Source organism: Noviherbaspirillum sp. UKPF54, from assembly GCF_007874125.1.
Lineage (GTDB): Bacteria > Pseudomonadota > Gammaproteobacteria > Burkholderiales > Burkholderiaceae_D > Noviherbaspirillum.
The window spans coordinates 1,649,720-1,706,172 of sequence record NZ_CP040128.1 but is presented as its reverse complement, the minus strand read 5'-3'; the positions used below and the strand labels follow the sequence as shown (position 1 = coordinate 1,706,172).

Genomic DNA, 56,453 nt, shown 5'->3' with positions numbered 1-56,453 from the left:
GCCTGGGCATGGCCCGCCAACCGCCGCATCCTGTACAACCGCGCATCGTGCACGCCGGAAGGCAAGCCGTGGGATCCGCGCCGCAAGCTGATCGCCTGGAACGGCGAGAAATGGGCGGGCGCCGACGTGCCGGACTTCAAGATCGATTCCGCGCCGGCCGACGGCATGGGCCCGTTCATCATGAACCCGGAAGGCATCGGCCGCCTGTTCTGCACGGACAAGCTGGTCGACGGGCCATTCTCCGAGCACTACGAACCGATGGAAACGCCGCTCGGCACCAACCCGCTGCATCCGAAGGTGGTGAACAGCCCGGCGGTGCGCATCTTCAAGAGCGACCGTGCGCGCCTCGGCACGCACGAGGAATTCCCGTATGTCGGCACCACCTACCGCCTGACCGAGCACTTCCAGTTCTGGACCAAGTCCGTGAAGCTGAATGCGATCGCGCAGCCGGAGCAGTTCGTCGAGATCGGCGAGACGCTCGCCAAGGAAAAGAACATCGCCCAGGGCGACATGGTCAAGGTCAGTTCCAAGCGCGGCTTCATCAAGGCCAAGGCGGTGGTGACCAAGCGCGTGAAGGCGCTGACGGTCAACGGCAAGACGGTGCACCAGATCGGCATTCCGCTGCACTGGGGCTGGGAAACGGTGGCCAAGAAGGGCTTCCTCACCAACATCCTGCCGCCGGCCGTGGGCGACTGCAATACGCAGACGCCGGAATACAAGGCCTTCCTGGTCAATATTCAAAAAATCTGAGGTAGCTGAAACATGCCATTGCAATCACTCGATATCAAGCAACGCTCGGCGACCACCACGCCGCAGCCGGGCGTGCGCCAGACCACGGAAATCGCCAAGCTCATCGACGTGTCGAGCTGTATCGGCTGCAAGGGGTGCCAGGTCGCATGCTCCGAATGGAACGATATCCGCGCCGACGTCGGCAGCTGCGTCGGCGTGTACGACAATCCGACCGATCGTTCCGACAAGGCATGGACCGTCATCCGCTTCGCGGAAGTCGAGCAGAAGGGCAAGCTGGAATGGCTCATCCGCAAGGACGGCTGCATGCACTGCGCGGAGCCGGCCTGCCTGAAGGCCTGCCCGTCTCCCGGCGCGATCATCCAGTACAAGAACGGCATCGTCGACTTTCACCAGGAGAACTGCATCGGCTGCGGCTACTGCGTCACGGCCTGTCCGTTCGACGTGCCGCGCATCTCCAAGGATGACGGCAAGGCGTACAAGTGCTCGATGTGCTCGGACCGCGTGGCGGTCGGCCAGGAGCCGGCCTGCGCGAAGACATGCCCGACCGGCGCCATCCAGTTCGGCTCCAAGGAACGCATGAAGGAAGTCGCCGCGCAGCGCATCGCCGATCTCAAGGCGCGCGGCTACGAGAACGCCGGCCTCTACGATCCGCCTGGCGTGGGCGGCACGCACGTGATGTACGTGCTGCACCACGCCGACCAGCCCGAGCTGTATTCCGGCTTGCCGAACAATCCGTCGATCAGCCCGATGGTCTCGGCCTGGAAGGGCGTCACCAAGCCGCTCGCCACCATGGCGCTGGCCGGCATCGCTCTGGGCAGCCTGTTCCATTACGTGACCAAGGGCCCGAACGAGGTGTCGAAGGAGATCGAGGAAGAGATCGAACGCGAAGACAAGGAGGGTGCAAAATGATCCGCGATCCGAAAGACCTGCAACGCTATAACGCGTCCGAGCGTGCCAATCACTGGGTGGTGGGCATCAGCTTCATCCTGCTCGCCCTGTCCGGCCTGGCATTTTTCCATCCTGCGTTCTTCCCGCTGACCCAGCTGTTCGGCAGCCCGGTATGGACGCGTATCCTGCATCCCTATGTTGGCGTGCTGATGGCGCTATCCTTCCTGTCGATCTTCCTGCGTTTCAGGCATCTGAACAAGATCACGCCGGCGGACAAGGAGTGGCTGGCGAAGGCGAAGAACATGGTGGACGGCAACGACCATGACATGCCGGAGCAGGGCAAGTACAACGGCGGCCAGAAGGTCATGTTCTGGGCGGCGGCTGCGTGCATGCTGCTGATGACGGTGTCGGGCCTGGCGATCTGGCGCGCATGGTTCGGCTTCGACGTCAGCCTGGTGCGGCTCGGTGCCGTGGTGCATGCCGCCACCGGCGCGGCAATGATCGGCCTAATCATGGTGCACGTCTACGCGGCCATCTGGGTCAAGGGCACGGTGCGGGCGATGTGGTACGGCACGGTGACCCGTGCCTGGGCCAAGCAGCATCACCGTGACTGGTATCGCCAGATGACGGGCAAGTAGGTAGCGTTGCCTGCAGCAACCGGGCCGGCGACCATGGTCGTTTGGCCCTCGTTATTCCTCCGCAGGAGTGTTTCATGACTCCCCAACAACCGGGCGCCGCATGCGCCGATGACCTCGACGACCTGCCGCTGCCGCCCAGCGCGTCCACACGGCAGGTGACGCGCTTTCGCCATGGCGTTCCCATGGCCATTCCCGATGTGGTGATCGAGGAAACGCCTGTCGCACTTGTCTATAACGGCATTTCCCATGCGGTCATGCTTGCCTCGCCCACAGACCTGGAAGACTTCGCGACGGGTTTCAGCTTGAGCGAAGGCATCGTGGCACGGCTTGGCGAAATCCATGACATCGAGATCAAGGCGCACTGCTCGGGCGTCACCTTGGAACTGGACATCGCCGCCGAGCGCTTTGTCGCCCTGAAAGAAAGAAGGCGCAGCCTGGCGGGGCGCACCGGCTGCGGCTTGTGCGGTATCGACAGCCTCGACGCCTTGTCCGGCATGGCGCGCGCGCAGGCGCTGGCGGGGCCTCCTATCGACATTGCGGCCATCGGCGCCGCGTTGCGCGCGCTGCCCGGGCGGCAGCCCTTGCGCGAAAGTACGGGCGCAGCGCACGGAGCCGCCTGGGTCGACATGGCGGGTCGCATCGTGCACATGCGCGAGGATGTAGGCAGGCACAACGCGCTCGACAAGCTGATCGGTTGCCTCGCTGCGAAGCGCATCGATACGGCGCAGGGATTTGCGCTCATCACCAGCCGCGCTTCCTATGAAATGGTGCAGAAAGCGATCAACGTCGGCATCCACGCCGTCGTGGCCATCTCGGCTCCCACCGGCATGGCAGTCCGTCTCGCCGACGAGGCCGGCCTGCTCCTGGCCGGATTTGCCAACGACGACAGGTTTGTCGCCTATACTCAACCCAGGCGCTTGCGCGGCGCCGTACAATCCGAGACGGATCTGCGCGGCATGGCGGCGCTGGCCGCATCCAACGAATGAATTCCATGCAAATTCCCATACAGTCCCCCGCCCACGCTTCGGTGCCGGCCACCTTGCTGGCGCCGCGCGATGATCTCTTTTCCAGACGCGCCGCCCGCTTCGAGCAACATGCAGACGGACGCGCCGATGCGCACTGGATGACTTGGCTTGCCGAACTCGCACGCCGGCAGCAAGGCGCGTTCGAGGCCATGCGCGCCGACCCCTCGCCGGCAAGACTCATCGGCGGGGAAGATGCACTCAAGCCGCTCTGGCAATCGCTTTACCAGACGCTGTGCGACGGCATGGCAGGAATGCCGCTCGCCGCCGAAGGCAGGGCTCCGCTTGCGGGGGGCGCGCTGGACCAGGCGGGGCAAGCATGCCTGCGGCTTGCGCGCGGCGAGATCGTGGCAGGAACGCGCGACAGCCAGGACTATCTGGTCGCCGCGGCGATGCAGGTCGCCTGGAGCGCCACGGCGGCCAGCCTGGCGGCGCAGGGAAGGGCGCAGGGCGAAGCGCATCAGCATTGTCCGTTGTGCGGCTGCGAACCGGTGGGCAGCATTGTCATGGCGGGCGAAGGAAAAGCGGGACTGCGCTACCTCGAATGCAGCCTGTGCGCTACCCGCTGGCACGCGGTAAGGGCGCACTGCACGCTCTGCGACGAGGGCAGCGTCATCAGCTATCTCGGCCTCGAAGGCGGCAATGCCGCGATCCAGGCGGAGTGCTGCGAACACTGTCACGGCTACGTGAAAACCTATTTCCAGGAAAAGGACCCGTATGTCGACCCGATGGCCGACGACCTCGCTTCCGTGATGCTGGACGTGCTGGTCGGACAAGAGGGATACTGCCGGGCCAGCCCCAACCTGTTCCTTGCCGGCGTCGAGGCGGTCGGCGCCGCTGATGGCGGCTGATGCCGGATAGGCTGGCCTGTTGACGTTTTGGAGGAAAGTGCGGTGCCGCCAGTAAGCGATGTGAGACGAATTCCGGCCATTGCTGCCTTTGTTTATCCGTCCGGGTATGACACATCGCCGCTACTGGCGCGGGTAGCGCATTTGCTTCGCTTGCGCGACGTCGCGCTGGCCGGCGCCATCCAGCATAACGATGGCGCCGGCGCCATGTCCCTCGAGCTGCTTCCCTCGGGAAGACGAATGATCATTTCCCTTCCGCGCGCTGCCGCCGGTGCCTGCAAGCTGGACAACTGCGCGCTGGCCGACGCCGCTTCTGTCATGCGCCAGGCGCTCGATGCCGGGCCACAGCTGGCGATATTTAACAAGTTCGGCGCCCAGGAGGCGTCCGGGCGCGGGCTGCATGCGGAATTCGCCGCGGCGGTGCTTTCGGAAACGCCACTGCTGACCGCCGTCAGCGGTAGCGTCCTGCCGCGATGGACGGCGTTCACGGGAGGCGCCGATACGCGCCTGGATTGCACGCCGGAGGCGGCGCTTGCCTGGTGGGATGGTCTGTAATCTGAACCACTGAAATTTATTCGGAAGCGGTTCGTCTGCACGCCTAGCTGAAGCGATACTCGCTAGGACGCGCGCCCGTCCATTTCCTGAATGCGCGGTAGAACGTGCTTGCCTCCGTAAAACCCAATTCCGCAGCGATGTCTGCAATCGGCTTGTCGGAATTGCTCAATAGCGAGATCGCTAAATCTCGACGCAAATCGTCAAGGATTGCCCGGTAAGACTGGCCCTCCTTGTCGAGGCGGCGCCTGAAGGTGGACTGGGAAGTGTGGAACTGCCGGGCCAGCGTCTCGCAATCCGGCCAGGCGGCAGGCTGGACTTCCCGCAGATGCCGGCGAATCTGGGCAGTCAAGCTCTCGCTGTTTTTATACTTCACCAGAAAATTGGCCGGCGCGTTCCGAAGAAACTGTTTCATCGTTCGCTCGGTCTGGATCGTGGCCATATCCAGATATTTTGCCGAAAAGCTTATCTCGGTGCGAGGTTGATTGAACCGCAGTTGGGGTAAAAACAGCACCCGCCATTCCCCGCTGAATGACGGCTCGGCGCAGCGAAAGTCCGCGGATAGCAGAGGAATGCGTCTTCCTACAAGCCAACAGGCCAGCCCGTACACGATGAGAAGAAAGGTCCCGTAAGCGAAAGCCCGCTGAGGCCGCTCCCCGGCGCCATGATCCGTCATCCGCTCGGTCACAATAATCCTGGCCAGATCCCCATCCCGGACCAACTCCGCTCCGATATCGTCCAAGACGACGCGCAAGAAGCGTAATGCGCGATGCAATGCGCGCCCCAAGGTGTCGGCATGAATGACGCTATGGCACAGCAAGGTGAAGCTGCCAGTCTTCATGCCATGGCTATCCATGCCAAAGAACTCGTCGTCCAGGGCATCGGCGATGAGGTGCCACAATTTGCCGTAATGGTTTGCGGAAACCCGCGCGTGAGGCAGATTCAGCAGTTCAGGGGAGATGCCGGCTCTGATCAACATCCGCTCGCAATCCAGTCCGCGGCTGCGCATGACCTCCAGCGCTTCGAACACGAAGCTAATCGCGATGGTGCCTTTTTCAACTCTGCGACTCATGTTGCATTCGCGAAACCAATGAGTGGCAAATTCTACCACCCGGATTGAGCGATTTTGATCTAGTACGAGCATGCGCAGGCCCATAGACTTTTACCGCATTTAAATCGCGCGCCGGCGGCGCAAGCCGTCCGCGCCTTGTTTACGAGAAGACCAAGTTATGCAGATCAAGAACAATGTATTTGTAGTGACCGGCGGCGGTTCCGGCCTGGGGGCGGCCACCGCCCGGATGATCGTGGAGCAGGGCGGCAAGGTCGTCCTCGCGGACGTTAACCAGGAAGCCGGATCGGCGATTGCCGACGCCCTAGGCGCCGGTGCCCGCTTCGTCATGACCGACGTCACGAGCGAAGCCAGCGCCAAGGCCGCTTTCGCCGCCGCCACGGAATTAGGTCCGCTGCGCGGCTTGGTGAATTGCGCAGGCATCGCTCCTGCCGAGAAGGTGGTGGGGCGGGAAGGCGCGCACAAGCTCGAATCTTTCGCGCGCGCCATCAACATCAATCTTTTAGGCACTTTTAACATGCTTCGCCTGGCGGCGGAAATCATGAGCAGCGCTGAAGCGGATGCCAATGGCGAACGCGGCGTCATCGTCAACACGGCGTCCGTTGCGGCCTTCGACGGCCAGCTAGGCCAAGCCGCCTATTCGGCGTCAAAGGGCGGAGTCGTGGCCATGACACTCCCGATCGCCCGGGAGCTTGCGCGTTCCGGCATTCGCGTCATGACGATCGCCCCCGGAATCATGGAAACGCCCATGCTCATGGGTATGCCTGCCGAGGTGCAGGAATCGCTCGGCAAGATGGTGCCCTTTCCCTCGCGTATGGGCAAGCCGGCCGAATACGCGGCGTTAGTAGAGCACATTTTTGCTAATCAGTACCTGAACGGCGAGGTTATCCGCCTCGATGGCGCCATCCGCATGGCGGCCAAGTAAGTTCAATCCATTTCAAGAAAGCGAACCATGTCGCAAGATCCGATCGTCATTGTTTCCGTTGCCCGTACACCCATCGGCGGTTTCCAGGGTGACTTTGCTAGCCTCACTGCACCGCAGCTCGCGGGTGTCGCCGTAAAGGCAGCGGTCGAGCGCGCCGGCATTGCCGGCAACCAGGTGCAAGAACTTGTCCTCGGCTGCGTGCTGCCTGCCGGCCTCGGCCAGGCACCCGCACGCCAAGCCGCCATCAACGCCGGACTTCCGCTGTCCGTCGGCTGCTCCACCGTGAGCAAGGTATGCGGCTCCGGCATGAAGGCCACGATGCTGGCGCACGACGTGCTAGTCGCAGGCACCAGCGACATCGTGGTGGCGGGCGGCATGGAATCGATGACCAATGCTCCCTATTTTCTGCCGAAGGCACGCGGCGGCATGCGCCTCGGTCACGGCCAGATCCTCGACCACATGTTCTTCGACGGGCTGGAGGATGCATACTTCGACAAGGGGCGCCTGATGGGTACCTTTGCCGAAGACTGCGCCGGCAGCTATGGCTTCACGCGTGGCGACCAGGACGCCTATGCGATCGCTTCCACGACCCGCGCACAGGACGCCATCAAGACCGGCGCGTTTGCGTGGGAAATTGCGCCAGTCACCGTCTCCGGTAAAAAGGGAGATGTGGTGATCGAGCACGACGAGCAACCGCCCAAGGCCCAGATCGAAAAGATCCCCGGCCTCAAGCCCGCCTTCAAGAAGGATGGGACGGTAACGGCAGCCAATTCGAGCTCCATTTCCGATGGCGCCGCCGCGCTCGTGATGATGCGCCGTTCCACCGCCGAGAAGCTGGGCGTCAAGCCGGTCGCCGTCATCGTCGGCCACAGCAACCATGCCCATGAGCCGAGGCTGTTCCCGACGGCTCCGGTCGGCGCAATGCAAAAGGTGCTGGCCAAGGCCGGATGGTCGCCAGGCGAGGTCGACCTCTGGGAAATCAATGAAGCCTTCGCCGTCGTCGCGATGGCTGCCATGCGCGACCTGGACCTCGACCACAGCAAGGTGAACATCCACGGCGGCGCGTGCGCCTTGGGCCACCCGATCGGCGCTTCGGGCGCGCGCATCCTTGTCACCCTGATCGGCGCGCTGCGCAAGACTGGCGGCAAGCGCGGTATTGCAAGCCTTTGCATCGGCGGCGGCGAAGCGACCGCGATGGCCATCGAAATGCTTTGAGGAGTATGTGATGATTTTGACGCAAGAACAGGAAATGATCCGCGACTCCATGCGCGCCTTCGCTCAGGCGCGCCTCGCGCCTAACTCCCCCGAGTGGGACCGCAACCACACCTTCCCGGCCCAGGCATTGAAGGAACTGGGCGAACTCGGCGCGCTCGGCATGGTCGTGCCGGAAGAGTGGGGCGGCGCCGGCATGGACTATATGAGCCTGGTTCTGACGCTGGAGGAAATCGCGGCCGGCGATGGCGCCACCTCGACCATCGTCAGCGTCCAGAACTCGCTGGCCTGCGGCATCACGTTCAAGTATGGCTCCGACGCGCAGAAGGAAGAATGGCTCAAGCCTCTGGCGCGCGGCAGCAAGCTCGGCTGCTTTTGCCTGACCGAGCCGCACGTCGGCTCGGATGCCTCGGCGCTCAAGACCACGGCGGTGCGCGACGGCGATACCTGGGTCCTGAACGGCGTCAAGCAATTCATTACCACCGGCAAGCACGCCGACGTCGCCATCGTATTCGCAGTCACCGACAAGACCGCCGGCAAGAAGGGCATCTCCTGCTTCCTGGTGCCGACCGCGACGCCGGGATATGTCGTGGCCCGCATCGAGGAAAAAATGGGGCAGAAGGCTTCCGATACTGCCCAGATCATCTTCGACAATTGCCGGGTACCGGCCACCGCCATGATGGGCGCAGAAGGCGACGGCTACAAGATCGCCTTGTCCAACCTGGAAGCCGGCCGTATCGGCATCGCGGCGCAATCGGTCGGCATGGCGCGCGCCGCCTTCGAAGCCGCGCTCAAGTACGCGCAGGAACGCGAAACCTTCGGCAAGCCCATCATCGAGCACCAGGCGGTGAGCTTCCGCCTGGCCGACATGGCAACGCAACTCGACGCCGCGCGCCTGATGGTGTGGCGCGCCGCCACGCTCAAGGATGCCGGCAAGTCCTGCCTCAAGGAAGCCTCGATGGCCAAGATGTTTGCTTCCGAAGCCGCCGAGAAGATTTGCTCGGACGCTATCCAGATCCACGGCGGCTACGGTTATGTCAGCGATTTCCCGGTCGAGCGGATCTATCGCGATGTCCGGGTATGCCAGATCTACGAAGGTGCCAACGACATACAGCGGCTGGTCATCGGCCGCGCTCTGGTTCAGTGAGGCAGCGCATGACTTACGAAAATATCCTGGTCGAGACCCGCGGCAAGGTGGGCCTTGTGACCCTGAACCGCCCCAAGCAGATGAACGCCCTTAACGATGCGCTGGTCGACGAACTGGGGCGCGCACTGGACGAGTTCGAGGCTGACGAAAATATCGGCTGCATCGTCATCACCGGCTCGGACAAGGCCTTCGCCGCGGGCGCCGATATCGCTGCCATGGCCGGCTTCAGCTACATGGACGCCTACAAGGGCGACTACATTACGCGCAACTGGGAGCGGCTCAAGACTTGCCGCAAACCTGTCATCGCCGCGGTTGCCAGCTTCGCGCTGGGCGGCGGCTGTGAAATGGCAATGATGTGCGACATGATTTTCGCTTCCGAAAACGCCAAATTCGGCCAGCCAGAAATCAAACTGGGCACCTTGCCCGGCGCTGGAGGAACCCAGCGCCTGCCGCGCGCGGTGGGCAAGTCCAAGGCCATGGATCTCTGCCTGACCGGCCGCTTCATGGATGCGGCCGAGGCCGAGAAAGCCGGCCTGGTCGCCCGTATCTATCCGCCCGAACTCTTGCTGGAGGAGACCCTGAAGGCGGCCCAGGTCATTGCCGGCTTTTCCCTGCCGGTTGCGATGATGATCAAGGAGTCCGTCAATCGCGCGTTCGAGAGCAGCCTGAACGAAGGGCTCGTCTTCGAACGCAGGTTTTTTCACGCCGCCTTTGCACTGGAAGACCAAAAGGAGGGCATGCAGGCATTCCTGGAAAAGCGGCAGCCGTCATTCAAAAATAACTAAGCCCAACGAGGTGACACAGTAATGGATTTTCATTCTCTCTATCAGCAAAAGCGGATGACAGCCGCTGACGCCCTGCGCATTGTCCAAAACGGCGACACAATCGTCGTGCCGACCGGAGTCGGGGAGCCTCCAGCCTTGCTGACCGCGCTATCGGAACAGCGCCGCGATTTCCGCGATGTGCAGGTCGCGCAAATCCTGCCGCTACGTAAATATGGCTATTTTGACTGTGACACCTCGGAACATGTGCGCCATCTGGCTTACTTCCTCGGCGGGCCCTCCCGACCGGGCTGCCAGGATGGCTGGATTGACTTCGTTCCGGCCTATTTCTCCGAATTGCCGACGCTGCTGGACCGTGGCTACCTGCCGGCCGACGTGGTGTTCAGCATGGCCTCGCCGATGGACGAACATGGCTATTTCTCTCTGAGCCTGGCGGCCGATTACACGATGGCCGCCATCCGCAAGGCCCGGGCCGTGGTGTTGGAAGTTAATCCCAACGTACCGTTCGCCAACGGCGATTGCCATGTCCATATTTCCCAGGTCGCCGGCCTGATCGAAAGCGAAGAGCCGCTCTTGGAAGTCGGATTGCCCAAGATCGGACCGGTGCAGGAAGCTATCGGCAAGTATGTCGCCGACTTGATTCCGGATGGAGCGACCCTGCAAATCGGTTACGGCGCCATTCCCGATGCAGTGGTGATGCAGCTAACCGGCAAACAGGACCTCGGCGTCCATACCGAGATGATCGGGGACGGCATCATGACGCTGGTGGAATCCGGCGCCGTCACGAACCGCCGGAAGAATTATCACCCGGGCAAAATACTGGCTACCTTCGCTCTGGGCTCCAAGAAACTTTACCAGTTCATGCACCGCAACCCGGCCTTCGAAATGCATCCGGTGGACTTTATCAACAATCCCTACTTGGCCGGGCAGAACGATAACCTCATTACCATCAACGCCACAATGCAAGTGGACCTGATCGGCCAGTGCGGCTCCGAGAGCCTTGGCTTCACTCCGTACTCGGGCACCGGCGGGCAGGCCGATTTTGTTCGTGCTGCCAATTATTCGAAGGGCGGCAAGTCCTTCATCGTCCTGCCGTCTACGGCCAAGGACAATACCATCTCCCGCATTGTGCCCACGCTAACTCCTGGCACCCATGTAACGACCGGCAAGAATGATGTCAATTACGTGGTCACCGAGTATGGAGTGGCCCAATTGCGGGGCAAGACCGCCAAGCAGCGCGTCGAAGCGCTGATCGGCATCGCCCATCCGGATTTTCGGAATGAACTTCGCGAAGAGGCGAAACGAATGAAATTGGCATAAGTCCACCTGCAACGAACGCAAATTAATGGCGCGCTTGGCATTCGGTGCGGTTAATGCACCAAATCGCCAGCAGCAGTTTGAAACGGAAGAGCCCGGTCGCGTGCGGATGACCGACATTACGTCCATCTGCACGCACGAAGGCCGACTCGAAGCAATAATGTTCAGGTGTGGCGGAACAGCTGCACCAGCCAGTTGGCGAACACGCGTACGCGGCCCGAGGCCGGAATGGTTCGCGACGCACGAGCACATGTACGCAGACCATTTTTGAGATCGCCCCAACAGCTTGAAGGTGCGCTTTAACCCTCCCAGCGCGACCCTAAAATGATGCGACAGAGATTTCCTCGCTGAAAGTCAGCGTCTTTGAATGCGAGAAAATCATCATTGAACGTGCCGAATGTGCTATCAGGCCGATGCTTCAATCCCTGATAGAACGTTTCGATGACCTCATGCCCGAAGTCGTGGCTACGTGGATATGCGGCAATCACGGCCTGGCGCTCTTCATCCGTGAAGTGATCATAGTTGCGACCCGTCATGTCCATTCCGGCTCCAGCCTGCACTAAGAAGACCTCCGGATGCATATGTTCGGGAATGCCCGGCGTCGTGTGGAGGGCGATAGCAAGCCAAACTTTCTCGATATCTCCCTCGGAGATCCCATGCCCCCGCAGAAAATCGCGTGCGGCGTTTGCACCATCCACTTCGAAGCGTCGTTGGCTTTCGTGGTAGGTGTGCGTGATGCCGATATCGTGGAACATGGCCGCGGCATAAAGCAGTTCCGGATCAAACGTCAGGCCCTGCCGTTTTCCAGCCAAGGCACCCCAAAAATAAACCCGCGTGGAATGCTGGAACAGCATATCGCTCTCGGTGTCGCGAATGAGTTGCGTTATTTCGCGTGCAAGACTGCTATCTGGAATCTTTACACCAAAGATGTCGGTATTTGTCACGATGTTATCCTTCAAATGGCGCCGAACGATTACCGGATGGCCGCGGCCGGCGTGGCACGAAAGCTGATTGCCATCCGGTTGTAGGCGTTCATGAGACCGATCGCGATCGTAAGGTCTGCGAGCTGTTTTTTGCCGAATACGGCTGCGGCGGCTTCATAGTCGGCGTCCGGCACACCTGTTTCGGCAACGCGTGTCACCGTCTCTGCCCAGGCAAGCGCGGCACGCTCGGCGGCGTCGAACAATGTGCCGCCCTCGCGCCAAGCCGGAACCAGCACGAGTTTCTCGACTGCGACGCCCTCATTCAACAGGTCGCGCGAATGCATATCGATGCAGTAGGCGCAGCCGTTGATCTGCGATACGCGAAGATAGACGAGGTCTACCAATACTTTGGGCAACCCGCTTTGCAGAATGTGGCTGTAAACCCCGCCGAGTGCCTTTACGCCGGCCGGTGTGGCAGCGTTGTAATCCATGCGTTGCATTTGGTATCTCCTGATAAAAAAGCCGGCGTGCGGCCGAACAATGGTACCGACTGCGCCCATCTGGGGCGCAGCGGTTAACGTGTATAGCGTCGTTGGCGGCTTGAAGTTGAGTCCGAACGGCTCCAGCCGCAGGAGAACAATGCACTCTCAGGTGGTTAAAAAACAGTGCCAAGATTGGTGAATTTCAATGTACCATGAGCAATGACTTCTCTTCCTATCGGCCTTGACCACGCCAAGAAGACGCCCCTAGCCACACAGATTTACGCGGCCATCCGAGAGGGGATCGAGTCGGGGCAGATTCCCGCCAATGCGAAGCTCCCTTCGTGGCGGGATTTGGCGGCTCAGCTGGGCGTCTCCCGTGGCACGGTACGTTTGGCCTACGAACGCCTGGTCGACGAACAACTCGCGTTGGGCCTTGGCGCCGCCGGCACTCGCGTAACCGAGCGCCCCACCGTGTCCCCCGCATCCAGTTGGTCGCCCGAGGCGCCGCCAATGCCGGATCTTTTCCATGATTTCGGGGCCGTGCCATTGGCGTTTCAAATGGGCGTCCCCGCCCAAGATGAGTTCCCGTACAAGTTGTGGTCGCGCATCGTGGCCCGGGCGGCCCGGCGCGCCGCTGCGGCCCCTGTGGGGTATCCGGATCCTCGCGGCGATCCCGATTTGCGGAAGGAAGTCGCCGCCTACTTGGGTATAGCCCGCGGCCTTCGATGCAGCCCTTCCCAGGTGCTGATAACGGCAGGCTTCTCCGGGGCGCTCGGACTTGCGATCCGTGGACTTGAACTGGAGGGGAGGGCGGCTTGGATGGAGGATCCGGGCTTTCCGCTCACACGCACTGCGCTTGGCCTGGCTGGCATGACGCCAACAGCCGTCCCCGTCGATGACGAAGGGTTGAACGTTGCCGCTGGCCTTCGGACCGCTCCCGAAGCTGGCCTAGCAGTCGTGACGCCAGGCCAGCAGGCGCCACTTGGCATGACGATGTCACTCGCTCGGCGGCTTGCACTGCTTGCATGGGCCCGGCAGAACGATGCCTGGATCATTGAGGACGATTATTTAAGCGAGCTGCAGCTGGAAGGGAGGGCAGCTCCGGCACTTGCATCGCTCGATCAGGGAGGACGGGTGCTGCATATCGGTACGTTCAGCAAGACCATCAGCCCGGCGTTGCGCTTAGGATTCCTGGTTGTGCCATCGGAACAGGTACGCCGGTTTGGCGACCTTGCCGCCTGCCTGGCGCCAGCCCCGGCTGCGAGTATCCAGTATGCAGTGGCGGATTTTTTGCGCGAAGGACACTACCTTCGCCATCTGCGCCGCATGAAACGGCTTTATGCCGCCCGACGGGAGGCTCTGCTTCGTTGTTTGCACCAGGAGGCGCTAGACTCGATCAAGGTCCAAGCGACTGCAGGCATGGCTGTTGTGGTCCGGCTTCGTGAATCCGTATCTGACGTTGACGTCGCTTTGCGCGCCCTACAGTTCGGCCTCGCGCCAGTTCCACTGTCCCCATGGTACGTGGAAACTCCCCAGCCGCGCGGGTTGCTGCTTGGCGTAACCAACCTCAATGAACATAGCCTTGCGGCAGATTGCCGTCGGCTCGCAGAATTGGCGCGATAGCAGTGCGTTTGCACAATTTTCGCCTTCTCTCGTTCATCCTTCATTCTGAGCCTGTTCATCGGGGTCATATAGCCCCTGGAATGGGGCACCAAGGACAGGCTGCCGAGTCTGGCCTACTATGCCTTTGCTTCATGCTCGTACCAGTGCTGTGACCGGTTAACAATGCCCACCACCAGCAGCATCGCAGGCACTTCAATCAGGACACCGACGACCGTAGCCAGGGCCGCACCTGACTGGAATCCGAACAGGCTGATCGCGGTCGCCACCGCCAGCTCAAAGAAATTCGATGCCCCGATCAGGCTGGACGGGCCGGCGACACAATGCGCTACACCTAGCCTGCGGTTGAGCAGATACGCCAGGCCGGAATTGAAGAACACCTGGATCAGGATAGGCACAGCCAGCAGGGCGATGACGACCGGCTGTTCGATAATCGCATCGCCTTGGAATGCGAACAGCAGAACCAGAGTCAGCAACAGCGCCGAGATCGAATACGGCCCGAATGTCGATATGGCACGCTCCAGATTGGCTGTACCCTTGGCCAAAAGCGCCTTGCGGATCAATTGGGCAAGAATCACCGGGATGACGATATACAGGCCTACCGATGTGATCAACGTATCCCACGGAACGGTGATGGCAGACAGCCCCAGCAGCAAGGCGACCAGCGGCGCAAACGCGACGATCATGATCGAGTCGTTCAATGCCACTTGCGACAGGGTGAAATACGGATCACCCTTGCAGAGCTGACTCCAGACGAACACCATCGCCGTGCACGGCGCGGCGGCCAGCAGAATCAGCCCGGCGATATAGCTGTCGAGCTGGTCCGCCGGCAGCCACGCGGCAAACAGGTGCCGGATGAACAGCCAGCCGAGGAACGCCATCGAAAAAGGCTTCACCAGCCAGTTCACCAGCAGCGTCACGCCAATGCCGCGCCAGTGGCCCTTGACCTGGGAGAGCGCGCCGAAGTCGATCTTGATCAGCATCGGAATGATCATTACCCAGATCAGCAATCCCACCGGGATGTTCACCTGCGCCACTTCCAGCCGGGCTATCGCCTGGAACACACCGGGAAAGATGCGCCCGAGGAGGATGCCGGCAATGATGCACAGCGCGACCCAGACGGTCAGATAGCGTTCAAAAAAGCCGATGGCCGGCTTGGCGCCGCCAGCGACTGCAGTGGTGTGAGAGGTTGTCATTGCGCGGTGTGGTGTTCGGGTTGTCGCAAGGTAGGTCAGTCGTTGGCCACGGGCGTGTCGCCGATCTTCTTGATTTCCTGCTGGATTGCGTGCTTTTCAAGCGATTGCAGTGGCAAGCTGACGAAGGAGTTCATTCGCGCCATGATCTGCTTGAAGATTTTTTCAAAGGCCGCTCGCTTTTGTTCATCCGTACCCTCGACCGCAGCCGGGTCTTCAAATCCCCAGTGCGCGCTCGCAGGATGGCCGGGCCAGACCGGACATGCTTCGCCGGCCGCGTTGTCGCAGACAGTGATGATGAAATCCATGTGCGGCGCACCAGGCGCCGCGAACTCGTCCCAGCTCTTGCTGCGCAAATCACCAACCGGGTATCCCGTTTTCTTGACCTGTTCGATGGCAAACGGATTGACTTTGCCGCCGGGCTTGCTGCCGGCAGAAAATCCGCGGAAACGACCTTTCCCCATGGTCGTCACCAATGCCTCGGCCATGATGCTGCGTGCGGAATTGCCGGTGCAAAGAAACAGAACGTTGTAAGTTTTTTCAGTCATGTCTGGACTTCTTCATTAGGAGAGATGATTTTGTACAGGCAGAGTGCGCTAGCCGGGCAAAGGCGCGCAAACTGCGTCGTGTGACGGCCCCGCGTGGGCGACGAGCAGACCGAGCCGTTCGACCCCGATCGGCTCCTGCGCTTGCAGCGGCACCACGGCCCAGCGCCTGGCGTATTTGGCGGCAACCGCTTCGATCTGCGGCAATTCCGTGGCGGCACGCAGCCGCAGCAGCGACGATGTCGGATGCGCGAATGCCAGGCTGTTATTGATGACCCATGCCCATGGTTCGATACCCGCCCGCCTCAAGTCGTCCTGCAAGTTGGCCGCCTCCAGCACGGGCGTGGTTTCGGCCAGCGTGGCGATCAGGACCTTCGTCTGTTTTTCGTCCTGCAGCTGCATCATCGGCGTGGTGAAGTGCATGCCCGTGCTACCCAGCTGACGTGCGATTTCCCGGTGATACGCGCCGGTCGCATCGAGCAGCAGCAGCGTGTGGCCGGTCGGTGCCGTGTCCATCACGACAAACTTCTTGCCCGCCTCGCGGATGATGCGCGAGAACGCCTGAAAAACAGCGATTTCTTCGGTGCAGGGGGAGCGCAAATCTTCTTCCAGCAATGCACGGCCATGCTCATCCAGATCCTTGCCCTTCGTGTGCAGCACGTGTTGCCGATAGCGCTCCGTTTCCGCATGCGGGTCGATCCGGCTAAGAGTCAGGTGTTCAAGCGATTCGCTCAACGTATCCGCCAGGTGCGCGGCCGGATCGGACGTGGTCAGATGAACCGGAAGGCCGCGGCGGGCGAGTTCTACCGCAATCGCGGCGGCCAGCGTGGTCTTGCCGACGCCGCCTTTGCCCATCACCATGATCAGGCCGTGGCCATCGCCTGCCATGTCATCCACCAGGGATGACAGGTCCGGCGCTGACGGAAGAGGCTGCGGTTCCAGCTCGCTTCCTTGTTGAATGGAGTCGCCGCCGAACATCTGGCGCAGGGAAGGCAGGCCGACAAGGTTGAACGGCTTGAGCGAAATCTGATCGGCGGGAAGCGACTGGATGGATTGCGGGATAGCCGCGAGTGCCGCCTGCTCACGCTTGCGGATCGCGCCCGCCAAGGGATCGATGGCAGCTTCGGAGGCCGGCAACACACCATTGATGACAAGGTATTGCTGCGTCAGCCCGATGGCGGCCAGTTCTTCATGGGTACGCGCCACCTCCCGTAGCGTCGAGGCCTGCGCACGCGCGACGAGAATCAGGCGCGTGTGCCTCGTGTCGGCCAATGCGTCTACGGCCGCCTTGTATTGCTCTCGCTGCTTTTCCAGGCCGGCAAGCGGCCCCAGGCAGGAGGCGTCCCCTTTGCCTTCTTCCAGGAAGCTGCTCCATGCTCCCGGCAGTTGCAATAATCGGATGGTATGGCCGGTCGGCGCCGTATCGAAAATGATGTGATCGTATTGCTCCAGCAGCGTGCGGTCGGTGAGCAGCCCGGTGAACTCGTCAAAGGCGGCAATCTCGGTCGTGCATGCGCCGGAGAGCTGTTCCTCGATGCCGCTGACGACTGCATCGGGCAGCACGCCGCGTACCGGGCCGACGATCCGGTCCCGGTAGCGTTGGGCGGCGGCTTGCGGGTTAATCTCCAATGCATATAAGCGCGGCACTTCGTCCACGGGCTTGAACGTGTCACCAATGGTCATGCCGAACACCTGGCCTACGTTGGATGCCGGGTCCGTGCTGACCAGGAGTACACGTTTGCCCTGGTCTGCAAAGCGCAGCGCCGTGGCGCAGGCCAGTGAAGTCTTCCCGACGCCCCCCTTGCCGGTAAAAAAAAGAAACGGAGGTGCTTGATCCAGAAATTGCATGGAGATTTCTCCTGTGGTCAGCAGCAGCCAGAACCCGGTTTGCAGCTATTGGCCGGCTGCGCGGCAACGGCAAACGCGCTGATGCCTGCCCAGCGCGCCAGCTCGGCGCGGCGCGGGTAGCGACCTGCCAGCGCCACGTCGCCGTTCACCAAAATTAACGGCAATCCTTCCTGGCCGGACCGCTCCAGAAACCCTTTCACTACCGCGTTTTCGGCAAATGCCATCGGCTGCTGCGCCAGGTTGAAACGCTCCACTTTTCCACCTTGCTGTTCGACCCATTTGACGTCGGCGGCAAAGACGACGAGCTGTTGGTCGACATCCACTCCGCACACGCCGCTGCTGCAGCACAGTGCCGGGTCATAGACTTGGATAGTTGCCATGGTTTTCTCCTGAAACGCCGACATGGGCGCGATGGTGAGTAGTGTTAATGAGTAGCTGGTCAGGCTTTTGCCGCTTCCATGTTGCAGCCACTGACTGGCGAACACGGATTCCCGCCGCAGCAGTTCTCCGTCAAATAGCCAATCAGGCCATTCATCACGTCAAAATTTGCTGCATAGATGACGAAGCGCCCCTCCTGCCTGGATACTATCAAGCCTGCGTAGGAGAGCTCCTTGAGATGGAACGACAGCGACGACGGTGGGATACCTATTTGCTCGGCAATTTTGCTTGCGGCCATTCCTGACGGGCCGGCGCGCACCAGCAGGCGGAAGACGCCGAGGCGGGATTCTTGCGCCAATGCGCCGAGCGCGGTGATGACTTGTTTGGTTTCCACGGTGAATCCCCTTTACTTATTCCATAATTCGACAATAATGGAATTGTAGAATAAACTGAGTTGAATCGTCTATCCTTTAAAGGGCAACAGGTCATGAGCGAACGCGCCGAAATTGACGTTGGATTGCTTAATAGCAAGTGTTTTTGCATTAGCTTGGATAACGACGCCTTACGCAATGCGCTGGAGTCGGAGCTTGGGCTTGCTGGTTTGTCCCGCATGATCGAGCAACGCTGCCCGCATCTGTTTGCCCCCCAACCGGTCTTCCTGTCCCGCTCGCAACAGGAGTGTATGGGAACTGCCATTGCCGCTATTGAATCGGTGATTGCGCTGCCTGCCTATCGTGAAGCTGTGCTGGCGACAGCGCCAGCCATTGCCCGCCATGATCCGGGGGGAGCCAAAGGCGTCTTCTTCGGTTATGACTTTCATGTCGATGGCGACCGCGTGGGGCTTATCGAAATCAACACCAACGCTGGCGGCGCGATGCTGAATGCCGCGCTGGCACGGGCGCATCGGGCTTGTTGTGCCGAAGTCGAAAGCATTCTCTCGCCACTCGGCGCCGAGCCGACACTGGAGGCAAACATCCTCTCCATGTTCCGCGCCGAGTGGGCGGCGTCGGGACGGAACAGCCCGCTGCGGACCATCGCTATTGTCGACACCTTCCCTGAAGATCAGTATCTGTATCCGGAATTTCTCTTGTTCCAGCAGCTTTTCCGGCGCGCCGGCCTAGCGGCAGTCATTGCGGATCCTTCGGAGCTGGTCTTGCGTGACGGCGTTCTTTGGCATGGCAATACCGCGATTGATCTGGTGTACAACCGCCTCACCGATTTCATGCTGGAACAGCCTTCAAGCGCGGCCCTGCGGCAAGCCTACCTGGACCATGCTGCCGTCCTGACTCCGCATCCGCAAGCGCATGCCCTCTATGCGGACAAGCGCAACCTGGCCTTGCTATCCGACGCGGGCCAACTGGACGCCCTTGGCGTGCCTCCCGCCACGCAAGCAATCCTTTTGGCGACGATTCCGCGCACCGAGCTCGTGAGCATGGTCAATGCCGAACAGCTCTGGGCGCAACGGCGGTCATTATTTTTCAAACCTGTGGCAGGCTTTGGGGGACGGGCCGCCTATCGCGGCGACAAGCTGACGAAGCGCGTCTGGCAAGAGATCCTGGCGGGCGAGTATGTCGCGCAAACGATTGTGACGCCCGGAGAGCGTGCAAGCGGTCCCGAAGACAAAGAAGCCATGCTTAAATTCGATGTACGCAACTACGTGTATGACGGAGCGGTGCAAAGCCTGGCGGCCCGCCTTTATCAAGGGCAGACTACCAACTTCCGCACACCGGGAGGCGGGTTTGCGCCCATCTATCGTTGGAAGGAGCGGGGGCCGCAATTGCCAGCACCGGCCTCTCCCGAATTAACGGCAGGCCCCTGATCTTCGGCCCGGATCTTTCTACGCAAGGCAGATCAATGCGGTTTTTGCAGACGCTCGTTAAGGAGCGCATTCTGCTCCTGCAGCATGGCGATGATCTGGTCGTTCTGATCGCGTAAGCGAGGCAAAACGGACATGACCAGTTTCGGTGGCGAGCTATCGGGAAGGTTCGCCATCATCTGCGCCATATGCCGAAGCATCCGACGGCTGAGCGCATTACCGAGGCGGCCGCGGTTTGCCGTCGAAAGATAGCGAAAGGCGATCACTCCGCCTATCACGGCTGCTCCAAGAACGACGATTCTGTTCATGCGTCCTCCTAATGGCGAACTCGGAAAGCTGGGCACTCTTCCCACATCCATGTGATCGATCTTGCTGTTTGCCATTTTGCACCTCTTCGCTTCGCCAGAACAGCGGGCTGGCTACGAACAGCATAATACAAATCCAGCACGGTATTCCGTCGTTTTATCCAAGGCTGCCAGCCGCATATTGCCGCCTAAAGCGACTGAACGGGGGGATTGCCAAGCGACAGTCTATGGCCGCAGCTAGTTCTTCGACACCGATCCACGAGCGGCAGCTATTTCCCGCGTGGCAGACTCTTCCTCCCCCTGAAATTTCATCCCGCACGTTCCGTCAGAGGCATTTTCATAGACGTTGCATGTCGATCCCCATTCTGATGCCAAAGGCTGGCACAGAAACATTTCCATGTGTATTATCGCCAGCGCGATGGCAGGCAAAGGGACGCTAAAATCGCACCAGTGCGACGCGAGGGCTGATTCAGCAGCTCGATCCGGCAACCACGGAATATTTTCGCGTGTGCGCTTGAGTTCTCGATAGGCTGGCGAAAAAGTACGTGGCGAAGGCTCTCGCCATGCACACGCGAGGCAAGTTGGGAAATGCTCGCCAACTCGGTTATCCGGTCTTCGCATTAGCACGCAATGAAGCTTCTCTTCAAATCAGGGAAAAGTAACAGTAATGAAATTTATTCATGCGGCGGACATCCACCTGGACAGTCCGTTGACTGGTCTATGCGCCTATCCGGATGCGCCTGCGCAGATGCTGCGCAGCGCCACCCGCGACGCGTTTACCAATCTGATCAACGAGGCGATCGAGCTGCAGGTCGATTTTCTGGTCATCGCGGGAGACCTGTATGACGGCGGCTGGAAAGACCATAATACCGGCATCTACTTTTGCCGCGAAATGGGCCGCCTGAAGAAGGCCGGCATCGATGTCTATGTCACGCTCGGCAACCACGACGCCGAAAGCGAGATGACCAGGAAGCTGATCCTGCCTGACAATGTGCATATCTTTGAATCCCGCAAAGCGCAGACATTCGTCCTTGATGATCTGAAGGTGGCGCTGCACGGGCGCAGTTTCAAGGATGCCGCCACCACCGAGAACCTGGCGCAGACTTATCCTGACCCCGTGCCAGGCATGTTCAACATCGGCGTGCTGCACACCGCTCTGGGCGTGCAGTCCACCCATGCCAACTATGCTCCCTGCACAATCGATGAACTGTACGCGAAGGGTTATCAGTACTGGGCGCTAGGCCATGTGCATGAATACCAGATCTGGCAGGGCGCTTCGACCATCGTATTTCCAGGGAACCTTCAAGGACGCCATATCCGCGAAACCGGCCCGCGCGGCGCCGTGCTCGTTACCGCGGACGAAGGAGGCGTCCAGAAGGTCGAGCGACTGCTCGTCGACGTGCTGCGCTGGCATAGCGTGAGCGTCGACGCGACCGGATGCGGCTCCATGGAGGACGTGGTACACGCCATCAACAAGGAACTGGGAGCGGTTGTTGACGGCACTCCTTCCAATATGCCGTCCGCGGTCAGGATCACCATCACGGGCAAAACGCCGGCGCATGGCGAATTATTTGGAATGGAGGCGCAGCTGCGGGCAGAAGTGCTGGCATCCGCCGCCGCGATCGGTTCCGAGCGCATCTGGATCGAAAAAGTCAAAACCAGCACGACGGCGTCGGACGACACCGATGCAATTCGCTCGCGCGGCGACGCGCTGGCCGACCTGCAGGAGCTGCTCGAAGAGGCACAAACCGATCCGGAATTCCTCGCCAGCCTGAAGGACGATCTGATGGCGCTGGTGTCCAAGGCGCCGCTGGAACTGCAGAACGCCGTCCCGTACTTCAGGGATATCCGTAGCGGCGACCTCGCCGGACTGGTAAGCGAAATACGTCCCGGCCTCGTGTCACAACTCGCCAGGATGGAGTAAGCAACCATGCGATTGCACCGACTGGACCTGATCAAATACGGCAAATTCACGGAACGACGCGTAGAATTTCCGAATTCAAAGCGCGACTTCCACCTGATTGTCGGGCCCAACGAAGCCGGCAAGTCGACGCTGCGTTCCGCGGTACTCGATTTGCTGTTCGGTATACCGCAGCGCTCAGTGCATGCATTCTTGCATCCGTTGAACGAGCTGCGCCTGGGCGCTTCGATAGGCAATCAGGCAACTTCGCTGGAATTCCAAAGAGCAAAGGCGCAAAAGCAGACGCTGCGCACGCCATCGGATTCGGTCCTTGCGGACAATACGTTGATGCCGTTTCTCGGCACCGCCGACCGTAATTTCTTTGACCAGATGTTCGGTCTCGACCATGCCCGCCTGGTCGACGGCGGCAATAGCATCCTGAACGCGGAAAACGATGTCGGCCAAGTGCTATTCCAGTCCGCCGCCGGCATCGCCAGCCTGGGCAAGATAAGGGATGCGCTCCTGGCGGAAGCCGACAAGTTATGGGCCCCCAGGAAGGCCGCCGACCGGGCGTATTACCGTGCGGCGGATTTGTATGAAAAGGCGGGCACGGCGCTGAAAGAAACGACGGTCCGAACCAAGGTATGGGCGGAGGCCAATACCCGCTTGCAATCCGTGATCGACGAACTCGGCGGCGTGAGCAATTTATTGCGGCAGCTTGAGATCAAGCGCAGCCGGCTGGAACGCATTCGGCGCATCGCGCCGTTCCTGCATACCGTTCGGGACATCGAGCGGCAGCTCGACGAGCTGGCCTCGGTGGCGGATCTGCCTGCTGACGCTGCAACCACCTTGTCGACAGTGGAGCGGGACCTAGCCACCGCAAGACAGTTACTGGAACTGCGCAGCAGCGAAGTCGAAAAGGCACAGGAAGAGCTGGCGCGTATTCAGATCGACGAGGCTGTCCTGGAAGTCGCGTCCGACATTATGATGCTCGAGGAATGCCGGATGCGCTTTGGGGCATACGAGCGCGATATCAGCAAGCGGCAAGGGGAGGTCGATGCACTGCTGGCCGACATGCGTCGGGCGTGCGCCCAGCTGGGATGGGAGTTCGGATCGGAGGACGACATCGCCGCGCGCCTGCCGTCCCTGCTAGTGCGGCGAGAACTGTCGCGCCTGTCTCAGGCGCATAGCGGATTGACCCAGGCATTGCGGGCAGCGGAACAGGCTGAGCAAGCCAAGTCTTCGGAAATCCAGCAACTGTCGCAGGAGCTGGCAGAGATGAAAACCGGTGATGTTCGTCCAACGCTGCGCGCCGCCGTCGCCGCCGCCCGCGCCCTTGGCAACACGGAAGTCGCCATGCAAAAGCAGCAAAGTCAGCTATCAAAGGCCAGAACTGCGCTGGCCAATGCGGAGCTGGCACTCGGAAGATGGAGCAAGCCCATTCCCGAGTTGGCAGCGATGCAATTGCCCGGGCAAGAAGAACTTTTGCAGGTGACTCAAGACCGGCTTATTCTGCTTAATGACAAGAAAGCGCTGGAAGCACGCATGCAGGATCAGGCCGGGGTAGTCTCGACCCTGAAGCTGAAAATCTCCCAGCTCACGGAATTGCATCAACCGACGCCGAAGGAAGCGGTGTCGCAGGCGCGCCAGGAACGCGACGAATCCTGGCTCGCGATCAAGACCGGGGCAATCAGCGTCCAGCAAGGCGCGGAAGGATTCGAAGTACATCTCCATCGCGCAGACGAACTGGCGGACAAGCGGTTTGAAAACGTCGAAGCGGCGGCGCAGTTGCAGAGTCATCAGCACCAGCTTCAGCAGGCAATACATCAGCAATCGATACTCGATGGCCAGTTTTCCGAGCTTAAGGAACAGCTGAGTCAATTCGACAAGATTTGGACAGAGATGGCGGCTTCGTTCGGCTTGCACGGCATGAAGCTGGAAAATATCGCTGAATGGATCGCAAAACGGGATAAAACAATCACGGTCGCTGGGGAATACCAGGACGCAAAGGATAGCGTTGATGCGTTAACGCGTCAGGTGGAGGAACACCGGCTGGCGCTGGCGGCGGCATTGCGCGACGTGGAACTGCACATCGAGGAAACGGACAAGCTCACCACTCTATGCGTGCAAGCGGAACTCCATATTCAGGCCGCCGATAGCAGCAGGGTGCGTCGCGAAACGTTGGAGGGGCAATTGAAGGCTGCAAAGGCACAGGCGCATTCCCTGGTGCAGACCGCCGTCGATGCACGAACTGCCTTGAATAGCTGGAAGGAAGAATGGTCCGCAGCACTAGTGAAGGCGGGGCTGCCACAGGAGAGCGCGACTGGCGCCGTTGGCGGGGCGCTGGAACTCTTCGCATCGCTTGATGAATTGCTGGGTAAGGTGCGACAGATTCGGGTGGAGCGCATCGGCGCAATGAAGGCCGACCTGGAGAAATTCGCCGAGGAAGCGCAGCGCCTTGCCCGTCATTTTGGGACCGAATTCAATGGCATGGCGCCAGAACGGATTGCCCGGGAACTTGTGAAACGGCTGACGCGTGCGAAGGAAACGCGTACAGAAGCGACACGGTTAAATGAGATGATCCGGCTCGCAAAAGAACAAGCGAAAAGCGCGCAGGAATCCATCGAAACGGCCAGCGCCAGTTTAAAACCTCTGATGGAGCGGGCTGGCGTTAATTCCCGATCTCTGCTTTCTGAGGCGATTTCACGTGCTGACGCGTGGCGCCAGTGCATGCTCGAGCTGTCCAAAGCGAAGGCACAGCTTGTCGACGGTGGAGATGGGCTCACCCGCGAACAGCTTGAACAAGAGATCGATGGCATGGACTTGGCGCAGGTCACGGCCGAGCTGGAACACACTACCGCCGAGCTTGGCGAAGCGGTTCAACGCCAGTCAATGCTTTCCGCCGAAAAGGAAAAGGCCAACAGCGCGCTCGAATCCATCGGCGGCTCCGGCGCTGCCGCCATGGCCGAAGCACAGCGGCAGGAAGCGATCGCGCAGATGGCGGATGCGGCGGAACGATATGTCAAAGTCTTTACGGCGGCAAAACTCCTTCGCTGGTCCATTGACCGCTACCGTCAGGAGAAGCAGGGGCCAATGCTGGGCCGCGCAAGCGCAATCTTCGCGCAACTCACGCAAGGGACGTTCCACAGGCTGGTCGTGGATTTTGACGCACAACCGATGACACTACATGGTCAGCGCGCGGACGGCAAACTGGTCGGAATTGCCGGCATGAGTGACGGAACAAGAGACCAACTGTATCTGGCACTGCGTCTGGCTGCGCTGGAAATGCACCTGGAGAAAGCGTCGCCCCTGCCGTTTATAGCGGACGACCTGTTCATTAACTACGATGACGGCCGCTCGACCGCCGGCTTCGAAGCGCTGGCGGCGTTGTCAGAAAAAACGCAGGTGATTTACCTGACCCACCATGAACACCTGGTAGAGCCAGTGCGAGCTGTTTTTGGCCAAAACGTATCCATTGTGCATTTGTAAAATCCCGAAGGGGCGGGCAGCAGCCCTTATGGTAGTGAAAATGGTTGCCGATTCAAGGTGGTGATTCAGTTAGCCTTGTCCGTTTTCGCGCTTTAATACTGGTTCCTTATTCCTCGCCAACGTTTTCCACTTATCTCGCCGCCATGCAGACAGAAGATTCCTCGCAACTGGACATGTTATCTAACGCAGGAAAGCCAGCGATCTTCAAGAACCGGGATACGTTATCGCTGCATTTTGATGTCAATACATTGCAGAGCGAAATGCGCATCGATAATCCGGACGACTTAGTGCTCGAATATACCCAGGCAATGATGGGATTTCTCCTGTTTAATCCTGAGCCGAAAAGAATCGGAATGATTGGATTGGGGGGCGGTTCGCTGCCCAAGTTTTGCTACCGCTTTCTGCAGAAGACGACTATCGAAGTGGCGGAGATTGACCCGCAGGTAATTGGATTGCGGCGTGCTTTTCATATTCCTGACGATGATGAACGCCTCAGCGTGCGCTGCATCGACGGTGCTGAATTCGTACGGGAGGCTGACGCCTGGTTCGACGTACTACTGGTCGATGGCTTTGACAAAAGCGGTCAACCGCCGCAATTGTGCAGCCAACAGTTTTATGACGCTTGCCACGATTCATTGGCACAAGACGGAATCATGGTCGTCAATCTGCTTGCCGCTGCCCCAGACACTGAAATTTACGTTGAACGCATGCGCCTGGCGTTTGATGGAGAGACAGTCGTCATCGACACGTTGGATTCGCTAAACAAAATCATCTTCGCCTGCAAGGGAAAGGCGTTGCAGGCGGATGATTCAACGTTACGCCGGCGAATGCGCCAGTTGAAATTGTTGCATCCCTTGGTGGTCAGCCTGGCTGCGCAAAATATTATGATCAACCGTCGATTGCCGTCCCAGTAGGCCGTGCACCGCTCCAACGGAGAGCCTCGGCTACCGATTTAGTCAACGGCCAAAGCCGTTGTCAGCCCATGCGTTTGCACTTGCCCGTGTCAGGCTGAAATTAGGATCCACCCGCTTGCAGGCGAACTCGCTGCCATATTCATCGATCGCTTTGAGCAGGCCGTGCGGATCATCGTCATCCGGTACGATGGTGAGTGTGACCGTAACGGTCGCGTCATCGTGCGTGATGCTCACGCTCTTGTTAAGTGCTGCGTGTCGTTGTTGTTCGTGCCGCCGCAATACTTCAGACGCCGTCTTGACCAGTGTGGAGAAGGCATTGGCGTCGAGCGGCTTGGGATTTTTCTTGTCACGTCCCATCGTCCACGGTCCGACAAGCGCCGGTTCCGACTCGCCGTCCTTGAACATGGCGACCGCCCAGCCTTCATCGTCTTCGTTCTTGATGACACGCGCGGTCCAGCCGTCGTCTTTCCAAAGGCGGTCTTCGTGAATGCTGGGATCGGAATCGTGGTCTGACATGACAATGGGAGGTGCGGTGCAGCAGCAGATTATACCGCGCATAGAGCCATGAAAATGAAAGCACTGTCGAAGAGGTCGCGCTTCAGGTTGCGTCGCTACGTCAACCGCTGAACGCAGCGGCGTTGCGCAGGAGGGGAAAGAGCCATCTGGATGACTGAGGCAGGCCAACGCCGCGTCAACTGTGCCATGCCCGCCCAAAGGCGTGGATGAACTCCGTTAACTGGCCCTGCGGAAGATGATTGATGCCTCCTGCAGCGGGCCGGCCGCCGCCTTCGGGAAACAAGCGGCAGAGACGATCCGCGCCGTGCATGATCGCGAGTGGCGCCCGGACGCTGACGGTGTAGCCGCCGCGCAGATTCGAGGTGAGAATGGCATGCGCATGGTGCGGGCAACGCGCGGCTAGGGAATTGCCATAGGCGCCGCGTACGCGCCGGCTCCAGGCCGTGTCGGGCAGGATCACGATGTCTCCTTCAGGCAAGGACGCATAGGGGCGGATTCGCAGCGCCAGTTCCAAGTCATGCCTGCGCGCTTTGCGCAAGGTCTGAAACACCGGTTCCGTTTCGATGAACGTAAATGGGTCGGCATGGCGATGCAGGAGCGTATACAGTGTGGCAGGAGCGATCACGAGATCGGCCTCGCTGTCGCCATAGGCGTTGTAGTTCAGGCATTCGCCCAGTTCCTGCAATCCGCTGATTTGCGTCGCCTCCAGCGGCAACGATGTCGCCAGTTCTTTCGCCGCATGAGCCAGGTTGTCGCCGAAGGAAGCAACAACCGCCCAGACACGATACTGGCCACCCAGGAAGCGATCGACGATGCTGCCCGTGCAAACGTCCGGCGTGGTATCGATGACTGCCTGCAATCCCGGATGAGCCGGAACTTCGCCGGAGCCGTGATGATCGAAATATTGCACCGAAACGCCGCGTTCCAGCAGCGCAAGCAGTGCTGTGCGATTGACGTCGATCGATACATCGAGCGCCGTTACCGAATCTCCTGCTCGCGCGTCAACACGTTCAAGCAAGGCAATGTCGCGCTTGACCCCGGTGACCAGCGTCGCGTCGCACGGAGTGGCAAGGCGTAGCTGATGCAGCGCGCAAAGGCCGTCTGCATCGCCATTGAATACGTCAAAGTGAGCCATGTGACAGGGGATGACAATGACGGAACCGGTATCGCTTCACTCTTCCAGGATAGACCAGCCGTTGATGCTGTTTGCACTCGGCAGAAGCCGGATATTTGCCGAGCAGGTCGCGCAACAACTGGGCATTGGCTTGAGTCCGCATGAGGAAAGGGAGTTCGAAGATGGCGAGCACAAGACGCGGCCGCTGGTGAACGTGCGTGGCCGGGATGTATTCATACTGCAATCCCTCTTTGCGGATCGGGAGCAAAGCGGCAATGACAAGTTGTGCCGCTTGCTGTTTTTCATCGGCGCCTTGAAGGATGCCGCCGCCGCGCGCGTGACGGCGGTCGTGCCATATCTGGCTTATGCGCGCAAGGACCGGAAAAGCAAGCCGCGCGATCCGGTCACCACGCGTTATGTGGCTGCGCTGTTCGAAGCGGTGGGCACGGATGCGGTGGTGACCGTCGATGTGCATAATCTGGCCGCCTTCCAGAACGCCTTCCGTTGCGGCGCCGAGAACCTGGAAGCCAACCAGTTGTTTGTCTCCCATTTCACGCCCTTGCTGCTGGAGAGCGAGGTGGTCGTGGTGTCGCCGGATGCGGGCGGCATCAAGCGGGCCGAGCAGTTCAGGCAACGTCTGGCGCGAACGCTCGGCAAGCCGGTGGGCGCGGCCTTCGCTGAAAAATACCGTAGCGGCGGCGTGGTCAGCGGCGACATGCTGATCGGTGACATCAAGGATAAGGACGCGATCATCATCGACGACTTGATCAGCAGCGGCACCACCCTTGTTCGGGCCGCGCGCGCCTGCCGCGACCGGGGGGCGCAGAGGGTGTTTGCCGCGGCCACGCATGGTTTGTTCATGGGCGATGCGCCCACGGTGCTGGCCGATAGCGCGTTGTAAGGTATCGTGGTGACCGACACGGTCTCGCCGTTCAGGCTGGAGGGGAGTGCGGCGCAAGCAAAAGTCGGCATATTGAGCTGCACCGGGCTGTTTGCACAAGCGATTGCGCGGATTCATGATGGCGGATCGATCGTGGAATTGATGGAGGCCTGATGCGATTCCGCCAGCCGCAAGTAGTCGGCGGCACGCCGGCGCCATTCCGCTGAATAGCGGAATTTTTCCTCGTCCAGATGCCGGATGGCGATCCTGGCGCGCAGGGCGGCGCGGAAGCCCTGGTAGAAATGCACGAGCGCCGCGTCGGGCCAATCGCCGGTAATTTCACTGTAGGTGTGCAGCAGGAGCATGCCAAACTTTGCCGCGCCAAGCCGCTCGCATTCCAGCGCGAGAAAGCCCAGCTCGTCCACCGGATCGACCATGCGCAAGTCGCGCGAAAATTCGAGGCAGTCGATAATGGCCACCTCCGGCGCAAGGCAGATATGTTCCGGCCGCAGATCGCCATGGCCTTCCACGATCTTTCCCGTCCGCACCCGTTCATCGAGCCACTCTCTCCCGTGCTCGAGTACCGCGCGTTGCGACCGACACAATTCATGCACCCGTTCGACCGGTAGCCGATATTCGGGGCGACTCAATTCCCGCAGGTTGCGCTCGATATCGTGCAGTAACCTGTTCCGGTACGCGGCCGGATCGATGGTGATCATGATGCCGTTCCGGTAAAAGGCGGCAAGCCGGGCGGCGACGCGGCGAATATCTTCCGCGCTGACCGTGCCCTTCCTGATCGCATAGTCGAGCATGAGCTGCGTCGGTAGGCGGCGCATCTTGATCAGCCAGTCAATGACGGCACCATCGCCGCACAGTTGCAAATGCCCCTGTGCCTCGATGACCAGTGCCACGATGCCGATATAAACATCGGGAGCCAGGCGACGATTCAGGCGCAGCTCTTCCTCGCAATAATGGCGTCTCGCGTCGATGGTGCGGAAGTCGAACAAGTCATGGCATACAGGTTTTTTCAGCTTGTACGCATAGCCATCCGTCAGAAAAATCCATGACATATGCGTTTCAATGGCTTCCACGCGGTACGCCGGTTCCGGGAAACTGGTCGGTTGCCGCAAGAACGCCACCTTGGATTCAAGAGTGACGTCGAAGGAGGGCGGCGACGCAGCAGGCATGCTGTTGTCGCCGCAATGGAACATCATTGCGAGGGCAGGGAATGAAGGATGGCCTTGAAGCCGCTCCAGTCAGTGGCGCCCCATACTTCCGAATGCGCGCGACCGAAAGTGCGAATGATCGCCGACACCTTCAAGGCTGCATTCATGTCCGGCGCCGTGAATATATCCAGATAGTCATACGGCCCCAGCAGCGCATAGCTTTGCAGCCATGTGACATCCGGGCACTCCTGCTCGATGTGTCGGACAGCCCGCTTTTCGAAATCTTCCATTGACGACGGGGATTTCAATGCCTCGGGTGAAAGGCGAGTCAAGAGAATAAAAGTTTGCATGGCGTTTTCTCCTTGGAAAATGCTCGGTGCAATCAATTCACGTTAGCAGCGGAGGAGGAGGAGGGCTTGCGCGTGCTCAAACGGGTCTGTGAATGATGGTGTCTTCTGCATCGCACTGAGACGGAAGTGAAATCCCGCCTGAACTCGGTGACTTGGGGTGTTTGCTTCTTAGTGCCGAGGCAAGCATTCATCGCGCTCCCGTGGCTCGCTTTTCGAGGATAGGCGATGAAACCGACACAGGTGCTCCCCACCAAGGAAAATTTATTTATCGCCATGAATCGCAATGATTTTATGCGGGAGAAGCAAACTCGCCGCACAGCGTGGACATCGCCGCACGTGCTGCAATGCTCAGCTGCACCGTTGCACTCCAGTCGGGGCCGGACGGGGTAAATGCTTGACCGACTTCAAATTCGATGGGAAAACGGTGCGGCCGCCACGTTCCGGCACGCAAGGCCGCACGTGTGCCACGCAGGCCTGACACGACAACCGGCGCCGCCGCCCTGGCGGCGGCAATGAATGCGCCTGAATGAAAGGGCATCAGCCCGGCCTCGCGGCTGAACGTTCCTTCAGGGAAGACGACGATGTTCTCGCCGCGCTGCAACGCGGCAGCCATCCGTTCCACATCTTTCGCGCCGCGTCGGGCATCGAAGCGTTCGACAAAAAGAGCGCCCAACCCGGTCAGCAGGTTGCGCATCGCCGGCTGCTCCGCGAATTCGCGCTTTGCCGCATAGGTATATCCAGGCACGGCTGGCAACAGTGCGGTCAGCGCGATGGCATCCAGATAGCTGGCGTGATTAACCAGGAGCACATGGGGCTGGCGCGGCAAGCAATCGATGCCCTTGGCCGATAGCGGCGTGCCTGTAAGCCGGAATAGCAGACGTGCGCCGCAGCGGGCGACGCGCCGTCCCAGTGCCGGCTGTTGCAGCAGGATGACCATCCCGCCGCAAGGGAGCGCCAGCGCGGCAAGGATAGCCCACGCGTAGACGCCATACGCCCATGCGGCAATGCGCCGCGCGCCGACCCTGGCACGGGCCAGCATGACACTTGCGGCCAGGCGTGCGGCCTGCAGCCACGGCATGGCGGCAGGCTTCACCGCCGTGCCATGCTCATAGGCTTCCCGGCTCGCGAGACGACGGATCTTTCCGCTCGAAGTCTTGAGCACCGCATGCGGCGGCACCAGAACGATGTCGTCCGCCGGCATGCCGATCACGTCGATCGCGGTCTGGTTAAGCGCGTGGCGCAACTGCGCGCGCGCGGCTTCGTTCCGTTCCCGGGTCTCGGCTATGATCACCAGGCGCTCGCTGCCGGTGGCAGGGTCGGGGCTGGCGAACACCGCAACGCATCCCTTGCGGATGCCCGGCAGCTTGCCGATGGCCTCCTCCAGGTCGTACGGGTACAGGTTGCGTCCGCCGCGCTTGAGCAGATCCTTCACGCGGCCGGTGACGTAGACCTCGCCTTGCGCCATGTACGCAAGGTCGCCCGAATCGAGCCAGCCGTCGCGCAACAGGGCGCGCGTGGCTGCGGGATGGCGATAGTAACCCGCCGTGGCGGACGGCCCGCGGAATTCCAGGCGCCCGACCCGGCGTTCGGGCAGTTCGACGCCGGCGTCATCGACGACCCGGATCTCGTGCCCCGGCAGCGCCCGGCCGCAACCCGGAATGGCGAGGGTGGCGGTATCGGCCCCGGTCGCCGGTTCCGCACTGCCATGGCGGGTGAACGGCTCGCGCCGGATGACATCGATGCGCGGTCCGCGCTCCAGCGGAGGAAACGCCAGCCCGACCGAGGATTCCGCCAGACCGTACACGGGCGTGACCGCCTGCCGGCGCAACCCGCAACATGCAAATCGCGCGGCGAACGCTTCCAGGGTGGATGGACTGACCGGCTCCGCGCCGTTGAGCGCCAAGCGCCAGCTCGACAGATCCAGGCCGGCCAGCGCAGCATCGCTGACATGCCGCACGCACAGCTCATAGGCGAAGTTCGGCGCGGCCGATATTGTGCCGCGATGGCGCGCAATGGCTTGCAGCCAGAGTGCCGGCCGCGCGAGAAAAGCAAGCGGCGACATGAGCACCAGCGGCATGCCATAGTACAGCGAGCCGAACCAGGCGCCGATCAAGCCCATGTCGTGGTAAAGCGGCAGCCACGACACAAAGATGTCGCTCGGCGAAGCCTGCGCTGCCTGCCCCAGCGCACGGATATTGGCGAGCAGGTTGGCGTGGGTCAGCATGACGCCCTTGGGATCACCGGTGCTGCCCGAGGTGTATTGAAGGAAGGCGATGTCGCTGCCCTGCGGGCGATAGCGTGATGTCGCCGGCGATGCGCGCAGTTCGGATGGCGTGACGATCGCCGCCAGGGACGGCGCTGCGGCTTGCAGCATGACGGCAACCGGCTTGGCCTGCTCCAGGGTGATGATGAGTGACGCTTCGGCGTTGGACAGGATGCGCGCATGCCTTCGCAAGTGGTCTTCGATATGGGCCATCCGCGCCGGCGGGTAGATCGGCACCGGGATGCCGCCGGCAATCATCACGCCGAAAAAGCAAGCAAGATAGTCGCGTCCGGTGGGCAGCATCAAGGCGACGGTTTGCCTGGGCAGGAGCCCTTGCCCAGCCAGACCGGCGGCAATACCGCGTGCCGCATCGAGCAAGTCGTGGTAGCGCAGCGGATGTTCCTGATGTTGCTCGTCATGCAGCAGGATGTGAAAACGATCCGGCTGGTGTGCGGCGTGCCATTCGAGAACATCGACCAGCGTCTGCGCTCCAGCGGGAATGCCGACGGATCGCGTGCCGGGCAATGACGCCCGGGTTTCCGCCACCCGCACTTGTGGCGTCTTCCCCAGATAGCGCAGCAGCGCAAGCGGCGTGTCGGCCTCGGATAGAGCTTCGGCGGGTAATTCAACACTAAACGCCTTTTCCACGCGCTGCATCAATTCCACGCGTGCCAGGCTGTCCAATCCCAGGTCGCGCTCGAACGAGGCGTCCACGGTGACCGGATACGAATGGCCAGGGTGGGTTTCGTATGCGAGCTGACGAACGATGGCAAGCAATTGCTCGGGAGTCGGCGTTCCAGTGGGTGGGATGGCGTCGTTCACGGAAAGCCCTGTTGAAAGAGTCTGCTTCACCATAGTGCTTCGCAAACGCGCATCTTTGTCATGAATCAAGCTCGCGCACTTGCTCGGTACAAGAAGTAATGCCTGCAAGTCATTGCACATGGGAAGCTGCGTATGCCAACCATCATCGCGCGGGCTTCCACATGGTTGTGCAGATTTGATCCGAATCAAGGGCTCCCCCTCCCGGCACGGCTCACAATGGCCCAGTAATTCGCAGAAGAGAAAGGATCGCCATGCCGCGCTCTTCTATCATCCGCAAGGCCGCAACGGATTTCCGTGTCCCGCCGAACTGGGTCGACTACGACGAAACCAGGGCTGAATTTTCCTGGGAAAATGCAAGGAAGGAACTGGCAGGTTTGCCGGGCGGCGGCATCAACATCGCGCATGAAGCCATCGAGCGTCACCTGCCGGACGCGTCGCGTGACCGTATCGCGTTCCGTTTCCTTGGCATGGATGGCGAGCGCGTTCTTAGCTACCGCGAACTGTCCCTCCTCACCAATCGCTTCGCCAATGTGCTGCGCCAGCTCGGCGTCGGCAAGGGCGACCGGGTGTTCGTGCTGGCCGGCCGCATACCGGAACTGTACATTGCGGTGCTGGGCAGCCTGAAGAATGGCAGCGTCGCCTGCCCGCTGTTTTCCGCCTTCGGTCCGGAACCGATCGTCACGCGCCTGACGCTTGGCAATGCGAAAGCGCTCGTGACGACCGTGCAGCTCTATCGCCGCAAGATCGAAAAGATCCGCGACCGGCTGCCAGATTTGCAGCACGTGCTGCTGGTCGGGGAAAACGGCGAACCGGTTCCCGATATCCCCAACGCCGTCGACCTGCAACGCATGATGAACGAGGCGGACGATGCATTCGACACGGTCGCAACGCAGCCCGCAGACATGGCATTGCTGCATTTCACCAGCGGCACCACCGGCACGCCCAAGGGGGCAGTACACGTGCATGAAGCGGCGGTCACGCACCGCGCCACCGGCAAGTACGCGCTCGACCTGCATCCCGACGACATCTATTGGTGCACCTCTGATCCGGGCTGGGTCACCGGCACTTCGTACGGCATCATCGCGCCGCTGCTGCACGGTGTGACGTCGGTCGTTGACGAGGCGGAGTTCGACGCCGAGCGCTGGTACCGCATCCTGCAGGAGCAGCAGGTCAGCGTCTGGTACACGGCCCCGACCGCGATCCGGATGCTGATGAAAGCGGGCGAGGATATCGCCAAAAAATATTCGTTCCCGAAACTGCGCTTCATCGCGAGCGTCGGCGAGCCGCTGAATCCGGAAGCGGTATGGTGGGGCAAGGAAGTGCTCGGCTTGCCGATCCACGACAACTGGTGGCAGACCGAGACCGGCGGCATCATGATCGCCAACACGCCGGCCTTCGATATCAAGCCCGGCTCGATGGGGCGACCCTTGCCCGGCGTCGAGGCATTCATCGTCGCCCGCGACGAACAGGGGCAGGTGCGGGTGATCGACGCGCCGGATACTGAGGGCGAGCTGGCGCTCAAAAGCGGCTGGCCGTCGATGTTTCGCGGTTACCTGAACAACGAGGAGCGTTACCGCAAGTGCTTCGCCGGCGACCTTTACCTGACCGGGGATCTCGCGAAGCGAGATGCGGACGGTTATTTCTGGTTCGTCGGACGCGCCGACGACGTGATCAAGTCGGCCGGGCACCTGATCGGGCCGTTCGAGGTCGAGAGCGCGCTGATGGAGCATCCGGCGGTGGCCGAAGCCGGCGTGATCGGCAAGCCGGACGATACCGTGGGCGAAGTGGTGAAGGCGTTCGTCTCGCTCAAGCGCGGAGTCGAGCCGTCGGAGGAGCTGCGCATGGAATTGCTCGGACATGCGCGCAAGCGGCTGGGCGCGGCCGTGGCGCCGAAGGAAATCGATTTTTTGCCGACGCTGCCCCGTACGCGTAGCGGCAAGATCATGCGACGCCTGCTGAGGGCGCGTGAACTGGGCTTGCCGGAAGGCGACACGTCCACGCTGGAAGGACAGTCATGAGCGTTCCTTATGACAAGGCCATCTGCATGGCGCTGCTGACCGACATGCTGCGCATCCGCCGCATGGAGGAAAAATCGGCGGAGCTGTACGGCGCCGGCAAGATCCGCGGCTTTCTGCATCTGTATATCGGCGAGGAAGCGGTCGCGGTCGGCGCGCTGCATGCGCTTGCGCCGGAGGACAACATCATCGCTACCTACCGTGAGCATGGACATGCGCTGGTGCGTGGCGTGCCGATGACGGCGATCATGGCGGAAATGTTCGGCAAGCGCGACGGCTGCTCGCGCGGACGGGGCGGCTCGATGCACCTGTTCGATCGCGCCACCCGCTTCTTCGGCGGCAATGCAATCGTCGGCGGTGGCTTGCCGCTGACTGTCGGCCTAGCGCTGGCCGACAAGATGCAAAGTATTTCGCGCGTGAACGCCTGCTTCTTCGGCGAGGGCGCGATGGCAGAGGGCGCCTTCCATGAATCGATCAACCTGGCCGCGTTGTGGAAACTGCCGGTGCTTTTCCTCTGCGAGAACAATTTCTATGCAATGGGCACCGCGCTCGCGCGTTCCGAATCGCAAACTGATCTGTGCGCGAAGGCGGCCAGCTACAACGTGCGCACCATGAAAGCCGATGGCATGGACGTGGTCGCGGTGCACGAAACGACGAAGGAAGCCGCGCGCCAGGTGCGCGCCGGGGAAGGGCCGGTATTCGTCGAATTCCAGACTTATCGCTTTCGCGCGCACTCGATGTTCGATCCCGACTTGTACCGCGACAAGGCCGAAATCGAAGCATGGAAGAAGCGCGGTCCGATCCATACTTTTTCCGCGCGCCTGAAAGCCGAGGACAAGCTGACCGAAGCCGAATTCCTCGCGCTCGACGCGCAGGCCGAGCAAGAAGTGCAGCAAGCGGTCGCGTTCGCCGACGCCGCGCAGTGGGAGCCGGTCGAGGATCTGACGCGCGATGTCTATACGCCGGGGCCGCAGCGATGAAGATGAGCTATCGCGAGGCAATGCGCCAGGCGATGCGCGAGGCGCTGACCACCGACCCGCGCGTGTTCCTGATGGGCGAGGATGTCGGCAAGTACGGCGGCACGTATGCGGTGTCGAAAGGCTTTGTCGAGGAGTTCGGGCCGGAACGCATCCGCGACACGCCGCTGTCTGAACTCGGCTTCGTCGGCGCCGGCATCGGCGCGGCGCTGGGCGGCATGCGCCCGATCGTCGAAGTCATGACGGTCAACTTCAGCCTGCTGGCGCTGGACCAGATCGTCAATACGGCGGCCGCTTTGCGCCATATGTCGGGCGGCCAGTTCAACGTGCCGGTCGTGATCCGGATGGCAACCGGCGCCGGGCGGCAGGTCGCGGCACAGCATTCGCACAGCCTGGAAGGATGGTATGCGCACATCCCCGGCATCAAGGTGCTGGCCCCGGCCACCGTCGCCGATGCGCGCGGGATGCTGGCGCCGGCGCTGGCCGATCCCGACCCGGTGATCCTGTTCGAACATGCCCAGCTGTACAACATCGAGGCCGACATTGTGCCGGGCCCGTGCGACATCCGCTCGGCGGCGATACGCCGGGAAGGAAGTGACGTCAGCCTGTATGCGTATGGCGGCTGCCTGCCGAAGGCGCTGGTAGCGGCCGAGCGGCTGGCGGCGGACGGCATCGACGCCGAAGTGGTCGACCTGAGGGTGCTGCGTCCGCTGGATATCGACACAATCCTCGCGTCGGTGCGCAAGACGCATCGCGCAGTTGTGGTCGACGAGGGCTGGAAAACCGGCAGCCTGGCGGCGGAAATTGTCGCCTGCATCACGGAAAACGCGTTCTACGACCTGGATGCAGCGCCGGTTCGCGTCTGCAGTGCCGAAGTGCCGATCCCGTATGCACGGCACCTGGAAGAAGCGGCGCTGCCGCAGGCGGATTCCATTGTGGCGGCGGCCAGACTAGCGGTGGGCAAACGATGATCGAGTTCAAATTGCCATTCCTCGGTGCCGACGTGGACGAGGGCAAGCTGCTCCAGTGGCAAATCAAGCCGGGCGATACCGTCAGGCGTGGTCAGGTAGTGGCCGTGGTCGATACGTCGAAAGCAGCGGTCGATGTGGAAAGCTGGCAGGAAGGCACTGTCTTCGAGTTGCGGGCGCAGCCCGGTGACATCGTGCCGGTCGGCGCGGTGCTCGCGACGCTCCTGGGCGCGGGGGAATCGGAGCAAACACAGACAGTGCCTGCCGCCGAAGCTCCTCCCGTGCGCATGCCCGAGCCGGTCGTCGCGCTCTCCCGACCGGCAGCGGCAGCAACCGCGCGGCGCAGGATTTCTCCTGCCGCGCGCAAGCATGCGGAAGATCACGGCATCGACATCGACAGCGTGTCCGGCACCGGACCGGATGGTGCGGTGACTTTGCAGGACGTGCAGCGGCTCGAAGCGCCAGCGCAGGCACAGCCGGCTCCGTCCGACAGGCAGGCCGCGATGCGCAAGGCGATCGCCGCCGCGATGAGCCGCTCGAAGAAGGAAATCCCTCACTACTACCTGAGCGAGACCGTGCCGATGCGCAAGGCGCAGCAGTGGCTGGCCGCGGCCAACGAAAAACGCAGCATCACCGAACGCCTGCTGATGGCGACGCTGCAGATCAAGGCGGTGGCGCTCGCGTTGAAAAAATACCCGGACATGAATGGTTTCTATGTGGACGGGGAGCGCCGGCCGTCGCGGTCGATCCATGTCGGCGTCGCGATCTCTCTGCGGCAGGGCGGGCTGATTGCGCCAGCCATCCACAATGCCGTCGACAAGCCGCTGGACCAGCTGATGCGCGACCTCACCGACCTCGTGCAGCGTGCGCGCGCCGGATCGCTACGCAGTTCCGAAATGTCGGATCCGACGATTACGGTGACCAATCTCGGCGAGCAGGGTGTGGAAAGCGTGTTCGGCGTGATCTATCCGCCGCAGGTCGCTCTGGTCGGCTTCGGCAGGGTTCGCGACATCGCGTGGGTCACAGCGGACGGCGGGCTGTGCACGATGCCGGCGACCACCGCCAGCCTGTCGGGCGACCACCGGGTATCGGACGGTCATTACGGTGCGCTGTTTCTGGCCGAGGTGCGGGAGCGGCTGCAGCACCCGGAGCAACTCTGAAGGGAATACGATGGAAAAACAGGAATTGCTGGCGACGGTGGTCTCCAATCTCAAGTCGATCGCGCCGGAAGTCGATGAGAACGAACTCGTCGTCGACCGGGCGCTGCGCGAACAGGTCGACCTCGATTCGATGGACTGGCTCAATTTCCTGATCGGCCTGCACCGCAAGCTCAAGGTGGACATTCCCGAATCCGACTATGCGCGACTGCGCACTTTGAACGACCTGGTGGAGTATCTGGGGGCAAAGCTCTGACGAATCGATCATGAAGCGGCCTGTCAGACAACAGTAGCCTATGCCTTCGCAACACTGGCCTTCGCATCACGGCCATCCATGAGCACGGTCGTCGCGTCTGTCGCGGGCGAGTCAGTACCGATGGCCGCCTCCGCCTACGTAGCGCCAACAAGCAGAATTTCTCATTGAGCGTTTCCTAATGGAATTGTTCCTTGCCGATGGCGCGAAATGCATTTTCAGCGGTCTAATCGACAGCCTCGCCAAAAACTATTTTTCGGCAAGATGAATTCACATGGAAAAAATCAAGCTTGCTCCGGTAAAACGTGACCGCCACGGCTATGCGCGCCTGCATGCAATTCTCGACAGCTTGAATGAAGGCGTGCTGATGTATGCCCTGGATGGGCAGGTGATCGAAGCAAATCAGGCGGCGCTGGACTTTCTCAGCGCAACGACAAAGGAAGAAATCAAGCTGACCAAAGCCGGCCTGGACGCGACCTTCGAGGTTTCCACGCTGGACGCAGAGCCGGTGCCAGTGGAAGACTGGCCGGTATGGCGTGTCATGCACGGGGAGGAAGTCGCCGATATCGTCTTGTGGGTCAGGAATAAGCGTACCGGACGGCAATGGATATCGAGCCACAGTGGAAGGCCGCTGCGGTTTCTCGGTACTAATGAAACCTTCGCCGTTTTGTCGATTCGGGACATAACGAAGAGCAAGACAGCCGAGCTCCAGGTCCAGGCAATGGAAACCCGCTTGAAATCCGCCTTCGACAGCTTCATCGATCAAGTCATTATTGTCGATCACCAGCTCAAGCCGACCTATCTGAACTCCGCCGCGCGCCGGGCGGGCATGCCGATCGCTGCGGGCGGGGAGAACGTGTTCTGGCATGCGGCCGCCAGAGATGCGCTCACCGGCGCCAAACCGGTCACCACCGAAGTGCAACACATCACTGACTCCGGCGTGCGCGACTATACGGTGAGCGCCACGCCGTTATTCAATGCCGCAAGCGCCATCGATGAAGTGGTTGTCTTTGCACATGATTCCACGGAACGCAATCATGCGCAGGAAAGCCTAAGAAAGGCGGCGCTGCACGATCCTCTGACAGGGCTTCCCAATCGGGCACTGTTGTACGAATGTGCCAAGCACCTGTTTGGCGAGGCCCGGCGCTCCTGCCAGCAGGTTGCGGTCCTGTTTATCGATCTGGATCGATTCAAGTCCGTCAACGACATTTATGGCCACGAGGTCGGGGACAAGCTGTTGCGTGAATTGGCCGCGCGGATTCAATCGCGCATGCGCGGCGAGGACGTCATCACGCGCATCGGCGGCGACGAGTTCGTCATCCTGTTGCCGCAAGTAGATGAACGCCGCCTTCCGCATACTGTTGCAGCCGATCTAATCCACCTCATCGGCAAGCCGGTCAATGTAGATGGCATTGAATTGACGGTGGAGGCATGCATAGGCATCAGCCTGTTTCCCAGCGACGGAGAAACGCTCAATGAATTGCTGCGACGGGCGGATGCTGCGATGTACGCGGCCAAGGATTCCGGAAGGAACAGCTATCGTTTCTATACCGACGATTTGGCGTCTCAATCAATCACGCACTCCCGCATCGAACATGAATTGAGAAGGGCGATCGGCAAGGGTGAGCTGAGCATGGCATACCAGCCGATTGTCGAAATCAGTTCGGGAAAGGTGCTCTGCGCCGAAGCGCTCATTCGCTGGGAAAACGGGCGCGTGGGGCCGGACGTGTTCGTGCCGATTGCAGAAATGTCAGGCCTTGTCAGTCGGATGACCGATTGGGTGCTGGATGAAATCGCTCGCGAGCAGCATCGCTGGCGGCAGCAAGGGCTGCCCTTGATCCCGATCTCCGTCAATGTGTCTCCTGTGCAATTCAAATTGCGCAGCTTTGTCGATGACATCGAACGCAGGCTGCGCGAAAAGCAGGTCCCGGCCGATGCATTGCAGATTGAATTGACAGAAACGGCCGTGATGGACAACGTCGACCACGCGATCCGGACGATACAGCGCTTGCGCGAGCTGGGGGTTAAAGTCGCGCTCGACGATTTTGGGAAAGGCTACTCCAGCCTCAGCTATCTCAGCCACCTTCCCATCGATAAGATCAAGATCGACAAGGAATTTATTCTCGGATTCGACCAAAACGCGTCGAACCGGGCGATTACCGATGCGATTATCGCGTTGGGTACGGCATTGCAGCTTGAGGTGGTTGCGGAGGGCATCGAGTCGCGCGAAGCGCTGGCCTATGTGCGGGAGCAGGGCTGCAGGCAGGCCCAGGGGTTTTATCTGTGCAAACCGGTGTCGGGAAAAATGTTTGCCACGCTCTTTGCGCAAGGAACTGTGTCGGGTTTCAATTTGGATCCATAGTTCTATTCTCTCTTGCCGGTTTGGCGCTCCGGCGCATAGGCAGGCGAAGTATGCGCAGCAGGCGTGCGCGCTACCGCAAGGATGTGTGCCACTTCCTCATCCGTGACCGCAGGAAAATGCCGGTAAAACTGGCTGACCGCACCGAAGTACGACGGCACTTGCAGAACGACCACCTTGTCGGCCAGCGGGTAAATCTGCTGCAGGCTGTCGGCCGCCGCAACCGGCACTGCGCATATCAGTTCCGCAGGTTTTCTGGCGCGAACAGCATGGAGCGCCGCGATCATCGTTGCCCCCGTGGCCAGACCGTCATCCACCACGATCGCAATACGGCCCCTGGGGTCGATCGGCGGCGCGAATGGCGTGTATTGCGCGCGCCGCTTTTTCAATGTCTCCAGTTGGCGCGCCTTGGTCTGTTCGATCATCCTGTGCGTCTCCCCAAGCTCTTCGATCATCGGCGCGAGATAGGTCCACCCGCTTTCATCGATGGCCCCAATAGCGAGCTCCGGATCGAGCAAAGCACCGAGCTTGTGGACCAATACGACATCCAGTTCGCCGTCGAGCTGTTGCGCGAGAATTTGCCCCATCGGCGCCGCGCCGCGCGGAATCGCGAGTACCAGTGGATTGCGGCCGCGATACTCCTGGAGGCGCTCCAAAAGGGCCCGGGCGGCGTCGACACGATCGTTGAATATTCCGGTAGACATGGCGTGATGTGGTGCGCGATTAATGTTGCGACTTGCGCCACAAGGCGGAAGCGACGAGGGCAATCCCGGCGACGATGAACACGACGGGCAGCAGGCCGCCGGGTATCAATGATTCGCCAAACTGCCACTGCAATGATTCCAGAATGCCCCAGACCGCGAACACGAATCCGAGCACCAGCCAGAACCAGTCCACGGACAGCTGGAAATACCTGCGCGCCGCCTGCCCGCCGAGCACGATAACGCCGACCCCGATCAAGGCGAATCCCCAACGCATGTTTGTCAGAAAAGCCGCCCCCATCCAGATCAGAAAGAGGCCCCAGCCCACGGCGTCCAGTTTCTGGAGCAAGGTGCTTTTCCCGTCCGACAGTTGATCAGATTTGCGGTCATCCATGTTGCACCTCCTCGATACGCACGGGTGTCTGAAGATCAGTCTAGGCAGTGCGGTGCGGTGGGCCCGCTTGCCTATGCGGAGGTCTGATTTAACGCAAACTTTCGATTCCCTGCGCACCGCGTTGAGTAGGGGGCCAGTTCGCAATCGATTCAACCTGCTGTTCTCCAGCTTCCATCCCGCTGGCGGCAGGCGGTGCCATACACTTTTTCGCGCTTTCCGCCAATAGTCGCGTTAACGGTGTATTCCCGGCAGGGAGCTCCGGCTGAGTCATAGGTGCGGGTCGGGACTACCGTATATTCATTGCCGGTGTCCGGGTTGCGCCATTGCGAAGCGACGCCGGTGCGAACGGTCTCCAGGCTGCGCGCAACTTTGATACGGTCTTGATCATCCATGGAACGACCAACGGCACCTCCGATCGACGCGCCGACGAGCGTGCCAACGATGGTTGCCACCGTCCTGCCTTCGCCGCCCCCTACCTGGGAGCCGAGCACTCCGCCGAGTGCGCCGCCTATCACCATCCCCGATTGTTCCTGGGTCGGCGGGACAGTACATGCTGAAAGGCCCAATACTGCGGCAGAAATCAAAACAGAAATTTTCTTGCTGGTCATGATAAAGATCCTTTCCAGTACCTTCCCATGTGCCGTTTGTGGACGCTGACGTTTTGGAGAGAAAAGCGGATTTCGGGTTCGACATTGCCCCAGTAATGAAATGACGGCAAATTCAATGTAGAACAGCGAACATGACTACGCGCTGTGCAAGCTCAATTGGGCCGCGTACCGTACACGGTATAACGTACGCAAGGCGTTCTCAGTTCATGACGTCGATTTCGATCAATCGGGTCGGTGCACTTGTATCGCATTGATGATTGTGAGCGGCCGAAACGGTGGAAGTTAATGTCGCCTTGCCCTGGAACATGTCAAGCCGTCCTGCCGAGTGGCTGGCAATACCGAGGTCGGCGTGTATATGCGGGAGTCAAAATGTCGCCATGGAAGAGGTTATTTTTTTCTACATGCGTATCGTGCCTCATAGGGGCGTGTCCCGCTGTGGAAGCAGCAACGGAAGCACAGTTGTCGCGAGGTGAATTGCTTTACTCGACACACTGTGTTGCATGTCATACAGAGCAGGTGCATTGGCGCGAGCGCGGTCTTGTCACAGATTGGACAAGCCTTACGGCTCAAGTGCGACGCTGGGAAAGCGTCAGCCGCGCACGGTGGAGCAAGGCCGATATCGAGGCGGTGGCCCAGTACCTGAATAAGCTTTATTACAATTTCCCATCCGCCAATCAGAATCAGTGAGGCTTAAAAGGCGTGGCATGAAGAATTTTCACGTGTAATCCTCCTGTTCCGCTTATCGATGCAAGCGCACCAGCCATGGATGCGTCCGTCATATTCGATATAGGGGGGTTTTGTGTCCGCTTACTCGTGTCCGCATTGCTATCAACTGCGCCATTAACTTGCAGCGCGTATTTGACATAATATAAATTATGCGAACTTATGACTGGGACTGAAGGCCCTCTAAATCTACTTTGGTCCCCACATCGGTCTTATGCCAAAAAACTTTCCATGTCGTCTTTTCGTTTTTGCCTTCAAGATCAAGGGCTTTTTGTGACGCGTCACGAAATATAATGCGGACGGTAGGATTGCCCGTCGACAGCGTCTACATTCGCAGGCGCGCCGGGACGCACGAGCGACGATCAACACCTATCGGTCCACCTGGAAAAATTCGTATTGATGTTGCCATGGTTTGTCGTGCATTGTTCGTTATCCAAGTAGCTCAGTTCTACTGCTGTGAGCTTGCTAAACTATTAATCCGCCCGCCATTTTCAAGAATCGACATGCGCGACCGCCTGATGCTCCTGCGCTCCCACCCGCGCCTGATGGGATCACTCCTGTGCGGCGCCATCGCCGGTTTCGTCGCTCCCGGTGCGTGGAGTCCGGTGGTGCGCATGCTGATGGCATGGAACGTCGCGGTCTGGTCCTACCTGGCGCTGATATGCTGGCTGATCGCCCATAGCGACGAGACACGTATGCATCGCTTGGCGAAACAGGAAGATAACAACGCCGTCTTCGTGCTGGTCATAATGTCGCTGGGCGCCGTCCTCAGTCTCGCGGCCATTATGGTGGAACTGGCTTCGGCCAAGCAGGTGTCCGGCGGCGATCGCCTGTTCCACTACGGTCTGACCGCCTTCACCGTATTTGGCTCCTGGCTGTTGGTCGGCGTCATCTACATGTTCCACTATGCCCACATGTTTTACCGGGCCGCCCCCGAAGTGAAGCCGCTACGCTTCCCCGATAACAAGCTCAAACCTGTCTATTGGGACTTTTTGTATTTCTCGTTCACTATTGCGGTGGCAGCGCAGACGTCCGATATCAGCGTATCGACGACGCCCATGCGGAAAGCGGTGCTCGCACAATCATTGCTTAGTTTCCTGTTCAATGCCGCAATCATTGGTTTAACGATCAATATTGTCGCCGGCACAGTAGGCAGCTGATAAAAGCCGATTGATCGACCGCCATATCCTCGCTGATGATACTTTGCGTCGGATAGAAACTTCCCTTGAAAGCGACGACGAGGCCGCACATTCTCCGACCTTTAAAAACCCCGGCCACTCCGGAATGCTTCAGATCTTGAGGCGGAAAGCCTTGACGATCATTTCAATGGACTCGGGACTGTCCCATTGCCGGGCCCCGTAGTATTTGCCGAGCACCTGGCCCTTGGCATCCACCAGCAACGTCAGCGGAATCCGGTCGGCGCCCAGCATGTTCTCAAGGAAGAGCTTGCTATCGATGAAATTGGGGAAGGTCGTGCCGGACTGGCGCAGGAATGCCTGCGCAGGCTCGCGATAGTCGTCGGTGGAGATGCCGATCACGTTGAAATTCTTGCCGCCAAAACGGCGCGACAGCCGTTCCAGCGATCCCATTTCCATCCGACAGGGGCCGCACCAGCTGGCCCAGACGTTGATAATCAAAGGTTTGCCCCGGTAAGCCGACAACTGGCCGGAAGCACCGGACAAGCCTTGCATTTGCGCTTCGCGCAGCATGCCGCCGACCGGGACCTCGCCGGAGGTGTTTGCAAAAGCCGCAGGCGCGGCGGCCGCGATGCACAGAACAAGCGCCGAGAGATATTTTTTCATGCGACGAAGTGTAACAATCGTGGCGCAATCCCAAATGCCGAGCACGCGGGTTCTTCGCCGTCAATTCCTCTCATTGGCCCTTTTCTCCCTTTTTCCCCTTTTTTTCGCGAATCGGAAATTCGATTAATATTGTCGTTTGTTAATTATTTTTACTCCTATCATGACCACCAACTCACAAACCATGCCGGACTCGATTCGCTTCGACGGGCAAGTCGCCATCGTGACCGGCGCCGGCGGCGGCCTTGGCCGTTCCCATGCATTGCAACTCGCCGCGCGCGGCGCGAAAGTCGTCGTCAACGACCTCGGCGTAGCCCGCGACGGCACCGGAAACGGCCTGTCCGCAGCCGAAAGCGTGGTGGCGGAAATCCGCGCTGCGGGCGGCCAGGCGATCGCCAGCCCGGCGTCCGTCACGGACCCGGCCGGTGTGCAGGAAATGGTGGAACAGGCCATGCGCGAATGGAATCGCATCGACATCCTCGTCAACAATGCCGGATTCCTGCGCGACAAAAGTTTTACCAAGATGACACTGGACGACTTCCGCGCGATCGTCGACGTGCACCTGATGGGTGCAGTCATCTGCACCAAGGCGGTTTGGGACATCATGAAACAGCAGAATTACGGCCGCATCGTGATGACCACCTCATCGTCGGGGCTGTTCGGCAATTTCGGCCAGTCCAACTACGGCGCGGCCAAGATGGCGCTGGTCGGCCTGATGCAGACGCTGTCGCTGGAAGGCGAAAAATACGGAGTCCGGGTCAATTGCCTGGCGCCGACCGCCGCCACTCGCATGACGGAAGACCTGATGCCGGCCGAGGTGCTGGCGCTCCTGACGCCGGAAAGCGTCACGCCCGGCATGCTCTACCTGGCATCGCGCGAAGCGCCGACCCGCGCCATCCTGTGCGCCGGCGCCGGCACCTTCTCGTGTTCCTACGTTACGCTGAGCGACGGCGTGCATATCGGCGAACGTCCGGACGCGGTCGAGCAGCTCGTCGCCAATCTCGATGCGCTCTCCGACCGCAGCAAGGAAATCGTGCCGAGCGCCGGTTTCCAACAGTCGCAAATGGAAGTCACCAAGGCGCTCGCGGCGCGCAAGCGGTAATGCCAAGCGGCGGGGCGTGCGAGCGCCCTGCTTCCGACTTATTTCGTGCCGAACAGGCGGTCGCCGGCGTCGCCGAGCCCGGGAATAATGTAGGCATGCTCGTTGAGGCGCTCGTCGAGCGACGCCACATAGACCTTCACATTCGGATGCGCGTTCTGGAACACCTGAACGCCTTCAGGTGCGGCAACCAGCGCCAGGAACACGATCTGCTCGTCGCTGACGCCGCGCCTCTTCAGCACGTCTACCGCGTGCACCGCCGAGTTACCGGTCGCCAGCATGGGATCGCAGAGGATGAAATGGCGCTCTGCCAAATCTGGCAAGCGCACCAGGTACTCCACCGGGCGGTGGGTGTCCGGATCGCGATAGACGCCGATGTGGCCGACGCGCGCGGACGGCACCAGTTCCAGCAAGCCGTCGCTCATGCCGATCCCGGCGCGCAGCACCGGCACCACAACCATCTTTTTACCGGCGATCACGGGCGCATCCATGCTTTGCATCGGTGTTTCGATACGCAGCGTGGTCAGCGGCAGATTGCGCGTGATTTCGTACCCCATGAGAAGAGTAATTTCGCGCAACAGCTCGCGGAAGGTCCGCGTCGAGGTGTCGCGGTCACGCATATGCGTCAGCTTATGCTGGATCAGCGGGTGGTCGAGGATGTGCAGGTTGGGGAAGCGTGGATCTTGTTTCATCGGTGTTTCGAAGTGTGACGTTATGAATTTGGCACCGAACCGTGCGGTTCAGCCAAGGAATAGCACGAAAGTGTAATGCTTTTCGCGCCAGCGATTGTCATTTATTCCGTACCTCAATACACTTTCCGTCGGTAAATTAATACTGACTCAATATCCGGCTGCCCGGCAGCCGGTTGCATACTCCTGGAGATCCCGATGGCAGGCCCCTATTTCCCCACCTGGCGCATGCGCCGCAACACCAACGACGGCCTCGGGCCGGTCATCGGCATCGAAGATCGCCTGCCGTGGCCGCAGACGATCGCCATGGGCATTCAGCACGTCGTCGCCATGTTCGGCGCGACCGTGCTCGCCCCGCTCCTGATGGGCTTCGATCCCAATCTCGCCATTTTCATGTCTGGCGTCGGTACCCTGCTCTTTTTCCTGTTCGTCGGCGGTCGCGTCCCGAGCTATCTCGGCTCGAGCTTCGCCTTCATCGGCCTGGTCATCCTGGTCACCGGCTATGCCGGCCAGGGCCCGAACACCAACACCGCAGTCGCGCTGGGCGGCATCATCGCCTGCGGTGTCGTCTACGCGCTGATCGGCCTGCTGGTCATGGCCGTCGGCACCGGCTGGATTGAAAAGCTGATGCCGCCGGTGGTCACCGGCGCGGTGGTGGCGGTGATCGGCCTGAACCTGGCTCCGATCGCGGTCAAAAGCGTGACCGGCAATAACTTCGATGCCTGGATGGCCCTGGTAACGGTGTTCTGCGTCGGCGCCGTGGCCGTCTTCACTCGCGGCATGGTGCAGCGCCTGCTGATCCTGATCGGCCTGCTGCTGGCGTACGTCATCTACGCATTGCTGACCAATGGCGCAGGGCTGGGCAAGCCGATCGACTTCGCCGCGGTCGCCAACGCCGCCTGGTTCGGTGTGCCGCAATTCGTGGCGCCGGTGTTCAAGGCCGACGCGATGGCCCTGTTGGCGCCGGTGGCGGTTATCCTGGTGGCGGAAAATCTCGGGCACATCAAGGCGGTCGGCGCAATGACCGGCCAGAACCTGGACCGCTACATGGGCCGCGCCTTCGTGGGCGACGGCGTGGCCACGATCCTGTCGGCGAGCGTGGGCGGCACCGGCGTCACCACCTACGCCGAAAACATCGGCGTGATGGCGGTCACGAAGATCTATTCGACACTGGTGTTCGTGGTCGCGGCGCTGATCGCCCTCGTGCTGGGTTTTTCGCCCAAGTTCGGCGCACTCATCCAGACCATTCCCGGCCCGGTGCTGGGCGGCGTGTCGATCGTGGTATTCGGTCTGATCGCGGTGGCCGGTGCGCGCATCTGGGTCGAGAACAAGGTCGATTTTTCTAATAACCGCAACCTGATCGTCGCCGCCGTCACCCTGGTGCTCGGCGCGGGCGACTTCACGCTGAAGCTGGGGCAGTTCTCGCTCGGCGGGATCGGCACCGCCACCTTCGGTGCGATCATCCTGCATGCGCTTCTGTCGCTGCGCGCATCGCATCCGGGACACTGACATGATCGAAAAAAACTTGATGGCCGCCGTCGCGGCCGCTGCATTCTGCATTTCCGGCCTGGCGCATGCGGCGCTGGGAGGCACGGTGGAATCCGTGCAGGCCGACAAATCGGCCATGCACGCCAAGGCGCAGGTCATGCCCGGCGCGGGCAGCTATAGCGTGCACGAGATCCAGTTGCCTTCCGGCACGGTGGTGCGGGAATATGTTTCGTTGGACGGAAAAGTCTTCGCGATCGCGTGGGAAGGCCCCTCCCTGCCGGACATCCGGCAACTGCTCGGCGCCTATTTTGATCGTTTTGCCACCGCAATGCAGGGCAAGCACCGGGCCCAGCGTCACGCGGTGGTGAGCCAGCCGGACCTGGTGATCCAGTCTCACGGCCGCATGGGCGCGTTTTCAGGACGCGCCTATCTGCCGCAGGCGCTGCCGCAGGGTGTGGGCGCGGACGTCGTGCAATAAGGAATAAAAATGCGTTTGATTTCAGCTTTTCTGTCGTGCGCCTTGATCGCCTCGCTGGCTGCATGCGGCGGCGGGGGCGGTTCGGATTCCGCCGCCCCTAGTTCCAATACGTCGGTATCGTCGCCGGCCAGTGCCACCTCGAACGTGATGGCCGTGAGCGTCGAACTCGGCCCGTCCAACAACGTGAACATCCCCTACGTCACGGTGACGGTTTGCGAACCAGGCAGCGAAGTGAGGTGCCGCTCCATCGATCATGTGCTTCTCGATACCGGTTCCAACGGTCTCCGGCTGTTCGCCTCGGCGCTCGCGGCGACGTCTTCGCAGTCGGCGTTGTCCTTTCCACAGCTGCAAACGGGAGGCTTGGCGCTGGCGGAATGCGTGCAATTCGCCGACGGCAGCTCCGTCTGGGGCCCGGTCAGGTCGGCCGACGTGAAGCTGGCCGGCCAGCGCGTCTCCGCCCTGCCCGTCCACGTGGTAGGCGATGCCGGTTTTGCCGCCATCCCGGACGCATGTTCGAATTCCCTTACGCCGGCCACCACTGCCGCCCAGTTCGGAGCGAATGGCGTGCTCGGGGTAGGCACCCTGGACCAGGACTGCGGCGATCTGTGCAGCACCACCGCGCAAAACGGTTTCTATTACGCCTGCACTTCTTCATCCTGCTCGCCCTCCACCGCGCCGCTGGCGCAGCAGGTACCGAATCCGGTAGCACGATTTGCAACCGACAATAACGGCGTCGTGGTGCAGCTGCCGGGAGTGGCGCCGGGCGGCGCGGCAACCGTATCTGGCTCGCTGATCTTCGGCATCGGAACGCAGTCCAACAATGCGCTCGGATCGGCAAAGGTGTTCAACCTCGACCCCGCCTCAGGCTATTTCACGACGATCTACAACAATCGCACATACGCGAAGAGCTTCATCGACAGCGGCTCCAATGCCATCTATTTCGACGACGCCGGCATCACTATTTGCAGCGGCTACGACCATGGCTTCTATTGCCCGCCCTTTACCCGGAATCTGACGGCGACCATGATCGGAGTGAAGGTGGGCGGTGCCAGCGGCACAGTGTCGTTCAGCGTCGCCAATGCCGACAACCTGTTCCACGCCAATCCTTCGTTCGTCGCGTTCCCGACGCTGGCCGGCCCGATGTCGGGCATCGACAATACGACGCCTGCCTCATTGTGGTCGTCGTACTTCGACTGGGGATTGCCGTTCTTCTATGGGCGCAGCGTGTTTACCGCCATCCATGGCAGGGATACGCCAGGCGGCAAGGGCCCCTACTATGCCTATTGATTATTGATCGAGCCAGGCGCCGGGCCTTAAGGAACGCAGGCCGGCGCTCGATGCGACGTTGCACGCGGCGGCTGTACCGCCGGACTGGCCCAGCGGGATCGCATACCCGACATGCAGGGACATGCGCGCGTCTCCCGCGCCGGTGGCCAGGGAAACGCTCCAGTTATCCTGCGCGAACCCGAGTCCGTAGCGATCCTGGCCGGACGCGCGGCCGAACATCCCCTCCAGCCGGGCGCAATCGTCGACATACAGCGCATACTTGACGCCGCGCGTCTTCAATCCCGGCTGCAAAGGTAACTCGTCGCGCGCGATATACGTCAGCCCGCTCCAGCCATAGCGCGCCTCGATCGCGCTCCCAGGCAGCGGATGCAGATTCAGGCCCGGCGCGTTCCCGCCCGCACCGGATTGCGAGTCGGAGCCATCGTGGCCATCCTGCCGCGCGTCGCGGCCAAAGAGCCCGAGGCGCGAGAACAGTCGCCCGGGGTCGAAGAAATTCCTGAGCCCGAGCAGATAACCGCCGCGCTGCACATCGCCCGCGTCGCATGCGGGCGCATCCGGGCAGCGCGTGCCGTGGGCGGAATCAGGCGCGACGAAGCCCAGGCCGCGCGCAATTCCCGCCGCGCCAGCCTGCCCGTGGTCTCCGGACAAGGAGGTGTCCGCCTGCGCATGGCAGCATAGTGCCATCAGGACCGACGCGCACGGGATGCGCAAGCGCCTGCCAAAGACCGAACGGATTGCGTACATATGACCTTGCCCCTCTTGCTGATTCCCGGATCGGATGATTCTGCTGGAATCTTCGCGCGCGCGCCGCTGCGATGTTTTGTCACCGCTCAAGGAGCAGGTGGGCTGGCAAGGCGAATTGCACTTCACATGGTGAAAGGCATGGGCTGCAGTCCGTAGCTTTCATCGAGCATGCCGATGCTGTCCAACAGCTCCTGCAGGCCGCGATCGAGCTGCGCCAATTGCTCCGGCTCCATCTGGCGCAGAGCCTCCGGCAACAGTCCGCGCGCCGGCTTGGGCGCCGACGCCAGCAGTTTGCGTCCGTCGTCCGACAGCGCCAGCCTGACAGCCCGCTGGTCCACGGGGTCGCGCGTCTTGACCACCATGCCGCGCTTTTCAAGCGTGTCCAGCAAGTTGCTGACGGTAGTCTGATGTATCGCCATGCGGTCGGCGATTTCGCCCACGCGCAAACCCGGCATTTCCTCCAGTTCCTGCATCAGCCAGAGCTGGGCGCCTGCCACTCCGCATTGCTTTTCGATCCAGGCCGAATGCCGTTGCGCCGCGCGTATCACGATGCGCAGCTTCTTGAGAGTATCGAGATGCGGAAGCCCGGCTTCCGATCCGGTTGCTTGTCCGGCTTTCTTGCCTTTGTTCGCCATCTATCGGTGCTCCGTCCACAGAAAATCGGTTCGGTTTTCCGTCTCTGCGCGGCGTTGCGCAAGCGTATAATCGCGCGCATCGAGCAACACGGGACGTGGAATTGACTAAACCGCAGGTGGCTATTATCAGCCCGGCAACCGCAAATGCCAACAATGGCAACTGGCAAACCGCCAGCCGCTGGGCGCGCTTCTTGCGCGCGCATTACCGGGTGGCGCTGCTGCCTGAGTGGGATGGCCGCCAATGCGATGCTGTCATTGCGCTGCATGCGCGCCGCTCGGCGAATTCGATCGCCGCGACCGCACGCGCAATGCCCGGCTGTCCGCTCATCGTCGTATTGACAGGCACCGACCTGTACCGCGACATCCGCTCCGATGCGAGCTCGCAGGAGTCGCTGGCGCTGGCCACCCGGCTGGTGCTGCTGCAGGCGGAAGGCCTGCGGGAACTGGACGATGCGGAGCGCGCCAAGGCGTGCGTGATCCACCAGTCGGCGCCGGCGCTGTCCCCGTTCGCGCGTTCCGCCCGGGCGCGCTTCCTCGACATCACCATGGTCGGCCACCTGCGCGCGGAAAAGGACCCGCTCACCTTCATGCGCGCTGCCGCTCTGGTCGCCGCGCCTCGCGTGCGCATGACTCATATCGGCGCCGCGCTCGATGCCGAACTGGGAGAGCAGGCGCAGGAAACGCAAGAGTCCGTCGCGCGTTACCGCTGGCTCGGCCCGGTGCCGCACGCCAGGGCACGCCAGTATCTCAGGCGCAGCTACCTGACGGTGCTCGCCTCCAGGATGGAGGGCGGCGCCAACGTGATCATCGAGGCGATCCGCAGCGGCGTGCCGGTGCTCGCGAGCGACATTTCCGGCAATCGCGGCATGCTGGGCGACGACTACTCCGGGTATTTCCCGCTCGGGGACAGCACCGCGCTGGCTCGCCTGATCGACCGGGCGGTTTCCGAGCCAGCTTATTACGCGCAGCTGCTTGCGCAATGCGATGCGCGTGCCGGACTGTTCGCCCCGGAACGCGAGCAAGCGGCGCTGCTGCAATTATTGGATAATTTGATCCCGCATCCTGCGACGCGGGACGCACGCACAAGGACTGGCAAACAATGAACACCGCAACCGGGCACGACATCAAACTCACATCCTTTTCCCACGGCGGCGGCTGCGGCTGCAAGATCGCGCCCGGCGTGCTGGCCGAGATACTGAAGAAATCGAGCGGATTTCCGGTTCCGAAAGAACTGATGGTCGGCATCGAGACTGCCGACGATGCCGCGGTATACAAGCTCAACGACGAGCAGGCATTGATCGCGACTACCGACTTTTTCATGCCGATCGTGGACGATCCCTACGATTTCGGGCGGATCGCCGCCACTAACGCGATTTCCGACGTGTATGCCATGGGCGGCACGCCGATCATGGCGCTCGCACTGGTCGGCATGCCGATCAACAAACTGCCCCTCGACGTCATCGGCCAGATCCTGCAGGGCGGCGAATCGGTCTGCGCCCAGGCAGGCATTCCGGTGGCGGGCGGCCACACCATCGATTCGGTCGAGCCGATCTACGGACTGGTGGTGATGGGGCTGGTTCACCCTGACAAGGTCAAGCGCAACGCCGACGCCAGGGCGGGCGACAAGCTCATCCTCGGCAAGCCGCTCGGCGTGGGCATCCTGTCCGCCGCGCTGAAGAAGAATGCGCTCGATGCCGCCGGCTATGCCGCGATGATCGAAAACACCACCAAGCTCAACAAGCCGGGCAAGTCGCTGTCCGACCTGCCCGGCGTTCACGCCCTGACCGACGTTACCGGATTCGGCCTGCTCGGTCATGCGCTGGAACTGGCGCGTGGCGCCGGCTTGCGCGCGCGCCTGAGCATGGCCCAGGTTCCGCTGCTGCCGCAAGTCCAGGATCTGGCCGAACAGGGATTCGTCACCGGGGCGTCGGCGCGCAACTGGAGCGGCTACGGCCACGACATACAACTGTCGGACGCCGTTACGCCGGTGCAGCAGATGCTGCTGACCGACCCGCAAACCTCGGGCGGGCTGCTGGTGTCCTGCGCTCCCGACGCGGTGCAGGAAGTGCTGGCGCTGTTTGCGCGCGAAGGATTCGCGCATGCCGCCGTGATCGGCGAAATGACGGCCGGCCCGTCTGGCGTGGAAGTCGGCGCCTGATCAATGGTCCGGCCCGCGCGCGCCAGGGTGATGGCCGACGCTCGCCGCCTGCGGACCGAATCTTTCCATGCGCTGCTGGCGCGATGCGGCATATGTCCACGGCAGGTCGTCCACCGCCATCTTCGGGACATTGACGAAGATTTCGGTGCCGGCGCAATTGACCACCGCGTCGAACGGAACATAGAGATCGTGGCTTAATATGCCGCGCGACACCAGCAGATAGCCGTCGGTCGCTTCGGTCGGCGGCACCACTTCCAGGACCGTGCCGATGTCGCCGTGGTCGGTTCCGCGCACCACGCTGCCCGGAATCGTGTCCAGAAGCGCGCACGGCGGCGTATCGAGGGCCTTCAGGAACTCGGCCACGGTCATCACCGCGTTGGCCAGCAGCGGATAATTGACGCGCATCGAGGCTTCGTAGCCCAGCACGCTTTCCGCGCCAATCGCATCCGACAGATAGGTCACGTCATAGCCGAATTCGACTGCGCGCCGGCCGGTCGATTCGCAACACAGGTTGGCCGTCATGCCGGCGATGACGAGATGGGTCGTTCCTAGCCTGTCCAGATGCCGCGGCAGGTCGGTTTCGAACACGTCGGTGCCCTTGTGGGGCTGCAGGACGATTTCGCCTTCGCGCGGGCGCAGCTCGGGATGGAAATCGGCGCCCCAGCTCCCAACCAGGAACATGCGCTTCTCGAACATGATGCGGTTGAAGCCGCAGCGGTGCTGCAGCCGTCCCTGCGCATAATCTTCCTCGGTATAGGCCATCGGCGCGAACAGCACCGGCAGCCCGCGCAGGCGCGCTCCTTCGATGGCCCGCCGCAGGTTTCCGACCACGTCGTGCAAGCGCACTGTGTTCTTGGTCATGTCCCATCCGGCACCGCCTTCCGAAAGGAAGTCGTTGACCGGATCGATCACGAGCAGCGTTGTTTTCCCTTGCGGGAAGCCGACTTCATCCCGGGCCTCTGCCCGGGATGACAGGCTGCCGGGAGCGGCATCGGTCGAGCTTTCCTTGCCCGATTCGTCTTGCGAGGACGGCGACATGATCATCCTTTTTCTCCGTGATCAGATTCCCGCATACCACTCGTATCCAAGGTCTTCCCAGTATCCACCCTTGCCCGCGCCGATATGCGCGAAGCTATCGACGAGTGCGATGGCCATCACGTATTTCGCCATCTTGTAACCGAGCTGGCGTTCCACGCGCAGGCGCAGCGGAGCGCCATTGGCGATCGGCAGCGCCTTGTCGTTCAGCTCATACGCCAGTATCGTCTGTGCATGATATGCGTCGTCCATATCGATGCTCTCGTAATAGCGGGTGCCCTGTTCATCCATCGGGTCGGCGCAGTAAAACACCACGTAGCGCGCCTGTGCCCGGGTCCGCACACTGTCGAGCAGCGCGGCCAGACGCGCCCCCTTCCACTTGCCGATGGCGCTCCAGCCTTCCACGCAGTCATGGCGCGTGATCTGGGTGCGGCTAGGAAGATCATGCAGCTGCGCGAGCGTGAAGCCGGCCGGGCGCTCCACCAGGCCCGACACCAGCAGCCGGTAGCCGGAAAATCCGCCCGCCGCCAGGGCCTGATAGTGCGTATCCGCCGGATCGGAGGTGCCGTTGCTGCGAAATGAGGGCGACAGGTCGGTCTCGCGGAATTCCTGCGCCATCGATCCGCGCGGGCTGACCAGCTTTTGCGCCGCCCTGCTCAGATGTTCGGCGCGCTCCAGGATCGGCGGCAGCCATTCGCCGCCGGACAGGCGGTCGCACCCCGCCAGCAAGGCGGCGCTGCCGGCAGCAGCGCGCGCCAGAAAGCGGCGGCGGTCAGTGTGGAACGTTGTCATGCGCGGTGACCTCCTGGCGGATACCGAAACGTCCGGTAATCATCGAGCGCAGGTGATTCCAGAACCCGCTGACGATCACTTCGAAAACGTGGATCAGAACGAAGCCGAACAATGCCCATGCCACGATGAAATGAATCGTGCGGCCCGATTGCCGCCCACCGAGCAGATCGACCCAGCCCGGCAGCACCGCATCGAGCCGCGGCGACATCGACCAGCCCGTGATCATCATCAACGGCAGCAGCACGAAGATGACGGACAGATAGGCCAGCTTCTGCAAGATGTTGTAATGCTTGGCCGCCTCTCCCTGCGGATGGCGCAGCAACAGATGCTCCTTGATGGATGTACCGACCGAGCGCCAGTCGCGCCGCGACGGAGCAAGATCGCGTCCAAGGTGCCTACTGAAAATGGCATAGCCAAGAT

General features: G+C 61.1%; 54 protein-coding genes (2 of these 54 running past the window's edge). 30 read left to right on the top strand and 24 right to left on the bottom strand.

Going from position 1 to position 56,453, the window contains the following annotated elements:
* From fdnG to FAY22_RS07910, 6 genes are all read left to right on the top strand, one after another.
* A protein-coding gene (gene fdnG / locus FAY22_RS07935; protein WP_146329708.1) for a formate dehydrogenase-N subunit alpha crosses the window boundary here: on the top strand, positions 1–750 show its final stretch. The gene continues 2,334 nt to the left of window position 1, outside the view; the window shows 750 of its 3,084 coding nt (coding positions 2,335–3,084); the start codon falls outside the window, past its left edge; it ends in the stop codon at positions 748–750.
* A gap of 12 nt (positions 751–762) precedes the next feature.
* Positions 763–1,659, top strand: a complete 897-nt coding sequence (gene fdxH / locus FAY22_RS07930) for a formate dehydrogenase subunit beta (protein WP_146329707.1) — start codon at positions 763–765, stop codon at positions 1,657–1,659.
* Positions 1,656–2,276 carry a formate dehydrogenase subunit gamma gene (locus FAY22_RS07925; protein ID WP_146329706.1) on the top strand — a complete coding sequence of 207 codons (621 nt, stop codon included), beginning with the start codon at positions 1,656–1,658 and terminating at the stop codon, positions 2,274–2,276. Before fdxH ends, FAY22_RS07925 begins: the two co-directional genes overlap by 4 nt.
* Positions 2,277–2,350: 74 nt before the next feature.
* On the top strand, positions 2,351–3,262 hold the full coding sequence (gene fdhD, locus FAY22_RS07920) for a formate dehydrogenase accessory sulfurtransferase FdhD (RefSeq protein WP_146329705.1): 912 nt from the start codon (positions 2,351–2,353) through the stop codon (positions 3,260–3,262).
* A 5-nt stretch (positions 3,263–3,267) separates the two neighbouring features.
* On the top strand, positions 3,268–4,149 hold the full coding sequence (gene fdhE / locus FAY22_RS07915; protein ID WP_168204795.1) for a formate dehydrogenase accessory protein FdhE: 882 nt from the start codon (positions 3,268–3,270) through the stop codon (positions 4,147–4,149).
* Between the two features lie 42 nt (positions 4,150–4,191).
* Positions 4,192–4,701 (top strand): DUF2478 domain-containing protein, encoded by a 510-nt coding sequence (locus FAY22_RS07910; protein ID WP_168204794.1) that lies wholly within the window; start codon positions 4,192–4,194, stop codon positions 4,699–4,701.
* Positions 4,702–4,744: 43 nt separating this feature from the next.
* Here FAY22_RS07910 and FAY22_RS07905 read toward each other — a convergent pair whose 3' ends face one another.
* Entirely contained in the window at positions 4,745–5,770 is a 1,026-nt protein-coding gene (locus FAY22_RS07905) for an AraC family transcriptional regulator (protein ID WP_146329702.1), read from the bottom strand.
* 157 nt (positions 5,771–5,927) lie between these two features.
* Between FAY22_RS07905 and FAY22_RS07900 the strand changes: the two genes are divergently transcribed.
* The 5 genes from FAY22_RS07900 to FAY22_RS07880 are packed head-to-tail and all read left to right on the top strand — an operon-like array spanning position 5,928 to position 11,153.
* Positions 5,928–6,692: a 3-hydroxyacyl-CoA dehydrogenase gene (locus FAY22_RS07900; protein ID WP_146329701.1), complete on the top strand. Its 765-nt coding sequence runs from the start codon at positions 5,928–5,930 to the stop codon at positions 6,690–6,692.
* 27 nt (positions 6,693–6,719) lie between these two features.
* Entirely contained in the window at positions 6,720–7,907 is a 1,188-nt protein-coding gene (locus FAY22_RS07895) for an acetyl-CoA C-acetyltransferase (protein WP_146329700.1), read from the top strand.
* Positions 7,908–7,917: 10 nt separating this feature from the next.
* A complete protein-coding gene (locus FAY22_RS07890) occupies positions 7,918–9,051 on the top strand; it encodes an acyl-CoA dehydrogenase (RefSeq protein WP_146329699.1) in 1,134 nt (377 codons plus the stop codon).
* An 8-nt stretch (positions 9,052–9,059) separates the two neighbouring features.
* On the top strand, positions 9,060–9,836 hold the full coding sequence (locus FAY22_RS07885) for an enoyl-CoA hydratase (RefSeq protein WP_146329698.1): 777 nt from the start codon (positions 9,060–9,062) through the stop codon (positions 9,834–9,836).
* A 21-nt stretch (positions 9,837–9,857) separates the two neighbouring features.
* A complete protein-coding gene (locus tag FAY22_RS07880; RefSeq protein ID WP_146329697.1) occupies positions 9,858–11,153 on the top strand; it encodes an acetyl-CoA hydrolase/transferase family protein in 1,296 nt (431 codons plus the stop codon).
* A 296-nt stretch (positions 11,154–11,449) separates the two neighbouring features.
* On the opposite strand, the gene FAY22_RS07875 is transcribed toward FAY22_RS07880, so the two are convergent.
* The gene (locus FAY22_RS07875) at positions 11,450–12,094 is read right to left on the bottom strand and encodes an HD domain-containing protein (RefSeq protein ID WP_246860698.1); all 645 of its coding nucleotides are present in this window, start codon (positions 12,092–12,094) and stop codon (positions 11,450–11,452) included.
* Positions 12,095–12,123: 29 nt separating this feature from the next.
* A complete protein-coding gene (locus FAY22_RS07870) occupies positions 12,124–12,573 on the bottom strand; it encodes a carboxymuconolactone decarboxylase family protein (RefSeq protein WP_168204793.1) in 450 nt (149 codons plus the stop codon).
* Positions 12,574–12,774: 201 nt separating this feature from the next.
* Between FAY22_RS07870 and FAY22_RS07865 the strand changes: the two genes are divergently transcribed.
* The gene (locus FAY22_RS07865) at positions 12,775–14,178 is read left to right on the top strand and encodes a PLP-dependent aminotransferase family protein (RefSeq protein ID WP_146329696.1); all 1,404 of its coding nucleotides are present in this window, start codon (positions 12,775–12,777) and stop codon (positions 14,176–14,178) included.
* 116 nt (positions 14,179–14,294) lie between these two features.
* Here the strand turns inward: FAY22_RS07865 and arsB are convergent, their stop codons facing one another.
* From arsB to FAY22_RS07840, 5 genes are read right to left on the bottom strand one after another with little or no spacing between them, the layout of a single operon-like run.
* A complete protein-coding gene (gene arsB / locus FAY22_RS07860; protein WP_146329695.1) occupies positions 14,295–15,371 on the bottom strand; it encodes an ACR3 family arsenite efflux transporter in 1,077 nt (358 codons plus the stop codon).
* Between the two features lie 35 nt (positions 15,372–15,406).
* The gene (locus tag FAY22_RS07855) at positions 15,407–15,916 is read right to left on the bottom strand and encodes an arsenate reductase ArsC (RefSeq protein ID WP_146329694.1); all 510 of its coding nucleotides are present in this window, start codon (positions 15,914–15,916) and stop codon (positions 15,407–15,409) included.
* A 48-nt stretch (positions 15,917–15,964) separates the two neighbouring features.
* Positions 15,965–17,761, bottom strand: a complete 1,797-nt coding sequence (gene arsA / locus FAY22_RS07850; RefSeq protein ID WP_146329693.1) for an arsenical pump-driving ATPase — start codon at positions 17,759–17,761, stop codon at positions 15,965–15,967.
* A 17-nt stretch (positions 17,762–17,778) separates the two neighbouring features.
* Entirely contained in the window at positions 17,779–18,141 is a 363-nt protein-coding gene (arsD, locus tag FAY22_RS07845) for an arsenite efflux transporter metallochaperone ArsD (RefSeq protein ID WP_146333347.1), read from the bottom strand.
* Positions 18,142–18,200: 59 nt separating this feature from the next.
* Positions 18,201–18,533: a helix-turn-helix transcriptional regulator gene (locus FAY22_RS07840; RefSeq protein WP_146329692.1), complete on the bottom strand. Its 333-nt coding sequence runs from the start codon at positions 18,531–18,533 to the stop codon at positions 18,201–18,203.
* Positions 18,534–18,626: 93 nt separating this feature from the next.
* On the opposite strand from FAY22_RS07840, the gene FAY22_RS07835 reads away from it, so the two are divergent.
* Positions 18,627–19,958, top strand: coding sequence for a hypothetical protein (locus tag FAY22_RS07835; RefSeq protein WP_210411912.1), 1,332 nt, complete (start codon positions 18,627–18,629; stop codon positions 19,956–19,958).
* 32 nt (positions 19,959–19,990) lie between these two features.
* Here the strand turns inward: FAY22_RS07835 and FAY22_RS07830 are convergent, their stop codons facing one another.
* Positions 19,991–20,263 carry a hypothetical protein gene (locus FAY22_RS07830; protein ID WP_146329691.1) on the bottom strand — a complete coding sequence of 91 codons (273 nt, stop codon included), beginning with the start codon at positions 20,261–20,263 and terminating at the stop codon, positions 19,991–19,993.
* 664 nt (positions 20,264–20,927) lie between these two features.
* Here FAY22_RS07830 and FAY22_RS07825 point away from each other — a divergent pair.
* The 3 genes from FAY22_RS07825 to FAY22_RS07815 are packed head-to-tail and all read left to right on the top strand — an operon-like array spanning position 20,928 to position 26,563.
* A complete protein-coding gene (locus FAY22_RS07825) occupies positions 20,928–22,184 on the top strand; it encodes a DNA repair exonuclease (protein ID WP_146329690.1) in 1,257 nt (418 codons plus the stop codon).
* A 6-nt stretch (positions 22,185–22,190) separates the two neighbouring features.
* Positions 22,191–25,649 carry a YhaN family protein gene (locus FAY22_RS07820; protein WP_146329689.1) on the top strand — a complete coding sequence of 1,153 codons (3,459 nt, stop codon included), beginning with the start codon at positions 22,191–22,193 and terminating at the stop codon, positions 25,647–25,649.
* Positions 25,650–25,693: 44 nt separating this feature from the next.
* Positions 25,694–26,563: a fused MFS/spermidine synthase gene (locus FAY22_RS07815; protein WP_146329688.1), complete on the top strand. Its 870-nt coding sequence runs from the start codon at positions 25,694–25,696 to the stop codon at positions 26,561–26,563.
* 42 nt (positions 26,564–26,605) lie between these two features.
* Here the strand turns inward: FAY22_RS07815 and FAY22_RS07810 are convergent, their stop codons facing one another.
* Positions 26,606–27,079: a hypothetical protein gene (locus FAY22_RS07810; RefSeq protein ID WP_146329687.1), complete on the bottom strand. Its 474-nt coding sequence runs from the start codon at positions 27,077–27,079 to the stop codon at positions 26,606–26,608.
* Positions 27,080–27,254: 175 nt separating this feature from the next.
* Positions 27,255–28,214 carry an acetyltransferase gene (locus FAY22_RS07805; protein WP_146329686.1) on the bottom strand — a complete coding sequence of 320 codons (960 nt, stop codon included), beginning with the start codon at positions 28,212–28,214 and terminating at the stop codon, positions 27,255–27,257.
* Positions 28,215–28,230: 16 nt separating this feature from the next.
* On the opposite strand from FAY22_RS07805, the gene FAY22_RS07800 reads away from it, so the two are divergent.
* Complete coding sequence (locus FAY22_RS07800) at positions 28,231–29,094, top strand: ribose-phosphate diphosphokinase (protein ID WP_371417380.1); 864 nt, start codon at positions 28,231–28,233, stop codon at positions 29,092–29,094.
* 113 nt (positions 29,095–29,207) lie between these two features.
* Here FAY22_RS07800 and FAY22_RS07795 read toward each other — a convergent pair whose 3' ends face one another.
* From FAY22_RS07795 to FAY22_RS07785, 3 genes are all read right to left on the bottom strand, one after another.
* Complete coding sequence (locus FAY22_RS07795) at positions 29,208–30,260, bottom strand: hypothetical protein (RefSeq protein WP_146329685.1); 1,053 nt, start codon at positions 30,258–30,260, stop codon at positions 29,208–29,210.
* 23 nt (positions 30,261–30,283) lie between these two features.
* Positions 30,284–30,589, bottom strand: a complete 306-nt coding sequence (locus FAY22_RS07790) for a GYD domain-containing protein (protein WP_146329684.1) — start codon at positions 30,587–30,589, stop codon at positions 30,284–30,286.
* A 289-nt stretch (positions 30,590–30,878) separates the two neighbouring features.
* Positions 30,879–33,674 (bottom strand): AMP-binding protein, encoded by a 2,796-nt coding sequence (locus FAY22_RS07785; protein ID WP_246860697.1) that lies wholly within the window; start codon positions 33,672–33,674, stop codon positions 30,879–30,881.
* A 251-nt stretch (positions 33,675–33,925) separates the two neighbouring features.
* Between FAY22_RS07785 and acsA the strand changes: the two genes are divergently transcribed.
* From acsA to FAY22_RS07755, 6 genes are all read left to right on the top strand, one after another.
* The gene (gene acsA, locus FAY22_RS07780; RefSeq protein ID WP_146329682.1) at positions 33,926–35,692 is read left to right on the top strand and encodes an acetate--CoA ligase; all 1,767 of its coding nucleotides are present in this window, start codon (positions 33,926–33,928) and stop codon (positions 35,690–35,692) included.
* Positions 35,689–36,669: a pyruvate dehydrogenase (acetyl-transferring) E1 component subunit alpha gene (pdhA, locus tag FAY22_RS07775; protein WP_146329681.1), complete on the top strand. Its 981-nt coding sequence runs from the start codon at positions 35,689–35,691 to the stop codon at positions 36,667–36,669. The genes acsA and pdhA overlap by 4 nt, the downstream gene beginning before the upstream one ends.
* Complete coding sequence (locus FAY22_RS07770) at positions 36,666–37,637, top strand: alpha-ketoacid dehydrogenase subunit beta (RefSeq protein WP_146329680.1); 972 nt, start codon at positions 36,666–36,668, stop codon at positions 37,635–37,637. Before pdhA ends, FAY22_RS07770 begins: the two co-directional genes overlap by 4 nt.
* The gene (locus FAY22_RS07765; RefSeq protein ID WP_146329679.1) at positions 37,634–38,794 is read left to right on the top strand and encodes a dihydrolipoamide acetyltransferase family protein; all 1,161 of its coding nucleotides are present in this window, start codon (positions 37,634–37,636) and stop codon (positions 38,792–38,794) included. Before FAY22_RS07770 ends, FAY22_RS07765 begins: the two co-directional genes overlap by 4 nt.
* Positions 38,795–38,804: 10 nt before the next feature.
* Positions 38,805–39,047 (top strand): acyl carrier protein, encoded by a 243-nt coding sequence (locus FAY22_RS07760; RefSeq protein WP_146329678.1) that lies wholly within the window; start codon positions 38,805–38,807, stop codon positions 39,045–39,047.
* A gap of 271 nt (positions 39,048–39,318) precedes the next feature.
* A complete protein-coding gene (locus tag FAY22_RS07755) occupies positions 39,319–41,406 on the top strand; it encodes a bifunctional diguanylate cyclase/phosphodiesterase (protein WP_146329677.1) in 2,088 nt (695 codons plus the stop codon).
* 2 nt (positions 41,407–41,408) lie between these two features.
* Here FAY22_RS07755 and FAY22_RS07750 read toward each other — a convergent pair whose 3' ends face one another.
* The 3 genes from FAY22_RS07750 to FAY22_RS07740 form a co-directional block, all read right to left on the bottom strand.
* Positions 41,409–42,107 carry a phosphoribosyltransferase gene (locus FAY22_RS07750; RefSeq protein WP_146329676.1) on the bottom strand — a complete coding sequence of 233 codons (699 nt, stop codon included), beginning with the start codon at positions 42,105–42,107 and terminating at the stop codon, positions 41,409–41,411.
* Between the two features lie 19 nt (positions 42,108–42,126).
* Positions 42,127–42,498 (bottom strand): hypothetical protein, encoded by a 372-nt coding sequence (locus tag FAY22_RS07745; protein ID WP_146329675.1) that lies wholly within the window; start codon positions 42,496–42,498, stop codon positions 42,127–42,129.
* 149 nt (positions 42,499–42,647) lie between these two features.
* A complete protein-coding gene (locus FAY22_RS07740; protein WP_146329674.1) occupies positions 42,648–43,106 on the bottom strand; it encodes an RT0821/Lpp0805 family surface protein in 459 nt (152 codons plus the stop codon).
* Positions 43,107–44,332: 1,226 nt separating this feature from the next.
* Here FAY22_RS07740 and FAY22_RS07735 point away from each other — a divergent pair.
* A complete protein-coding gene (locus FAY22_RS07735; RefSeq protein WP_146329673.1) occupies positions 44,333–44,989 on the top strand; it encodes a DUF1345 domain-containing protein in 657 nt (218 codons plus the stop codon).
* A gap of 129 nt (positions 44,990–45,118) precedes the next feature.
* On the opposite strand, the gene FAY22_RS07730 is transcribed toward FAY22_RS07735, so the two are convergent.
* The gene (locus FAY22_RS07730; protein WP_146329672.1) at positions 45,119–45,631 is read right to left on the bottom strand and encodes a TlpA disulfide reductase family protein; all 513 of its coding nucleotides are present in this window, start codon (positions 45,629–45,631) and stop codon (positions 45,119–45,121) included.
* A gap of 160 nt (positions 45,632–45,791) precedes the next feature.
* Between FAY22_RS07730 and FAY22_RS07725 the strand changes: the two genes are divergently transcribed.
* Positions 45,792–46,730 (top strand): SDR family NAD(P)-dependent oxidoreductase, encoded by a 939-nt coding sequence (locus FAY22_RS07725; RefSeq protein ID WP_246860696.1) that lies wholly within the window; start codon positions 45,792–45,794, stop codon positions 46,728–46,730.
* A 38-nt stretch (positions 46,731–46,768) separates the two neighbouring features.
* Here the strand turns inward: FAY22_RS07725 and upp are convergent, their stop codons facing one another.
* Entirely contained in the window at positions 46,769–47,419 is a 651-nt protein-coding gene (gene upp / locus FAY22_RS07720) for a uracil phosphoribosyltransferase (protein ID WP_146329671.1), read from the bottom strand.
* A gap of 195 nt (positions 47,420–47,614) precedes the next feature.
* Here upp and FAY22_RS07715 point away from each other — a divergent pair, with 195 nt between their 5' ends.
* From FAY22_RS07715 to FAY22_RS07705, 3 genes are read left to right on the top strand one after another with little or no spacing between them, the layout of a single operon-like run.
* The gene (locus FAY22_RS07715) at positions 47,615–48,925 is read left to right on the top strand and encodes a solute carrier family 23 protein (protein WP_146329670.1); all 1,311 of its coding nucleotides are present in this window, start codon (positions 47,615–47,617) and stop codon (positions 48,923–48,925) included.
* Position 48,926: 1 nt separating this feature from the next.
* The gene (locus tag FAY22_RS07710) at positions 48,927–49,382 is read left to right on the top strand and encodes a DUF2844 domain-containing protein (RefSeq protein ID WP_146329669.1); all 456 of its coding nucleotides are present in this window, start codon (positions 48,927–48,929) and stop codon (positions 49,380–49,382) included.
* Between the two features lie 9 nt (positions 49,383–49,391).
* Positions 49,392–50,669, top strand: coding sequence for a DUF3443 domain-containing protein (locus FAY22_RS07705; RefSeq protein WP_146329668.1), 1,278 nt, complete (start codon positions 49,392–49,394; stop codon positions 50,667–50,669).
* Here the strand turns inward: FAY22_RS07705 and FAY22_RS07700 are convergent, their stop codons facing one another.
* Positions 50,670–51,413, bottom strand: coding sequence for a hypothetical protein (locus FAY22_RS07700; protein WP_146329667.1), 744 nt, complete (start codon positions 51,411–51,413; stop codon positions 50,670–50,672). It lies immediately after the preceding gene.
* Positions 51,414–51,535: 122 nt separating this feature from the next.
* Complete coding sequence (locus FAY22_RS07695) at positions 51,536–52,048, bottom strand: MarR family winged helix-turn-helix transcriptional regulator (protein WP_146329666.1); 513 nt, start codon at positions 52,046–52,048, stop codon at positions 51,536–51,538.
* Between the two features lie 101 nt (positions 52,049–52,149).
* Here FAY22_RS07695 and senB point away from each other — a divergent pair, with 101 nt between their 5' ends.
* Both senB and selD read left to right on the top strand, forming a co-directional pair.
* Positions 52,150–53,151 (top strand): selenoneine biosynthesis selenosugar synthase SenB, encoded by a 1,002-nt coding sequence (gene senB / locus FAY22_RS07690; RefSeq protein ID WP_146333343.1) that lies wholly within the window; start codon positions 52,150–52,152, stop codon positions 53,149–53,151.
* Entirely contained in the window at positions 53,148–54,206 is a 1,059-nt protein-coding gene (selD, locus tag FAY22_RS07685) for a selenide, water dikinase SelD (RefSeq protein ID WP_146329665.1), read from the top strand. Before senB ends, selD begins: the two co-directional genes overlap by 4 nt.
* Here selD and FAY22_RS07680 read toward each other — a convergent pair whose 3' ends face one another.
* The 3 genes in view from FAY22_RS07680 to FAY22_RS07670 are tightly spaced (at most 21 nt apart) and all read right to left on the bottom strand, a layout consistent with a single transcriptional unit that may run on beyond the window.
* Complete coding sequence (locus FAY22_RS07680; protein ID WP_146329664.1) at positions 54,207–55,244, bottom strand: cysteine hydrolase family protein; 1,038 nt, start codon at positions 55,242–55,244, stop codon at positions 54,207–54,209. It lies immediately after the preceding gene.
* Positions 55,245–55,265: 21 nt separating this feature from the next.
* Positions 55,266–56,033 carry a molybdopterin-binding protein gene (locus tag FAY22_RS07675; RefSeq protein WP_146329663.1) on the bottom strand — a complete coding sequence of 256 codons (768 nt, stop codon included), beginning with the start codon at positions 56,031–56,033 and terminating at the stop codon, positions 55,266–55,268.
* On the bottom strand, positions 56,014–56,453 hold the 3' portion of the coding sequence (locus FAY22_RS07670) for a cytochrome b/b6 domain-containing protein (protein WP_146329662.1). Its footprint extends 409 nt past the window's final position; only the last 440 of its 849 coding nucleotides appear in the window; its start codon lies beyond the right edge, outside the window; it ends in the stop codon at positions 56,014–56,016. The genes FAY22_RS07675 and FAY22_RS07670 overlap by 20 nt, the downstream gene beginning before the upstream one ends.

Coding starts and splice junctions, on each gene's coding strand:
- FAY22_RS07715 (WP_146329670.1), top strand. CDS start 47,615: ATGGCAGGCCCCTATTTCCCCACCTGGCGCATGCGCCGCAACACCAAC.
- fdhE (WP_168204795.1), top strand. CDS start 3,268: ATGCAAATTCCCATACAGTCCCCCGCCCACGCTTCGGTGCCGGCCACC.
- FAY22_RS07795 (WP_146329685.1), bottom strand. CDS start 30,260: ATGCCTGCTGCGTCGCCGCCCTCCTTCGACGTCACTCTTGAATCCAAG.
- upp (WP_146329671.1), bottom strand. CDS start 47,419: ATGAAACAAGATCCACGCTTCCCCAACCTGCACATCCTCGACCACCCG.
- FAY22_RS07725 (WP_246860696.1), top strand. CDS start 45,792: ATGACCACCAACTCACAAACCATGCCGGACTCGATTCGCTTCGACGGG.
- FAY22_RS07880 (WP_146329697.1), top strand. CDS start 9,858: ATGGATTTTCATTCTCTCTATCAGCAAAAGCGGATGACAGCCGCTGAC.
- FAY22_RS07885 (WP_146329698.1), top strand. CDS start 9,060: ATGACTTACGAAAATATCCTGGTCGAGACCCGCGGCAAGGTGGGCCTT.
- FAY22_RS07835 (WP_210411912.1), top strand. CDS start 18,627: ATGAGCGAACGCGCCGAAATTGACGTTGGATTGCTTAATAGCAAGTGT.
- FAY22_RS07760 (WP_146329678.1), top strand. CDS start 38,805: ATGGAAAAACAGGAATTGCTGGCGACGGTGGTCTCCAATCTCAAGTCG.
- FAY22_RS07735 (WP_146329673.1), top strand. CDS start 44,333: ATGCGCGACCGCCTGATGCTCCTGCGCTCCCACCCGCGCCTGATGGGA.
- FAY22_RS07805 (WP_146329686.1), bottom strand. CDS start 28,214: ATGGCTCACTTTGACGTATTCAATGGCGATGCAGACGGCCTTTGCGCG.
- FAY22_RS07865 (WP_146329696.1), top strand. CDS start 12,775: ATGACTTCTCTTCCTATCGGCCTTGACCACGCCAAGAAGACGCCCCTA.
- FAY22_RS07810 (WP_146329687.1), bottom strand. CDS start 27,079: ATGTCAGACCACGATTCCGATCCCAGCATTCACGAAGACCGCCTTTGG.
- FAY22_RS07705 (WP_146329668.1), top strand. CDS start 49,392: ATGCGTTTGATTTCAGCTTTTCTGTCGTGCGCCTTGATCGCCTCGCTG.
- FAY22_RS07750 (WP_146329676.1), bottom strand. CDS start 42,107: ATGTCTACCGGAATATTCAACGATCGTGTCGACGCCGCCCGGGCCCTT.
- FAY22_RS07830 (WP_146329691.1), bottom strand. CDS start 20,263: ATGAACAGAATCGTCGTTCTTGGAGCAGCCGTGATAGGCGGAGTGATC.
- arsA (WP_146329693.1), bottom strand. CDS start 17,761: ATGCAATTTCTGGATCAAGCACCTCCGTTTCTTTTTTTTACCGGCAAG.
- FAY22_RS07900 (WP_146329701.1), top strand. CDS start 5,928: ATGCAGATCAAGAACAATGTATTTGTAGTGACCGGCGGCGGTTCCGGC.
- arsD (WP_146333347.1), bottom strand. CDS start 18,141: ATGGCAACTATCCAAGTCTATGACCCGGCACTGTGCTGCAGCAGCGGC.
- FAY22_RS07800 (WP_371417380.1), top strand. CDS start 28,231: ATGACGGAACCGGTATCGCTTCACTCTTCCAGGATAGACCAGCCGTTG.
- FAY22_RS07740 (WP_146329674.1), bottom strand. CDS start 43,106: ATGACCAGCAAGAAAATTTCTGTTTTGATTTCTGCCGCAGTATTGGGC.
- FAY22_RS07855 (WP_146329694.1), bottom strand. CDS start 15,916: ATGACTGAAAAAACTTACAACGTTCTGTTTCTTTGCACCGGCAATTCC.
- FAY22_RS07745 (WP_146329675.1), bottom strand. CDS start 42,498: ATGGATGACCGCAAATCTGATCAACTGTCGGACGGGAAAAGCACCTTG.
- FAY22_RS07710 (WP_146329669.1), top strand. CDS start 48,927: ATGATCGAAAAAAACTTGATGGCCGCCGTCGCGGCCGCTGCATTCTGC.
- FAY22_RS07895 (WP_146329700.1), top strand. CDS start 6,720: ATGTCGCAAGATCCGATCGTCATTGTTTCCGTTGCCCGTACACCCATC.
- FAY22_RS07675 (WP_146329663.1), bottom strand. CDS start 56,033: ATGACAACGTTCCACACTGACCGCCGCCGCTTTCTGGCGCGCGCTGCT.
- FAY22_RS07700 (WP_146329667.1), bottom strand. CDS start 51,413: ATGTACGCAATCCGTTCGGTCTTTGGCAGGCGCTTGCGCATCCCGTGC.
- FAY22_RS07755 (WP_146329677.1), top strand. CDS start 39,319: ATGGAAAAAATCAAGCTTGCTCCGGTAAAACGTGACCGCCACGGCTAT.
- arsB (WP_146329695.1), bottom strand. CDS start 15,371: ATGACAACCTCTCACACCACTGCAGTCGCTGGCGGCGCCAAGCCGGCC.
- FAY22_RS07790 (WP_146329684.1), bottom strand. CDS start 30,589: ATGCAAACTTTTATTCTCTTGACTCGCCTTTCACCCGAGGCATTGAAA.
- selD (WP_146329665.1), top strand. CDS start 53,148: ATGAACACCGCAACCGGGCACGACATCAAACTCACATCCTTTTCCCAC.
- FAY22_RS07925 (WP_146329706.1), top strand. CDS start 1,656: ATGATCCGCGATCCGAAAGACCTGCAACGCTATAACGCGTCCGAGCGT.
- fdhD (WP_146329705.1), top strand. CDS start 2,351: ATGACTCCCCAACAACCGGGCGCCGCATGCGCCGATGACCTCGACGAC.
- acsA (WP_146329682.1), top strand. CDS start 33,926: ATGCCGCGCTCTTCTATCATCCGCAAGGCCGCAACGGATTTCCGTGTC.
- FAY22_RS07825 (WP_146329690.1), top strand. CDS start 20,928: ATGAAATTTATTCATGCGGCGGACATCCACCTGGACAGTCCGTTGACT.
- FAY22_RS07680 (WP_146329664.1), bottom strand. CDS start 55,244: ATGTCGCCGTCCTCGCAAGACGAATCGGGCAAGGAAAGCTCGACCGAT.
- fdxH (WP_146329707.1), top strand. CDS start 763: ATGCCATTGCAATCACTCGATATCAAGCAACGCTCGGCGACCACCACG.
- FAY22_RS07890 (WP_146329699.1), top strand. CDS start 7,918: ATGATTTTGACGCAAGAACAGGAAATGATCCGCGACTCCATGCGCGCC.
- FAY22_RS07905 (WP_146329702.1), bottom strand. CDS start 5,770: ATGAGTCGCAGAGTTGAAAAAGGCACCATCGCGATTAGCTTCGTGTTC.
- FAY22_RS07765 (WP_146329679.1), top strand. CDS start 37,634: ATGATCGAGTTCAAATTGCCATTCCTCGGTGCCGACGTGGACGAGGGC.
- FAY22_RS07770 (WP_146329680.1), top strand. CDS start 36,666: ATGAAGATGAGCTATCGCGAGGCAATGCGCCAGGCGATGCGCGAGGCG.
- FAY22_RS07730 (WP_146329672.1), bottom strand. CDS start 45,631: ATGAAAAAATATCTCTCGGCGCTTGTTCTGTGCATCGCGGCCGCCGCG.
- pdhA (WP_146329681.1), top strand. CDS start 35,689: ATGAGCGTTCCTTATGACAAGGCCATCTGCATGGCGCTGCTGACCGAC.
- FAY22_RS07870 (WP_168204793.1), bottom strand. CDS start 12,573: ATGCAACGCATGGATTACAACGCTGCCACACCGGCCGGCGTAAAGGCA.
- FAY22_RS07820 (WP_146329689.1), top strand. CDS start 22,191: ATGCGATTGCACCGACTGGACCTGATCAAATACGGCAAATTCACGGAA.
- FAY22_RS07695 (WP_146329666.1), bottom strand. CDS start 52,048: ATGGCGAACAAAGGCAAGAAAGCCGGACAAGCAACCGGATCGGAAGCC.